We start from the raw sequence: 57,671 nt of genomic DNA, 5'->3' as shown, positions 1-57,671 counted from the left end.
GGTCATCTAAGGGGTTGTGGTCAAGACGCATTCATCTTTGAAGCCCGTTTTCCGGGGTGTTGGCAGCCACTGTTCCGCCCGCCCGTTCCGAACATCAACGAGGTATCCGCATGTTGCGACTCTTCTCCGTGCTGGCCCTTGCAACAAGTGCCTTTGTGCCCGCAGCGCAGGCGCAGTCGTCGGCAACGGCCGCGCAGCCGGCGACCGGCATCGGCAACATCGAGTCGCTGGTCAAGATGCGCTGTTCGCTGGACTCGAAGGAGGACGTGATCCTGTGGTGGTCGGGCACCGTTTTCGCGCAAGTGCCGGAAAAAGCGCCCTCCGCGCTGCTGGGTTTCGAGGGCTACAACATCTGTCGCGCCGAGCAGCAGGCCGACGGCACCTGGCGCCTGCTGACCCGTGAGCTGACGTTCTATCGCGACCTGAAGACCGGCGAGATCCTCGACCAGTGGGACAACCCCATGACCGGCGAGCGCAACGAGGTGTTGCAGGTCGCCAACGACCCGGTCAACAACGTGCTCAATCCGCCGGGCCGTCCGTCTATCGTGCCGTGGGTGGAAGCCGGCGAGCAGCTGATGCTGACGATGAACATCCCGCTGACCTATCCCAACCCGCTGCCGCCGAAGGACTTCCCCAAGCAGTCGTCCGGCGAGATGTACATGGGCTCGGAGCACTTCATGTTCTTCACCCCGCGCGCGGCGATCGAAGACCCGGCCCTCACCCAGGCGCCCGCGTCCTATGGCTGGACCCGCACCGGGCCGTGGTTGCCGTGGATGGAGATGGGCCAGGCGCCCGGCGGGCTGCTGTACATCGCCCAGGGCAACAAGAAAGCCTCCATCGCCGAGCTTCCTGCCGACATCCAGGAGCGCGTGCGCAGCACATACCCCGAATACACGACCGCGCCGAGGGAGTGGATCCAGCCGAACATGACCAGCTGGACGGTCTACAAGCAGTGGCACGAGCGCCAGCACAACGACGGCGGCAAAAAGTAATCCGCGCCCGATCGCCCGGCAAGGTAACGACCATGGACAGACGACACTTCCTCAAAGGCAGCGCGGGCGCCGCGATGCTCGGCATACTCGGCTGCCATTCGACGCCCAAGCCGCCCATGAGTGTTGAACCACGCAGCGATGCCATCGTCATCGGCGCCGGCCTTGCCGGGCTTGCCGCGGCGCAGGCGCTGCAGGACGCCGGTGCGCGGGTGACCGTGCTGGAAGCCAACGACCGCATCGGCGGACGCCTGCACACCGTCGAGCGCAAGGGCCTGCGTTTCGAGGTCGGCGGCGTGCAGGTAGGCGCCGGCTATGAGCGCGTGCACGCCCACGCCAGCCGGGTCGGCATCGAAATCGCGCCGCCGGACATCGACCTGATGGGCCCCGGTGGCCGTCCGTTGCCGACCAGCCTGATGCTGGCCGGGCAGAGCGTCTCCAGCGACGACTGGGCGGCCAGCCCGCTCAACACGCTCGAAGGCCGCGAGCTTCCGATACCGCCGCCCGGCCTGTTGCGCGCGGCCATGAGCGAAGTCGCGCTGGAGCGGATCGAAGGCTGGGACGACCCGGCCAACCTCGCCCTGGACATCCCGCTGCGCGATTACCTGGCATCCAGGGGCTGGTCGGCGCAGGCGCTGGACTGGATGGACGTGGCCGACAGCTACACCTCGCTGCTTACCATCAGTGCGCTGGACGCCCTGCGCCGCCAGGCCGAGCTGCAGGGCGCTCCGCGCGCACCGCCGGGCTGGGTCACCCAGGGCAGTCAGGCCTTGCCCGAAGCCATGGCCGCGGCTCTGGACGCGCCGCCGCTGCTGGGCATGGAAGTGCTCGGCGTGGAGCAGAACCGCCGCGGCATCGAAGTGACCTGCAGGGACGGACGCCGCTTCCGCGCCGACCACGTCGTGATGACGGTGCCGAGTGGTCCGCTGAGCCGGATCCGGCTGGATCCGCTGCCGCCGCCGGAGCAGGCCGCCGTGTGGGCCGCGCGGCACAGCAACTCGGTGACCACTATCCACTTCCACCCCACGCGCCCGTTCTGGGAGAGCGACGGCCTGCCAATCAACATGTGGAACGACGGCCCCCTGCAGCGCGTCATGGCGGTACCCGATTCTGCCGGCACCATCCAGCGCCTGATCGTCTGGCTCAACGGCGACGGCGCCGACCAGGCCGATCGCCTGGCACCCGACGCGCGCATGCAGTGGGCGATGGACCAGCTGGCCGCATTGCGCCCGTCCAGCGCGGGTGCATTGGAACCCCTGGCCACGCGCGGCTGGGGCAACGACCGTTTCGCCAACGGTGCCTTTTCTGAAATCGCTCCCGGCCGGGTGGCCGACACCGTGCAATGGAGCGGCAAGCGTCTGGGACGGATCCACTTTGCCGGTGAACACAACGCGTTGGACAAGCCCGGGATGGAAGCCGCGGTCGTGTCCGGCGAACGAGCCGTGGCCGCCGTCCTGGCGGCCTGACCCAACAACCAAAACCAGATCCATCGGAGTTCCGACAATGACCACGCCCCGACCGAAACTGCTGAGTGCCTGCATTGCGGCCACCCTGTTCGTAGCCGCGCCACAGGCCTTCGCCCAGCAGGCGCAGCCGCAGCCCGCCGCCAGCGCCACCCAGCTCGATACCGTCACCGTGACCGCCCGCGGCGTCACCGAGACCCTGCAGACGATGCCGCTGCCGATCAGCGCCATCTCCGACAAGGAGATCGAGAAGAAGGGCCTGAACGACGTGCGTGACATCGCCGCGCTGACCCCCAGCTTCTCCTTCCGTTCCGCCTACGGGCGCGGCTTCGACCGCCCGGTCATCCGCGGCATGTCCAACATCCAGGGCGAGCCGAACGCGTCGTTCTTCATCGACGGCGTGTTCGTGGAAGGCGACATCTCCAGCTACGGCCTGGAGAACATCCAGCGCGTGGAGGTCATCCGTGGCCCGCAGTCGGCCGCGTTCGGCCGCCGCACGTTCTCCGGCGCGGTCAACTTCATCACCCACCGTCCCGGCTCGCTCAACGGCGGCAAACTGACCATCGGCGGCGGCGATTACGGGCAGAAGAAGTACGGCCTGTTCTATTCGGGCGGCAATGAGGACGGCAGCTTCGGCTACGACGTCAGCATCAACCAGCGCGGCAACGACGGCGTGTTCTTCAACCAGGCCTCGGGCAAAAAGGACCTGGGCGGCACCGAGACCAACAGCGTGATGGGCGCCGTGGCCTGGGCACCGAGCGAGAACCTGGAGATCACCGCGCGCGCCAGCCGGCAGAAGAGCCGTGACGACCACTTCGCGATCGCCCTGGTCGGCACCGAGAACATGAACTGCTTCCTGCCCCAGGAGACCGGAAGCCTGTACTTCGGGCTCTACCCGATCCTCGCCAACCGCCACCGTGGCTACTACTGCGGCGACCTCAAGGCACCGTCCGAGTACGGGATCAACACCGAGGAGTTCCGCGTGGCCGGCTACTTCCCCGGCCGCAAGACCGACCTCTCGCGCGCCAGCGTGGTGGTCGACTACCACTTCGGCGATGGCTGGAAGTTCACCTCCACCTCGGCCTACAACGAGACCTCCACCTACGCCGGTACCGACCAGGACTACAGCCCCAACCGCGGTTACGGTGGCGCCTTCGAGACCATCGGCCTGACCAACACCAGTGACTGGTCGCAGGACTTCCGCGTCAGCAGCGACCAGTCGCGCGCGGTGTCGGGCATGGGCGGCGTGTACTACTACAGCCAGAGTGGCCATCCGGGCCTGACCGGCGACCTGGCCGGTTTCGTCCTGCCAGGCAACATGAGCGTCAATCCGCTGCGCACCAACCCCGACAACCAGACCGTCAACAAGGCGATCTACGGCCTGCTCAACTGGCACATCAACGACCAGTGGACGACCTCGCTGGAGGCGCGCTACGCCAAGGATGAGATCAGCAAGGGTGGCGTGGACACGCGCGCGCTCGGTGGGGTGATCTACACCCAGCCCTACGCACTCAGCGAGACCTTCACCAGCTTCACCCCGCGCGCGACGCTCAGCTACCAGGCGGCCGACAACATCAACGTCTACGGACTGGTCTCCAAGGGCACCAAGCCGGGCGGTTTCAACCTCGACATCTATCGCGCCGACCTGAGCGACGAAGGGCGCGATGAACTGATCTCGCGCGGCCTGGAGACCTTCCAGGAAGAAAAGGCCTGGAACTACGAGTTGGGCATCAAGAGCGACTGGCTGGACCGCAGCCTGCGGGTCAACGCCAACGTCTACCAGATCAACTGGGACAACCAGCAGCTGACCGCGACCGGCTCGGTGACCCGCAAGAACGGCAGCCTGTTCTCGACCAGCTACACCACCAACGTGGGCGAGTCGCGCATCCGCGGCGCCGAGCTGGAGACCCAGTGGCTGTTCGCCGAGGGCTGGCTGGCCTCGCTCAACTACTCCTACACCGATGCCAAGATCATCAGCTTCATCAGCCAGTACCAGGCCGATCTGTTCTGCCCCAGCGTCGCGCCGAGCCTGAACGACGGCGCGTGTGCGAATGCGAAGGGCAACATGCTGCCGCGCGTGCCCAAGACCAAGCTCTCCTTTGGCCTGATGTACGACGGCCAGCTGGCCAATGGCTGGGGCTGGTCGGCGAACACGGACACCACCTACGAAGGCCGCCGCTACGTGCAGGTCGATAACCTGGCCAGCATCGCGCCGTCCACGCGCACCAACTTCCGCTTCAGCGTGCGCCCCAGCGACGCGCTGCAGGTCAGTGCCTACGTGACCAACGCCTTCAACGACCGCACCCCGGAAGACGTGCAGCGCACCATCGATCCGGAGAAGTACGTGGCCATGCCCAACGTGCCGCCGCTGACGGGTCTGCAGGTCACCAACCTGGTCGACTTCGCGGTTTCGCCCTCGCTGCCGCGCATGTTCGGCGTCGAGGTCAACTACCGCTTCTAACGCGATACCGCCGATGGGCCCGCGCGGCAACGGCTGCGCGGGTCCGCAGGGGTCTGCCCCGTTTCCTCCCCCATTCCGGCTGCCCAACGGGCGGCCTTTTCCACAAGAAGACAGACCATGTCCCTCAATCCCTACGACCTGTACGACACCCGCTCCCTGCTGACCGAGGAGGAGCGCGCCGTGCAGGACACGGTGGCGCGGTTCACCGACGAGCGCGTGCTGCCGATCATCGGCGATGCCTTCGATGAAGGCCGCTTTCCGCGCGAGCTGATTCCCGAGATCGCCGAGCTGGGCCTGCTGGGCTCCTCACTGCCGGAGGAATACGGCGGTGGCGGCCTGAATTCGGTGTCCTACGGCCTGATCTGCCAGGAGCTGGAGCGCGGCGACAGCGGCATCCGCAGCTTCGTCTCGGTGCAGTCCTCGCTGTGCATGTACCCGATCTTCGCTTACGGCACCGAGGAGCAGAAGCAGCGCTGGCTGCCGTCGATGGCGCGCGGCGAGACCATCGGCTGCTTCGGCCTGACCGAGCCGCACGGCGGCTCCGATCCGGCCAACATGAAGACCAGCGCCAAAAAGGACGGCGGCGACTGGGTCCTCAACGGCAGCAAGATGTGGATCACCAACGGCAACCTGGCCGATATCGCGATCGTCTGGGCGCAGACCGATGACGGCATCCAGGGCTTCGTGGTCGAGAAGGGCATGAAGGGGTTTGCCGCCCAGGAGATCAAGCACAAGATGAGCCTGCGCGCCTCGGTCACCAGCGGCCTGTTTTTTGACAACGTGCGCGTGCCCGATGCCAACCGCCTGCCCAACGTGAAAGGCCTGAAGGGTCCGCTGGGCTGCCTGACCCAGGCCCGCTACGGCATCACCTGGGGCCCGATCGGCGCGGCGATTGCGTGTCTTGACGAAGTGCTGGGCTACACCAAGGAGCGGATCCTGTTCGGCCGCCCGGTGGCCGCGACCCAGTCGGCCCAATTGAAGATGGCCGACATGGCGCGTCGCATCACCATGGCGCAGCTGCTGGTGGTCCAGCTGGGCCGGCTCAAGGATGCCGGCACGATGGCCCCGACCCAGGTCAGCCTGGCCAAGTGGAACAACTGCCGCATGGCGATCGACATCGCCCGCGAGTGCCGGGATCTGCTGGGCGGCGCGGGCATCACCACCGAGCACTGCGCGATCCGCCACGCCATGAACCTGGAGTCGGTGATCACCTACGAGGGCACCGAGACCATCCACCAGCTGGTGGTCGGACGGGAGCTGACGGGGATCAACGCGTTCTGATCGCGCGCCCTCGAAGCGCATCAGCGAAAACAGAACCGCCCTCAACGGGCGGTTTTCATTTGGCGCCTACGTGCTGATAGGGCACGTCATTCCAGCGCCAACGGCTGACCACTCGGCAAGCACTTTCCGCGGTACCAGCGCTCGTCAGCCATCGCCAACATCGCCGCGTCCTCGACCGAATCGCCGTAGGCGTGGACCCGGTCAAAATCGGCCAGTCGATACTTCTCCTGGATCCGGCGCACTTTCTCCTCGCCCACGCACTGGCGGCCGCCGTAGAAACCGGTGAGTCGATGACCTCGCTGCTCCAACGAGGAGCACAGCAAGGCCAGATCATGCCCACGCGCCCATTGGCGTAGATACAGATCCAGACCGCCCGATACGACGACCACCGTGTCCTCGCGGCTCTTGTGCCAGGCGATCCGCTCCAGCATTTCGGCGCGCAGCGTTCCCGGAATAACGTCTGCCGCGAACGCCGCACCGAGTGCCTCCACCTCGGCGGCCGGGACGCGCCAAAAGCCCAACAGGCAGATAGCCGCACGCACCACGGAGCCGGACACGACCCCCAGGCGATAACCAACAATCAATGGCATCAGCAGCAGCTTTCCCGCCAGCAACCGGCCGGGACGCACTGCCGCGTGCATGAAGTCCGGCATGGTCTGGCGGTCGCTGATGGTGCCGTCGAAATCGAACAGGGCCAGGTCCACCCGTCAGGTGACCTCAAGCGGGACGCGCAGCTTCAGGTCGCGCAGTATCTGCCGCTGGCCGTAGTACTTGTCGACCGCGTCCAATGCGATTGCGTCAGTCATTGCAGTTCCATTGCAGAGTCAGGTCGGCGTGGGCTGGCAGCCACGCGACAAATTGCGGCGGGGCAATCCCTCTGTCAATCGGTGCCGTCGAACAACTGCGGCGCCAGCGGTTCCACCAGTCGTGGCCCGGTACTGTGGACGTTGCCGACGGCCTTGTCGACGCGGTGCCATTCCAGCTCCGGTCCCTGCGCTGCCAGCGCGATTTCGGTGGCCTGCTGCGGAGTGCCCGTCATCCAGTCATGCAGAAGATCGGTCGGCAGCGCCAAAGGCATCCGGTCATGCAGATGGGCGATTGCCGGATCCGCATCGCGGGTCACGATGCTGTAGGTAGGCAGCTCGCCGCGTTGCTCCCACAGCCCGGCAAAGAACAGCACCGGCGAGTTTCGCGCGTGGATGAAGTAGGGCTGTTTGGCGCCATCTTCCATCCGCCATTCGTAATAGCCCGAGCTGGGCACCAGCCCGCGGCGCTGCTGCCACGCCTCCCAGAACACCGGCTTGGTGGCCGCCGTTTCACAGCGCGCATTGATCGTGCTGTACGCCAGGCGGGTGTCCTTCGCCCACGACGGCAGCAGGCCCCAACGCATTTCCGTGGCGACGGCCCCATCACCGTCGGCCACCAGCACCCATCCCGCTTGGGTAGGCGCCCGGTTGTAGTTGGGCTCGGGATCCTGCGCCGGCGTGCTCACCGCGAGTCCGCCGGAGAACGCGTGGATCTCGCGCCACGTAAAGAATTGGCTGTCACGTCCGCACATGGGACGAGCCTACGCACGCCTGCGGGACGGAGGGTGAACCGCGCCGTACCCGCGCTTGTGAAGCCGCGTGGCTCCGGCGCGGGCCGATGTCCGGGATTTCACCATTTCATGCACTGGCGTTTCGGAAACTCCCGTCAGGACCCCTCATGGAGCGAATGATGGAAGAGACTGTCCCGCATCCGTTTCCTGCGCACGCGCAGGATCAGTTGAATGCCCTCTCCAGCATTGAACCGTCCGGACCATATCGCGCCTCGTCGGTCGAAGGGCCGGGTCCCGGGTGGATTGAGAGGTTCCCCATCATCGTCCACAGCCATTTGCGCTGGGATTTCGTCTGGCAGCGACCGCAGCAGATCCTGTCAAGGATGGCGCAACACCACCGCATCGCCTTTATCGAAGAGCCTGTGGAAGGGTCTCGCTACGCGCCGGCGAGCCTGGAAATCTCCGAGCCCATGGACAACATCATCCGCATCGTGCCTCTGCTTCCCGGGCCGCCGGACGGTGTGGACGAGCAGTCACGCGTGATCCTCCAGCTCGTGCGTGCCGCATTGGCGGACCACCCGCTGCTGCAGGGACGCTTCGAGCGACCGGTTCAATGGTTCTATTCCCCGATGACCGCGCCGGTGATGCTGGGCGAGTTTGGCAGTGCAGGCGTGGTGTACGACTGCATGGACGAACTGGCGAATTTCCGCTTTGCGCCGACCGACATCAGGCAGCGCGAGGCGTTGCTGTTGGACAGGGCAGACATCGTCTACACCGGCGGGTACCAGCTCTACGAGGCCAAGTCCGCCCAGCATCCCAATGTCCATTTCCATGGATGCGGCGTGGATGCCGCCCACTTCGGCGGGGCAAGGCTGGCGCAGACGCAGGTTCCGGCGTCCATCGCCAACCTCGCACGACCGGTGTTCGGGTACTTCGGCGTCATCGACGAGCGGCTCGATTACCCGCTCATTGCCGCGCTTGCCGCTCAATTCCCCGAGGCGTCGATAGTCATGGCCGGCCCGCTTGCCAAGGTCGAGCAGCATCAGTTGCCGGCGGCGCCCAATATCCACTGGCTTGGCCAGCAGGCCTACGAGGACCTGCCTGCGCTGGCCAAGGGATTTGATGTCTGCCTGATGCCGTTCGCGTTGAATGATGCGACGCGCTTCATCAATCCCACCAAGACCCTGGAATACATGGCCACCGCGACGCCGATCGTGTCGACCGCGGTGGCGGACGTGGTGCGCAACTTCACCCCGGTGGTGGCCATAGCGCACGATCGCGAGGAGTTTCTGGATCTGGCGGCGCGGGCCTTGCGCAGCCCCGATGCCGAGCTGATCGAGGAAGGCGTGCAGCGGGCCGCCGCCGCCTCGTGGAGCCAAACGGTTGCCGACATGCGCGGCGAACTCCAGTCGGCCCTGCGGTCGGCAGAAGACAGGAGCATGGCGCGCTGCCCGGTGGTGGACGCGGAGGCCACCGAATGAAAACCGACGTGCTGGTTGTCGGTGCCGGGTTTTCCGGCGCCGTGGTCGCCCGGGAGCTCGCCAGCCAGGGCGCGGACGTGCTGGTCATCGACAAGCGGGGCCATGTCGGCGGTAACGCACACGACCGCCTGGACGGCAACGGAATACGCATCCATCCATATGGCCCGCACATATTCCATACCAACAGCCGGCGCATCTTCGATTACCTGTCCCGGTTCACCGACTGGCGCGCGTACGAGCACCGCGTGCTGGCGCAGGTGGACGGGCAGCTTGTCCCGATCCCGATCAACATCGATACCGTCAACCGACTGTATGGACTCGAGCTGGACGAGAGCACGATCCAGGAATTCTTCGACCGTGTGCGCGAGCCCAGGGATCCGATCCGGACCAGCGAAGACGTGGTCGTCAACGCGGTGGGGCAGGACCTCTACCGGAAGTTCTTCCGCGGCTACACAAGAAAACAATGGGGCCTGGATCCGTCACAGCTGGCCTCATCGGTCGCCGCGCGCATACCCACCCGCACCAATCGCGACGACCGCTATTTCACCGACACCTATCAGGCGATGCCGAAAGACGGATACAGCGCAATGTTCTCGCGCATCCTTGATCATCCCGGGATCCGGGTCGAACTCAATGCCGACTTCTTCCAGCTGCGCGGCGATGTAGACGCCCGGCACGTGGTTTACACCGGTCCGCTGGACGCGTATTACGGTCATTGCTACGGGCGACTTCCATACCGCTCGCTGCGCTTTGAACACGAGCACCTGCCAACGGTGGAGCGGTACCAGCGCGTCGGCACCGTCAACTATCCCAACGATCACCCGTTCACCCGGATCACCGAGTTCAAGCACCTTACCGGGCAATCCCACAGCGGCACTTCGATCGTTCGTGAATACCCGCAGGCCGAGGGCGATCCCTACTACCCCATCCCACGCCGGGAAAACGAGATCCTCTTCCAGCGCTATGACAGCCTTGCGCGCGAGGAGGAGATGGTGACTTTCGTGGGTCGGCTGGCCCAGTACCGTTACTACAACATGGACCAGTGCGTGGGTGCGGCACTCAAGGCATCCGAATACGTACTGCAAAAGCTCGGCCATCCCTCGGCGGCGCACGGGCAGTCCGCGAAAACCACCCCGCCGGGCCCCGTCAATCCCATCCCGCAGCCGCTGATCGAGTAGCAGACACGCCACTCAGGGAGGACAGCCGGTGTCTGAGCCACTTGAAGCATGGGGCGGGATCGAGTGCACCGTGAACCGGGTTGGCTCGGATTACTTCAGTCAACTCGACGGGCGCGCGTATGCGAGCACGCCCGACGACCTGGACCGTCTTGCCTCAACCGGCATACGTGCCCTGCGTTTCCCTGTGCTGTGGGAGCGGGTGGCGCCGCTTGCCCCTGACCAACGAAAGTGGGACTGGTCCGACAGTCGCCTGGCACGCGTCCGCGCCCTGGAAATGCGTCCGATCGTCGGACTTCTCCACCACGGCAGCGGGCCGCGGTACACCAGCCTCGTCGACCCCGCGTTTGCCACCCAGCTTGCCCGTTATGCCTGCGCGGTGGCGCAACGCTACCCCTGGGTGGAGGACTACACCCCGGTCAACGAACCGCTGACCACCGCCCGCTTCAGCGGCCTGTATGGACTCTGGTATCCGCACGGGCGCGACGAGGTCACCTTCGGGAAGGCGATGTTCAACCAGTGCCAGGGCATCGTCCTGGCGATGCGGGCGATCCGCGAGATCAACCCACGCGCGAGGCTCGTTCAGACCGAAGATCTGGGAACCACCTTCGCCACCGACCGGCTGCAGTATCAGGCGGATTTCCACAATCACCTGCGCTGGCTGAGCTGGGACCTGCTGTGCGGCAGGGTCGGGCCGCAGCATCCACTGCACGGTTGGTTGGTCGACGTCTGTCACGTCCCCGCGGACGCGATCGGCTGGTTTCGCCACAACCCTTGCCCGCCCGACCTGATCGGCATCAACCACTACGCAACCAGCGACCGTTTCCTGGACGAAGAGCTCGCCCGGTATCCGGTCGCCCACCACGGCGGAAACGGCATTGATCGCTACGCGGACGTGGAGGCGGCGCGCGCCATGGGGGAACCGATCGGCAAGATCGCGCCGCTGATCGACGAGACATGGAAGCGTTACCGGATTCCCGTGGCGATTACCGAAGCCCACATCGACGCCGCCCGCGAGGATCAGATGCGCTGGCTGCTCGGGGTATGGCGCGGCGCCGAGCAGGCGCGGGCGGCGGGTGCGGATGTGCGCGCGGTTACCGCCTGGGGAATGCTGGGCTCCTACGACTGGAACTGCCTGCTGACGCAAAAGCATGGCTATTACGAGGTCGGCGCGTTCGATGTCAGCGCAGGCACGCCGCGCCCGACCGCAGTGGCCACACTGATCAGGCAACTGGCGGACGGCACAGCGATCGATCACCCGGTGCTGTCAGGCTCGGGCTGGTGGAAGCGGCCACAGCGTTTTTTGCGCGATCCACACCCGTCACGGGTGACGATCCGCGCAGAAGCCTCCCCCACCTCCGCGGCACGCAGCGCGCCGATCCTGATCGTCGGCGCAAACGGCACGCTGGGGCGCGCTTTCGCGCGTCTCTGCCAGGAGCGTGATCTGGATCATCGGCTCCTGCCTCGCGCCGGCATGGATATCGCCGACAGCGATTCGGTCAGCCGCGCGCTGGACCTCCACCGGCCGTGGACGGTCGTGAACGCCGCAGGGTATGTGCGTGTCGATGACGCGGAGGCGGATGCCGAGCGCTGCTTCCGCGAGAACACGCTGGGTCCCAGTGTGCTGGCGAAACTGTGCGCACGGCACGCCATCCCGATGGTGACGTTCTCAAGTGACCTGGTGTTTGACGGGACCCAGGACGTCCCTTATCTGGAGTCCGATCCGGTATCGCCGATCAGCGTGTACGGCCGGAGCAAGGCGCGATCGGAAGCGGCGGTGCTGGAAACACACTCCGGCGCGCTGGTGATACGGACCAGCGCATTTTTCGGTCCCTGGGACGAGTACAACTTCGTGAGTCTGGCGTTGCGTGCGCTTCGCGCCGGAAGCCGCTTCACCGCAGCGGAGGACATGGTGATCTCGCCCACCTACGTTCCCGACCTGGTGGACGCCTGTCTGGATCTGCTGATCGACGGCGAGACCGGGATATGGCACCTGACCAATGGCGAAGCGGTGAGCTGGGCCGAACTGGCCCGGCGCGCGGCTCATGTCGCGGGCGTGGACATCGCCGGATTGAAGGCCTGTGACAGGCAGAGACTCGCGCTCCCAGCCGCCCGGCCCCGATACAGCGTGCTGGGCAGCGAGCGCATGTTCGCGATGCCAAGCCTGGACAGTGCGCTCCTGCGATTTTCCGCGGCATCGACGGGCACCTCCGGGCAGGGGCGGCAGAGAGACCGCTGCTGACAGCTCAATGGCGGCGGCCGGTAACCACGCTGATATGGCCATCCTTCTCCAGAACTGCCAGCCGGAGATCGCCGAACGACGCGCAGTCTGCAGCCCGCATCGCCTCCTGCAGGTCATCAATGCCGATGCGGTTGTCGTCCAGAGCCCGCCCGTAGACGTGGCCGTTGCGTGCCAGGACCACCGCGCGTCCTTCCACCAGACGTTCGATCCTGCGACTGCGCGAGGTGGTGAATCCCAGAATGTAATTCCATCCCATCAGGGTGGCCGTCAGGACGATGCCGCCCTGCAGCGATTCATCGCCGGCGATCATCGAGCCTTGCATCGCATCGCCCAGTAACACCAGAACCAACAGGTCGAACGGCGTGAACTGGCCGACGGTGCGCTTGCCGGACAGGCGCAGCAACACCATCAATACGAAGAAGACGACCGTGCCGCGCAGAACGATTTCCCACCAGGGGATGGAAAGTTCAAGCAGGTCTGACATGAGCGCGCTCCAGGAGTCGAGGGGGCCCAAAGGCCGACTCAAACCGGATCGTCGCAGTGGCGCGGTGAAACACGTGTAACGCGGCGGTGAGGCCAAGCGTGCACGCGGTGACCGCGCATTGCGCGCCGTCAACAAGACAAACCGGATGGGGTCCCGCCACTGCCGAGCGCACACGAATCAAAATGGTGCCCTGGAGGGATTCACTTTGAATAGATATCCATTTGAATAATAAGGATATATTCATGACATTGAATTCAGGTGCCCCCAAATATGCCCCCAAATCCAGCGGACCTTGTTGGATCCCTTCGTACGCTAGCGGACATTCCCGCCGGTAGACGGGTGCGCGGTGACTCTCGAAGCTCACGTCTGCGTCCGCAAACGACGTCTGCTTTGGGTCGTCCTTCAGGTCGGCGCGGATATCGACGGTGTCGCTGCAGCAGGAATCACTCACCAACGTGCTCTTTGTGCTTGTCCGTCTCGTGATGGGCATCGTGCAGTATGACAATAGCGCCCTTCAGAGCGACTCCCGCGACGGCGACGCCGACGACAAGATCCGGCCACGCCTGGCCTGTCCAGAGCACGAGGCCACCGCCGACGAGCACGCCGGCGTTCGCGACGAAGTCATTGGTGCTGAAGGTCGTTGCCGCACGAACATTCACGTCGGCACCCTGGATTTTCTTGAGCAGCCAGACGCACAGCAAGTTGACTGCCGCGGCAACGACCGCCATCACCATCATGGTGGAACCCACCGGTTCGACATCACTCAAGAACCGGCGGGCCACGTCGAACAGGACTCCGGCGGCAAACAGGATCAGCAGTCCCCCGGAAACCCGCGCGGCACCTCGCTTCCATACCGGAGGACGGGTTAGCGCCAGCAGGGTGATGATGTAGACGATGCTGTCGGAAGCGTTGTCGAGCCCGTTGGCAATTAGTGCGCTGGAATCCGCCTTAAGGCCCGTCACCCCGAACGCCGCTGCGAGTGCCAGGTTGAGGCCAAGAACGATCCACAGGATTGTCCGCTGGCCTGCGCTGCGTATCTCCAGTTGCTTCCCACTCATTCTGACCTCTCTTGCGGTGACGCATAACCAGTGCCGCGTTCCAGGTCCGTCGCGGGTAATATGCACGGTAACGCTGGGCGCTCCTTGACAGCCGGGAAGACCGGCTCACTCAGTTGACACCGTCGGGTGAGCCGGATTCGAGTCACTAGCGAGCAGACTCCCGGTACGCGAGCAGCCTTAGTGCATTGAAGACGACGAGCAGGGTCGACCCTTCATGGACGGCCACCGCCGGGCCGATGCCAAGGCCGAAAATCGTGGCTGGAACGAGGATGGCCACGATCCCCAGACTCACGATGACGTTCTGAAGGATGACCGAACGGGTCCTCCGGCTCAGTCCAACCGCGAATGGCAGCTTCGACAGGTCGTCCGCCATCAGCGCGACGTCGGCCGTCTCCATCGCGACGTCGGAGCCGGCAGCGCCCATGACGACGCCCACCGTGGCGCTCGCCATGGCGGGAGCATCGTTGACCCCATCGCCGACCATGGCCACCTTTGCTTCGGCACGCAGCTTTTTGATGGCATCTACCTTGTCCTGTGGCATCAGGTCGCCCCACGCCTCGTCGAGTCCGACCTCTTTGGCGATCGCCTCAGCGACCTTCTGATGATCCCCGGAGATCATGATCATCCGGCGGATGCCCATTGCATGGAGGCGCGCGAGCGCCGCCTTGGCGTCCTCGCGTGGCGTATCCATCAATCCGATGGCTCCCAGGTCCTGTTCGCCGCGCCGAACGACCATGGTGGTACGGCCGCCTTCGCGCATCGTCGCGATGGCCTGGACCATCCCCGGCGATAGTGCAGCGACACCTTCGGAGCCGAACATCTCGGCCTTTCCGATCAACACGGTTTCCCCATCCAGGGTGGCCTTCACTCCTCGCCCGATGAGGTTTTCGAGGTTAGAGGCCCGTGCAATATCGATCTGGCCCAGCCGCTTGCGGCCGTCGACTGCGATCGCGCGGGCGAGCGGATGGTCGCTGAGGCTTTCGACCGCGACGGCCACGCGCAGCAGCTCCGCTTCCTCCACGCCTTCGGCAGGGATCAAGTCTGTGATCCGCGGCTTGCCCTCGGTCAACGTACCGGTCTTGTCGAAGGCGATCGCCTTCAGTGAACCGAGATTTTCGAGCGGACCGCCGCCCTTGATCAACACACCCCCGCGGGCCGCCCTTGCGATACCCGACAGGACCGCGCTTGGGGTCGCGATCGCCAACGCACAGGGACTCGCAGCCACCAGCACGGCCATTGCGCGGTAGAAGCTGTCCCTGAAGGGCTCGTCGACCACTACCCAGGCGAACAGCAGCAGCACGGCCATCACGAGCACAGCGGGCACGAAAATGCGCTCAAAGCGGTCGGTGAAGCGTTGGGTAGGCGAAGTCTCCGTTTCGGCCTCACTGACCATGCGGATCACTTTTGACAGCACGCTGTCGCTGGATTTGCGCGTGACCTCGATCTCGATTGCGCCGCTGCCGTTGATGGTTCCAGCGAACACGCGATGTGCGGGCTCAATGGCCTCCGGATTGGCGCGGGCCATCTCTGCGTCCGCTACGGCGCGCTTGTCGACGGGCATGCTTTCGCCCGTCACCGACGCCTGGTCGATGCTGCTGTCGCCCGCCACGACAAAGCCGTCCGCAGCCAAGCGCGAGTTTGGCTTCACCTCCACAATGTCACCGAGCGCAAGTTCCTCGACGGGAATTTCCACAAACTCCTCGCCGCGCCGCACGGTCGCCACCCGTGGGGTGAACTCGGCCAAGGCTTCGATCGCCCGCTTGGCGCGGCCCATCGCATAGTGCTCGAGCGCATGTCCGAAACTGAAGAGGAACAACAGCAAGGCACCTTCGGCCCACGCGCCGAGCACGGCCGCACCGGCCGCGGCAATCAGCATCAAGGTGTCGATCTCGAAACGCTTCAGACGCAGGTTATCGATCGCCTCGCGCAGTGTGAACCACCCGCCGAAAACATACGCCGCCATGTAGGCCGCAAGCGGCGCCCAACCGGGCACGGCCAGGAATCGTTCGCTCAGGAATCCCAGCAACAAGAGCGCGCCGCATGCCAGCGCAAACCGGATCTCGCTTCCGGACCAGAAGCCGCTGTCGCCATGCGCGTGGCCGGACTCGGCATCCGCATGCTTGCCCGGTGCGTGGCCGTGTCCGTCATGACCTGCATCTGCGGGCGGCCCGGCCTCGCTCGTGCTGCTTCGCCGATCCAGCGCAAGCTTGATCTGCTCTTCCGACGTGACCGAACGATCGAACTCGATCCTCGCCGCGCCGCTGGCACTGACATTCGCTTCCAGAACCCCGGGAATCGTTTGCAGCAGGTCGGCCAAGGTCCTCGCGCGTCTGGCATGGGTTACGTCGACTGTCCAGGCGGCATGCCCGAACTGCTCGGAGACTTTTGCGCCAGCCGCATCGACCAGCTGACGGATGCGCCGCAGCGAGAGCACGGATTGATCGAAGTGGATGCACAACTGCGCCGCGCCGGACTCGGTCGCTTCCAGGATGTGCACTTTCTCCACGCCTTTCCTTCCGCTCAGTTCTGAAAGCAGCCGCTTAACGCAGCGATCAGCTGCGTCCGTGACCTCAGGCAGGAGAAGGGGTATGTCGATACGCAACGGGTCGGTCATGAGATCGGTGTCCTCGTTTCTTGGTGATGTCACGAATGACGCAGAGAACGGCGGGTGCATTCACCCACGCGGGGACTTTCACGGTCGGTGAGAGACAGTCGCAAAGAAGCCCCCCACCCGGACCCAGTGGGTTCCGGGTACAAAGCCCCCCAACCGTGATCGCCCTGCGTCAGGCGCCGTGCTGCGCGAGCTCGGAATGCTGCGGTTCCAGCCGCTCGTTGTCTTTGTGCAACCAACGGTAGAGCGCCGGCAGCACCAGCAGCGTGAGCAACGTGGAGGAGACGATGCCGCCGATCACCACCGTCGCCAGCGGCCGCTGCACTTCCGAGCCGGCACCGACGTTGAACGCCATCGGCACGAAACCCAATGCAGCCACCAGCGCGGTCATCAGCACCGGTCGCAGCCGGCCCAACGCACCATCGACGATGGCGTTCTCCAGCGGGTCGCCCTGTTCGCGCAGCTTGCGGATGAAAGCGATCATGACCAGCCCGTTGAGCACCGCCACGCCCGACAGCGCGATAAAGCCGACGCCTGCGGTGATCGACAACGGAATCCCGCGCAAGGCCAGTGCGATCACGCCACCGGTCAGCGCCAGCGGCACGCCGCTGAACACGATCACCGCGTCCTTGGCCGAACCGAACGCCAGGAACAGCAGGCCGAAGATCATCACCAGCGTGATCGGCACCACGATTGCCAGGCGCCGGCTGGCCGAGATCAACTGCTCGAACGTGCCACCGTAGTCGATCCAGTAGCCTTCTGGAACCTTGACCTGCCGATTGATTTCCTGCTGCAGTTCGGCCACGAAACCCCCCAGGTCGCGGTCGCGCACGTTGGCAGTCACCACCACGCGGCGCTTGCCGCTCTCGCGGTTGATCTGGTTCGGCCCGAGGATGCTCTCGATCCGAGCCACCTCGCGCAATGGCACCGTTTGCGGGGCATTGGTCGACCAGGCCGGATCGCGACTGGATTCGTCGGTATTGGTGCTGCTACCCAGCGAAATGGGCAGATCAGCCAGCGCCACCGGGTCAGCCCGCAAGGTTTCGGGCAATCGCACCACGATGTCGAAACGGCGGTCGCCGTCGTACAGCTCGGTGGCGACTTTGCCGCCGACAGCGGTCGCGACCGTCTCCTGCAACACGCTGGGATTGAGTCCGTAGCGCGCCAGGGCCGCTCGATCCGGCACCACGGTCAACAACGGCAAACCGGTCGCCTGCTCAGTCTTGACGTCGGCCGCGCCATTCACCTGTTTGGTCACGGCCTCGATCTGCTCGGCCACCTCGACCAGCGTGTCCAAGTCATCGCCGAAGACCTTGATCGCGACATCCGCTCGCACGCCAGAGATCAGCTCGTTGAAGCGCATCTCGATCGGTTGAGTGAACTCGTAGTTGTTGCCCGCGAGCTCCGCCACCGCGGCCTCGATCTCGGCCACCAGTGTTTCCTTCGGCTTGCGGGGGTCAGGCCAGTCGTCGCGCGGCTTCACCATCAGGAAGGTGTCGGCCACATTCGGCGGCATCGGGTCGGTGGCGACCTCGGCGGTGCCGATCTTGCTGAACACGCGCTCGATCTCGGGAATCTGCATGATGCGTTCCTCGACCGCAACCTGCATCTTCACCGCCTGCTCGATGCCGGTGCCGGGGATGCGCATCGCATGCATCGCGATATCGCCTTCGTCCAAGCTGGGGATGAACTCGCTGCCCAGCCGCAATGCCAGCAGGCCGGAGAGCACCACCAGGGCCAGCGCGCCGCCCATGACCAGTCCGCGCCGCCGCAGCGACCACGCCAGCAACGGCACGTAGCGGCGCTTGGCCCACAGCATTACCCGGTTCTCCTTCTCGTCGACCCGACCGCTCAGGAAGATCGCGACTGACGCCGGCACGAACGTTAGTGACAGCACCATTGCGCCGGTCAGCGCCAGCACCACGGTGATCGCCATCGGGTGGAACATCTTTCCCTCGATCCCGGTCAGCGCGAAGATCGGCAGGTACACCGCGGCGATGATGAACAAGCCGAACAGGCTCGGCCGGATTACCTCGACGGTCGCCGCAGCGGTCAGGTCAGTGCGTTCCTCGTCGGTCATGGTGCGGCCGAGTTCGTGCTGCTTCTCGCCGAACCGCCGCAGGCAGTTCTCGATGATGATCACCGCGCCATCGACGATCAGTCCGAAGTCGAGCGCGCCCAGGCTCATCAGGTTGCCCGAGACGCCGCCTTCGACCATGCCGATGACTGTGAACAGCATCGCCAACGGAATCACGGCCGCAGTGATCAATGCCGCGCGGAAATTGCCGAGCAGCAGGAACAGCACCACGATGACCAGCAACGCGCCCTCGACCAGATTCTTGGAGATGGTGGCGATGGTGCGGTCGACCAGCGCGGTGCGGTCGTAGACGGCGGTGGCGGAAATCCCGACGGGCAGGCTGGCATTGGCCTCTTCGAGCTTGGCCACCGACGCCTGCGCGACCTCGCGGCTGTTCGCGCCGACCAGCATCGAGACTGTGCCCAGTACCACTTCCTCGCCGCCCTGGGTGGCCGCACCGGTGCGCAGCTCGGGGCCTTCGCCCACCTGCGCCACGTCACGTACGCGGATCGGCAGGCCGTTTCGACTGGCAAGCACGATGTCGCCGATCTCGTCCAGGCCGCCGATTTGGCCGGGCGTGCGCACCAGGAACTGCTGGCCGTTGCGCTCGATGTAGCCGGCGCCGATGTTCTGGTTGTTCGCCGCCACCGCCTCGACCACGTCTTCCAAGGTGAAACCCAGCGCCACCAGCTTCGAAGGGTCCGGGGTGATGTGGATCTGGCGCTCGTAGCCGCCGATCGTGTTGACCTCGGTGACGCCGGGCGTATTGCGCATCTGCGGGCGGATCACCCAGTCCTGCAGGGTGCGCAGGTCGGTTGCGGTCCACGGCGTGCCGTCGGGCTTGCGCGCGTCGGGGGCGGCGTCGACGGTGTACATGAAGATCTCGCCCAAGCCGGTCGAGATCGGCCCCATCTGCGGTTCCAGCCCCTCCGGAATCTGCGAGCGGATCTGCTGCAGCCGTTCGGCCACCTGCTGGCGGGCGAAATACAGGTCGGTGCCGTCCTGGAATACCACCGTGACCTGCGACAGCCCGTAGCGCGACAACGAGCGGGTGTAATCCAGCCCCGGCAGGCCCGCCAGCGCGGTTTCGATCGGATAGGTGACGCGCTGCTCGGACTCCAGCGGCGAATAGCCCGCCGCATCGGTGTTGATCTGTACCTGCACGTTGGTGATGTCGGGGGTAGCGTCGACCGGCAACTGGGTGGCGCTCCAGATGCCCACGCCGATCAGGGCCAAGGTCATCACCAGCATCAGCCACCGGTGCCGGATCGCAAAGCGGACGATTCTTTCGAGCAGGCCGGGCGCGTTCCTGCCCATGGATTCAGTGGTCATGCGAGGCTCCCGATTTTTCGATGTCGGCCTTGACTACATAGCTTTCTTCAACCACCACTTCGTCGCCCTTGCGCAGGCCGGAAACGATTTCCACGCTCTCGGCATCGCGCTTGCCGACCTCGACCGGTTGCGCCTGATAGACATCGCCGACGCGCACGAACACGGCTTCCTCGCCTCCCATCGTCTGCAGCGCCGACAACGGCACCATCAACTCGACCGGCTGGCGTTCGACCGTGATCCGCGCCTTGACGGCCGATCCTGGCCGCCACAGGCCATCCGCGTTGTCGATGGTGGCGCGCGCGATGGTGCTCTGGCTGGCGGTGACCGTGCCTGGCAGCACCCGCTCCAACGTCGCTTCCACGGTCACGCCGTCGCCCATCCGCGTCACCGACACCGGCACGCCCGGCTGGATGTGCTGCGCATCGGTGCCGAAGATGTGCAGGTCGACCCACAGCTGCGACAGGTCGGCGATCTCGAACAACGCCATGCCTTCGCCGGCCATGCCACCGACCGAGGCATTGCGAGCGGTGATCACGCCTGACATGGGCGCGGCAACGCTGTAGGTGCTGAGGCTCATGTTGCTTTCGAGGGTCGCCAGCGTCTGGCCGGCGCGCACCTGGTCGCCGACGTTGGCGCGCAGCGAGCGGATCGGGCCGGGGAACCGTGCGGTGACTTCAGCGACCCGTCCTTGCATCGGCGTCAGGAGGCCTTGCACCTCGTGCTCGTCGGCGATCACGCCTGGGCCGACAGGCTGGACCTTGATGCCGGAACGCTGGGCGGTGGCGGCGGTGATCTCGGTCCGGCCTTCGTAGCTTTCGTACTCCCAGCGCAGCCTCTTGCTACCGATGCTGGCCAGCACCTCGACGTCGAACGAATGTGGTTCGTCAACCGTGCCTGCCGCCAGAAGGCTGCCGTCTTCCTGGGACACGAGCGTATAGCTCGCAGTTTCCCCGCCCAGACGGGTCAATCGTACTTCAACCTTTCCGGCGGTTGCAGGCATCGCTTCACCGTCCTGATACAGCCAAGCCTGGAACTTCGGCGGCGTGCCGTCCTCGGCCATCGCCAGTTCGACCGCGTAACCGTCCTGTTCGAGCAGGCGACCGCCGTTCTCACCGGTCGCGGCTTCTTCCTCCGCGTGTTCGCCGGGTTCTTCGTCGGCGTGAGCATCGGTCCGCTCCGCGGCATGGTCGCCGGCCGACTCGCTGGCGTGATCATCGCCATCGGACGTCCCGCCGCAGGCAGCCAGCGACAACGCCAGCGCCAGCGCGCTGATCAAATGAATGGACTTCATGGTGCAGATCCTTGGATTTTGGTGGGCGACCCAGGGCCGGCAATGAACGGCTGCCCGGTGAGTCGCTGGATTTCGATCAGGGCGCGCTGGGCTTCCAGCGCCGCCTCCAGTTGTTGCTTGCGCGCAGCCGTGCGTTCGGACTGCAACGTTGCCCATTCCAGGTAAGTCGCCGCGCCGGCGCGGTAGGCATACGCGGCGGCCGTTTCGGCCTTGGCGAGCGCGGGCAGCACGTCGGTTTGCAGGCGATCGACCTCGACCTGGGCGACTCGGTAACGCCCGTGGGCTTCAGCGAGGGTCGAGTACAGCGACAGGCCGCGGGCCTCGCGTTCGACTTCCAGTCCCGCCAGTTCCGCCTGCGCGGAGCGGATGCCCGGCTGGGCCCGGCTCCCGGCGCCCAGCGGGATCGACACGCTGCCGATCAGGCCGAAGTCGTCACGGCCCTGGAACCGCTGCACGCCGACCTGCCAATCCAGATCCGGGGTGGCTTCGCTGCGGGCTAGCTGCACGCGCGCCTCGCGGATGCGCGCTTCGCCGACGAACTGCGCGAGCTCCGGCGTGCGCTCCAGCCAGTCGGCCAGCACCGCGAAGTCGGCCAGCTCGCCGAGCACCAGCGGATCGCCGCCGGCCACATCGAAATCTGGCGCGCGTTCGCCCCATAATGCCGCCAGATGCTGACGTGCGGACGCTTCACGCTGCTGGGCGCGAGCCAGGTCGAGTTCGCCCCGTGCCAGCGCGGCCTGCGCGGTCAGCACCACCGATTCGGGCGAGGCACCGGCCTGCAGGCGCTTGCGCGCCTCGCCAACGATGCGCTGCCGCTGATCGATATCGAATCGGGCGACCTCGCTTTGCCGCTGCGCGGCGACGATCGCCAGATAGCGACGGGCGACTTCGGCGAGCAGGTCCAGCCGTGTGCTTTCGCGTTGCACGGCCAAGGCATCGATCCGGCTTTGCGCGAGGGTCCGGCGCGCATCGAGCTTGCCGCCGCGCTCCAGCACGGAGGCCAACGTTAGGGAGAGTTCGGCGCCCTCCAGGCCGCTCGCCTCGCCGGTGCCGAAGGCATTCTCGATGCTGGCGCCAGCGACCAGCGCCGGACGCAGGGCGGCGCGTTCCAGTTCGGCCGCCAGCACATCGCGGCGACTGCCGAACAGACGCAGATCAGGGTGGGTATTGGCAACGCGTTGAAACGCATCGTCCAGGGTCAATGGTTCGGCGGCGTGCGTGGGAAAGGCCACGACACACGCGACGACCAACGCGGCAGTGGCCGCGAGTCGCAAACGCATGGGGATTGCTCCGAGTTATTCGAGGTGACAGGTGCCGGCATTACGCCGACGGCGAAGTCACAGGAAGATCGGAGGCTTGAATGGGCTAGACAGACGCACTGCCGGTGGGACCGGAGCTTTGGCAATCGTCAGCCGTTCGGGGGCGGGCATGGCCGGAATCGGCTCAAACACGTTCAGCACTGCGGCGGTTGCACCGCAGCAGTGCGCGAAATGCAGTAACACGTGCAGGGTCTTTGCTCCGCCCTGGTCCTGCTCGCCGGACGCTTCCAACTCCACGTCCAGATCGTCGGCGTGTACGTCGTGGCCGTGCATACCCGACGGGTCGTGCGCGAGCTCGTGCATCTCCCCGACCGCCGCCATCACCGGTTGCAGTACCAGCCCCAGCCCAAGCAGCACCAACACGAGAACTCGCAGGAGCGGCAACCAGCGGCGGAGGCGTAAGCGGACCATAGTCGCGCATCATACCTGTCGGGCGTTTGGTTACACAATTTCACTTTGGTGCAAGTCAATGGCTGCTCGCGCCGACTGACAAATTGGATCGAGTGGCAGCTTCTGGCCCGGAAGTGGCCATCTCTTTGAGGGGCGGCTTGCGACCCGAAGCGGACATAGTCCAACAAAACTTCGCACCCCACGCTGCCCGCCTAACGCGGCCGGCAGCCTCTGCATTTGCCCGTCGTGCTCACATGACATGTTATTGACACATATTTCCATTATCATGGAAGAATGAAAACAGAAGCCGCCGTCGCTTGCCTTGCCGCACTCGCGCAGAAGTCGCGCCTGGCCGTGTTCCGCCACCTAGTACAGCTGGGACCTGCCGGCGCCTGCCCCGGCGATATAGCCGCGCGTCTGGACATGAGTGCCTCCACCTTGTCATTCCATCTTAAGTCGCTGGCGCATGCCAGGTTGATCCAGGCTGAACAGAGTGGCCGCAGCATCAACTACCGGGCAGACTTTCAGGCGATGCGGGGCTTGGTCAATTATTTGACGGAGAACTGCTGCGGTGGCGATGCCTCGATGTGTGCGCCAACCGGTACCCCGGTCAAGGCCCGCAAGAGCGCCAGAGTTGCCGCTCCTGCAAGGCCGCGCGTGTTGCCGGGCAGATCAAGCAAATCACCCTCTCCGCGCAGGCGAGAACCAGCTGCCTAGAGCTGACGTAGGCGCGGGACCAGCCAACGCGCGGAGCAAGCAGCGCAGCGGCCCACCAGAAGACACATGCATCACGCGATCCCCTCCATCTCCCACAACCTCACTTGCAGGGCTTCTGATGACCATCAAGACCGGTATTAATGGCTTTGGCCGCATGGGTAGGCTGACCCTGCGCGCCGCGTGGGACAACCCTGCGCTGGAGTTCGTGCAGATCAACGATCCTGCCGCCGACGCCGCCACGCTGGCGCACCTGCTCAACTTCGATTCGGTGCATGGTCGCTGGACGCACGAGGCGCGGCATGATGGTGATGCGCTGCTGATCGATGGCCATCGCATCAGCCTGACTCGTCACAAGGAGATTGCTGACACCAACTGGTCCGGCTGCGACGTGGTGATCGAGGCCTCGGGAAAGTTCCGAAAAACGGCGCAGCTGCAGCCGTACCTGGATCAGGGCGTGAGCCGGGTTGTAGTGACCGCGCCAGTAAAGGAAGCCGGTGTGCTCGACACCGTGGTCGGTGTCAACGATTACCTGTTCGATCCGTCCGTGCACCGCATTGTTACCGCCGCCTCGTGCACCACCAACTGCTTGGCGCCGGTGGTAAAGGTGATCCACGAAGGCCTGGGAATCCGCCACGGCAGCATCACCACCATCCACTCGCTCACCAATACACAGACGATCGTGGATGCCGCGCACAAGGACCTGCGTCGCGCGCGCTCGTGCGGCAGCAGTCTGATTCCTACGTCCACCGGCTCGGCGACCGCCATTGCGGAAATCTTTCCAGAGCTTAAAGGGCGCCTGGACGGGCTCGCCGTGCGTGTGCCGCTGACCAATGCCTCATTGACGGATTGCGTGTTCGAGGTCGCGCGCGCCACCACGGTGGAGGAGGTAAACGGGCTGCTCAAGGCAGCATCCGAAGCTGGAAGCCTCAAGAACATCCTTGGGTACGAAGAACGGCCGCTGGTGTCGATCGACTACAGGACCGATCCGCGGTCCAGCATCGTCGATGCCCTGTCCACGCGGGTGATCAACGGCACCCAGGTCAAGATTTACGCCTGGTACGACAACGAATGGGGCTACGTGAACCGCACCGCCGAGCTGGTGCTGAAGGTCGGCAGCGCAGGGCGCGGCTGAAGTGCCGATCCTCGCGCCCGCGATGCGCCAGTACGCGCTGGTCACCGGCAACTACTGGGCCTTCACCCTGACCGATGGCGCGCTGCGCATGTTGGTGGTGCTGCACTTCCACCAGCTCGGCTACGGCGCGCTGCAGATCGCGATGCTGTTCCTGTTCTACGAGATCTTCGGCGTCATCACCAACCTGGTCGGCGGCTGGCTCGGCGCACGCATCGGCTTGAACCGCACCATGAACATCGGCCTGTGCCTGCAGATCGGCGCGCTGCTGATGCTGGCGGTGCCAACGGCGTGGTTGACGGTGCCGCTGGTGATGGTCGCCCAGGCGCTGTCGGGGATTGCCAAGGATCTCAACAAGATGAGCGCCAAAAGCAGCGTCAAGCTGCTGGTGCCCGACGACAGCCAGGGCACGCTGTACCGCTGGGTGGCGGCGCTGACCGGCTCGAAGAACGCGCTCAAGGGTGTGGGCTTTTTTCTTGGCGGCGTGCTGCTGACCGCGCTGGCGTTTCGAGGTGCGGTGCTGACGATGGCTGCGGCGCTGGCGCTGGTGTGGGTATGCAGCCTGCTGCTGCTCAAGCGCGACCTGGGCAAGGCCACGGCCAAGCCGAAGTTCCGGGAACTGTTCTCCAAGAGCCGCGCGATCAACCTCCTTTCGGCGGCACGGCTGTTCCTGTTTGGCGCACGCGATGTCTGGTTCGTGGTCGCGCTGCCGGTATTCCTGGCCACCTCGCTTGGCTGGGAGCACTGGCAGGTCGGTGCGTTCCTGGCGCTGTGGATCATTGGCTACGGTGTGGTCCAGGCGTTCGCGCCGCGCATCACTGGACGTGGTTCGGCGCGGCTGCCCGACGGACGCGCCGCGCTGGCCTGGGCCGCCGTTCTGGCCGTGGTGCCGGCGGTGATGGCAGTGCTGCTATGGCGCGGCGAATCGGCGCAGCCGGTGCTGATCGCGGGCCTGGCAGTGTTCGGCGTGCTGTTCGCGATCAATTCGTCATTGCACAGCTACCTCATCGTCAGCTACGCGCGGGAGGACGGGGTGTCGCTGGACGTCGGCTTCTACTACATGGCCAATGCGATGGGACGGCTGGTCGGCACCCTGCTGTCGGGCTGGATCTACCAGGCGCAGGGTCTGGCAGCCTGTCTGGCGGCATCGGCGCTGATGGTCGGCCTGGCCGCGCTGGTCTCGATCGCGTTGCCACGCCATGCACCTGACCTGGCCACCCGATGAGGCAGCTGCATTGAACGGTTCTAGAGATGACGGCAAGGCTGCACCAGGCGGTTCCGGGCAGGGGCGTTTCGACGTGGTGGTGGTGGGCGGGGGACAGGCGGCCCTCGCCACCGCCTGGTTCCTGCGGCGCACGGGCCTCAGCTTCATCCTGCTCGATGCGGAGGAGGGGCCGGGCGGCGCGTGGCGTCATGGCTGGGACTCCCTGCGCCTGTTCTCGCCCGCGGAGTGGAGTTCGATCCCCGGATGGCAGATGCCGCAGCGAAGCGGCTACCCCACGCGCGACGAGGTCATCGATTACCTCACCGAGTACGAGCGTCGCTATGCGCTGCCGGTGGTGAGGCCGTGCCGGGTCGATCGTGTGCAGGCCGATGGACAGGGATTCACCCTGCACACCAATCGGGGTGAGTTCTTCGCGCGCAGCGTCATCAGCGCGACCGGCACCTGGCGCAGCCCCCATGTCCCTGCTTTCGATGGCGCCGATGCGTACTCGGGGCAACAGCTGCATTCGGCCCGCTACGTCAATGCAGCGCCGTTCGCCGGCAAGCGTGTGCTGGTGATCGGCGGCGGCAACTCCGGTGCGCAGGTCATGGCCGAGGTGTCGGCGGTGGCCCGCGCTACGTGGGTGACGTTGGAATCGCCGATGTTCCTGCCTGATGAGGTGGATGGTCGGGTCCTGTTCGCCCGCGCCACCGAACGCTGGAGGGCGCAGCAGGAAGGGCGCGAAATCGAACAACCCGTCGGCGGCCTGGGCGACATAGTGATGGTGGCGCCGGTGCGCGAGGCGCGCGATCGCGACGCTTTGCAATCGGTGCGGCCGTTCCAGCGCTTCACCACAGACGGCGTGGTGTGGCCAGACGGGGTAGAGGAGCCAGTGGATGCGGTGATCTGGTGCACCGGATTCCGCCCGGCGTTGCAGCACTTGGCGCCGCTCGACGTCATCGATGCTGACGGTCGGGTGGCGGTCGAAGGCACCCGTAGCGTGCTCCAGCCGATGCTGTGGCTAGTGGGCTACGGCGACTGGACTGGCCCGGCCTCGGCCACCCTCGTGGGCGTCACCCGCACCGCGCGCAGCACCGTGGCCGAACTGGTCGCCACCCTCACCGATCCGCCAATCCACCCTGCAGCAGAAGCGAAGCCATGAGCACCGCGCCGATCGACATCGTGATCTACCACAACCCCGACTGCGGCACCTCGCGCAACACCCTGGCGATGATCCGCAATGCGGGAATTGAACCGCACGTCATCGAGTACCTGAAAACTCCGCCCAGCCGCCCGATGCTGGAGTGGCTGATCGAACGGATGAACATCACCGTGCGTTCCCTGCTGCGCGAGAAGGGCACGCCCTACGCCGAGATGGGGCTTGGTGATGCTGGGCTACCGGATACGGCATTGCTCGATGCCATGCTCACGCATCCGTTGCTGATCAACCGGCCCATCGTCGTGTCGCCGCTCGGCGTGGCTTTGTGCCGTCCCTCCGAGCAGGTGCTGGCGTTGTTGCCGCAGCCCCAGCGCGGCGCCTTCACCAAAGAAGATGGTGAGGTCGTGGTCCACGCCGCTGGCAAGTCGGCTGGCAAGCCGGCATGAACAGCCAGTCCGTCGCATCCCCCACACGGCTCTCGTTCCTCGACCGCTACCTGACGCTGTGGATCTTCTTCGCCATGGCCGGTGGCGCCGCGCTGGGTTCACTGGTCGAAGGCGTGCCACAGGCGCTCGAGGGGCTGGCCGTGGGCGGTACGAACCTGCCCATCGCCATCGGCCTGATCGTGATGATGTATCCACCGCTGGCGCGCGTGCGCTATGGCGAGCTGCATCGCGTGTTCGCCGACAAGCGCGTGCTGCTGCTGTCGCTGGTGCAGAACTGGCTGATCGGCCCTGTCTTAATGTTCGCGCTGGCGGTGATTTTCCTGCACGACCAGCCCGAGTACATGACCGGGGTGATCCTGATTGGACTGGCGCGCTGCATCGCCATGGTGCTGATCTGGAACCAGCTGGCCTGCGGCGACAACCAGTACGCCGCCGGCCTGGTGGCGTTCAACTCGATCTTCCAGATCCTGTTCTTCAGCACCTACGCCTGGCTGTTCCTTACCGTGCTGCCGCCTCTGTTCGGTTTGGAGGGCAGCGTAATTGACGTGGGCTTCTGGACCATCACCCAAGCGGTGCTGGTGTACCTCGGCATCCCATTCGCCGCCGGGTACCTGTCGCGGCGCTGGCTGACCCGGGCGCGTGGCGAGCAGTGGTACGAAACCGAGTTCCTGCCCCGCATAGGCCCGCTGGCGCTGCTCGCCTTGCTATTCACCATCATGGCCATGTTCGTCATGAAGGGAGGCGACGTGGTGCGCCTGCCGCTGGATGCGCTGCGCATCGCGATCCCGCTGACAATCTACTTCCTGGTGATGTTCGTAATCAGTTTCTTGATGGGTAGGCTGATCCGCACCGACTATCCGCGCACCACCGCGCTGGCCTTCACCGCGGCCAGCAACAACTTCGAACTCGCCATCGCAGTGGCGATCGCCACGTTCGGCCTGGCGTCGCCAGTGGCGTTCGCCGCCGTCATCGGGCCTTTGGTGGAAGTGCCGGTGCTGATCGGGCTGGTGCACGTGGCTCTTTGGCTGGGGCGGCGCTACTTCGCGGCCACGGCACCTTCCATTACTGCTGCCTCCAGGGAATCTTCCAGATGAGCCTGCTCGAATCCTCAACGGTGTTCTCGCGCCTGCGCGAGTTGCGTGACGCCGGCACATTACCGGCGCTGCAGCGCCCCGACCTGGTCCGGCCGCTCTGGCAGCCGACAGACGGGGGCCATGCACCGCGCATCCTGCTGCTATATGGATCATTACGCGAACGCTCTTATTCGCGACTGGCCACCGAGGAGGCCGCGCGCCTGCTGCATCTCTTCGGCGCGGAGGTGCGCATCTTCGATCCTTCTGACCTGCCGTTTCCTGACCAAGTCGCTGCCGACGATCATCCGGCCGTGCACGAACTCCGCCAACTCTCGTTGTGGTCGGAAGGGCAGGTATGGTGCAGCCCTGAGCGTCACGGCCAAATCACCGGTCTGATCAAGGCGCAGGTGGATCACCTGCCGCTGTCGATGGGCGCCCTGCGCCCGACCCAAGGGCGCACGCTGGCTGTGATGCAGGTATCCGGAGGCTCGCAGTCCTTCAATGCGGTCAACACCCTGCGCATCCTCGGGCGCTGGATGCGCATGTTCACCATCCCCAACCAGTCCAGCATCGCCATGGCGTGGAAGGAATTCGACGAGGCCGGACGCATGCGCCCGTCGTCCTACTACGATCGCATCGTCGATGTCATGGAAGAGCTGGTGCGCTTCACGTTGTTGTGCCGCGGGCATGTAGAAGCGCTGACGGACCGTTACTCGGAACGGCAAGGCCGCGGCGAGGAAATCACGGCATTGGCGACGTCGGCAGCGTCTGGCTGAGTGACTGCAAGTGGCGACACAGGTGCGCCAACTCCGGTCCGCCTGGGTCGCAGAGCGCAGCGGTCGCTCTAGATCAATGTCCGCTTCTGGCCGGAAGAGGTCACTGGGGAATTCCGAGAAAGCCTGATGATGGAGGACTCTGAAGTCCACCGTTGATCCGGTATGAGTCGAGTACGAAGCGTTCGTAGCACCCACTGCTTCAGCGACCTTGGACGGCCTTACGGCATCGGCAGGGGAGCTCCGGCCCGGCGTGCCAAGCTCGCAACCTTTTCGCTCCCGCCCCAGCCTCGAATCACGCGCGCCCCATACCGGTAAAGACCGCATTTGCCGGGAGAGCCCCCGTCGCAAAGCCAAATGCTCCGGCCCTTGGAGAACACTTCTTCCACCAGCTCCGACACTGTCGCGACCGAGATCGCATCTGCGATGTGGTTTGAACCTTCGGAAACCCAGAAGCTGCTGTATCCGTGGTGCTTTGAGAGTCGGAGCCACGGATAAAAGCGACTGCCATCGGAATGGTGAAACCACAGGCTGACGTCGACTAGCTCACGCTTCATTGCCTCCTCCTTTATCCGTGGACGCAGCGCCCCACCGCCGTGTCCACGGTTCGAGGCTCTTCCACAACCAAAATTATTTCAGACCTACAACACTCAAGTGAGACCGGACTTGACCGGACTCGCGTGAGGGCGCTCCGCAATGACGCGCCCCGAAGGGTGCTTGAAGCATGGTTGCAGAGAAGTCCGACGTTCTGGGTTGCATCCTGATGGTAGCCGCCGCGCTCTTGGCTGGTATCGCCAAGTGCACTGGCTGCACCTCAAGGTCCACCTGATCAATCAACCGCAGCAGTAACATGCACAAGGCCCGGCTTGCCCGGGCCTTGTGCGTTATGCCGTCTGCAAAATGGAGTCAAACATGCACTTAGTCGAAACGATGGCCTATGCCGGGCAGCAGCCGTGGCACGGGCTCGGTGAGAGGCTCGCGCGACACCAGCCTATCGAGGTCTGGAAAGAGCGGGCCGGGATGGACTGGAACATCGACGAGTCCGAGGTTCGCTACATCACTGGGCAGCACGGCATCGGAACCATCAATGCCTTTCCCGAGCAGAAGGTGTTGTACCGCTCGGACAACAAGCGGCCGCTGGCAGTGGTGTCCAAGCGCTTCAAGGTCGTCCAGCCCGCCGAGATCCTGGAGTTTTACCGCGACCTCACCGAGGCCGGTGGGTTCGAACTGGAGACCGCCGGAGTGTTGCGCGAAGGTCGAAAGTTCTGGGCCTTGGCCAAGACCGGTCACAGCGCAACGTTGAAGGGCGAGGATCAGGTCGATGGCTATCTGCTGCTGGCCACGGCCTGCGACGGCACTCTGGCCACAACGGCTCAGTTCACGTCGGTGCGAGTGGTCTGTAACAACACGCTGGCGATTGCGTTGGGCGAGTCCCGCAGTGCCATCAAGGTCTCGCACCGGAGCCACTTCGATCCTGACGTCGTCAAGCGGCAGTTGGGCATCGCGGTGTCCTCTTGGGATGGCTTCGTTGCTCGCATGAAGGCCTTGGTTGAGTGTCCGGTGGATCCGGACTCTGTCGAAGGCCTGTTGAGGCGTGTGCTGACCTACGCCTCGCCGGACGGCAAGGAGGTGGTTAACGAGCAAGCATTGAAGTCCGTGCAATCGCTTTACGAGGGCGAAGGACTGGGTGCAGAGCTGGCTTCTAGCCGTGGAACCGCGTGGGGCGTTCTGAGTGGGGTGACGGAGTACGTTGACCACCATCGCCGTGCTCGAAGCGACGATCACCGTAGGGATGCGGCCTGGTTTGGAGCAGGTGCGCAGATCAAGCAGAAGGCTTGGGATGAAGTGCTGAAGTTGGTGGCCTGAGCGGTGGCTACCGATCATCTCGACATCGCATATATGGCACTTGGCGCCAAGCAAGCTCTGGCGTCACGTCTTCCCTCGCACGGCTTAGGGACATACGAGGGCGAGCTCGCGTATGTGGATGCATGTATCGAGCACGCCGCGCTGTTGGATCAGGCGTGGGAACTCCACCGAGAGGTGATCTCTGTTGTGTGGTGCTACGAGGTTGCCGAGCCGTTTGGGTACGAATTGGGAAAGCACCTTCTCGCTGGAGGCGACCCAAGTGCCGCAGGAGCGGTTCTCAACAGAGTCATTGCAGTAGCCACGGTTGACTCATCGCCATAGGTCACATGGCGTTTCAAGCCTTCATCAAGCCCGGGCTCCGTAAGGAGCGCCGGGCTTTCTATTTGGAGAAGTCTTTATGAGCAGATCACCAGCGTTGCGCCTGGTCGAAACGCGCTCGCTTGCGCGCGAAGAATGGTTGGAAGTTCGCAGAAAGGGCATTGGGAGCTCGGACGCGGCTGCAGCCATTGGGCTGTGCCCGTACAAGAGCCAGCTGGAGCTTTGGCTGGAGAAGACGGGACGTGCTCCCGCGGCTGATGCCGATCCAGACGATGGCCCGATGTACTGGGGAACCCTGTTGGAGCCGTACGTGGCGACGACCTACACCCAGCGCACCGGGCGCAAGGTGCGTCGGCTCAACGCCGTCCTCCAGCACCCGACGTTCTCTTTCATGCTGGCCAACATTGACCGCGAGGTGGTCGGCAGCCCGGATGTCCAGATTCTGGAGTGCAAGACGGCGGGGGAGTTCGGGGCACGTCTCTGGCGGGACGGAGTGCCGGAATACGTGCAGCTGCAGGTTCAGCACCAACTGGCGGTGACGGGCAAGCAAGTCGCGGACGTAGCGGTCTTGCTGTGCGGCCAGAAGTTGGAGATCCACCGGATCGAGCGGGACGACGAAGTCATCTCGCGTCTGGTCGTGCTGGAGTCGAACTTCTGGGAGCACGTACTCCAAGACACGCCGCCACCGGCAGACGGCAGCCAGTCGGCCGCCAAGGCGCTCCGTCATCTTTATCCGGGCAATGGCACCACCAGTGACTTCACGGACCACACGGAGCTGTCTCGTGCGTTCGCGGAGTTGGTGAACCTTCGCTCCGAGATCGATGAAAAGGAAGGTCGTGCCGAGTGCCTCAAGCAATCGTTGCAGGAGGCGATGGGAGATGCGTCCCGGGCCATATTTCAGACGGGTGAAGCGAGCTTTAGAAGGTCCAAAGACAGCGCCAGCATTGATCGCAAGCGGCTTGCCGAGGACCACCCCGAGCTCGTCGCGCAGTACACGGTCACCAGACCAGGCTCACGCCGCTTCCTCATCGCGTCGTGACTAACCAACAAAAAGACAGGAGAAGACCATGTTGAAGGGATTGGCGATTACGCCGCCGGTCGTAGGCCGGGTGTCGATCGGGCGGATGGTGGAGCGCAATGGCAAGCGGCTGCCCGAGAAGGATGACCAGTTCACCCTCACCAGCCAAGTACAGAACCGGGAGGGCTGGGTGCTGCATCCGCTCGATGAGGAGCTGCGCAAGGACGCGGGCGGGAAACTGCGCGCCATTCCGGTGCGGATGCTTTTCAACGATCCAGCGTTGAACCTGCGTGCGGACTACTCGATGTTCGATCGCACGACCGGACGACCGCTGTGCGTAGGAAACGGCGAGACTTGCCGAAGGGCCGGCAGTGACGGGATCGAGAGCCTGCCGTGTCCGTCACCCGACGCCTGCTCGTTCGCGATGGGCGACTGCAAACCGTATGCGCGGCTCAATGTCGTGATCGGCGACGAGGATGCAATGGGCACGTTCGTGTTGCGGACCACGTCCTACAACACGATCCGGACACTGACGGCCCGACTGAACTACTTCAACGCGGTATCAGGCGGGCTGCTGGCCTGTATGCCACTGACGCTCAAGCTGCGCGGGAAGTCGACGGCGATGAGCTTTCGCACAGCGATCTACTACGTCGATCTCGTGGTGCGAGCTGGCATGACCTTGGAGGAGGCGATCACCCACGCCGGGCGCTTGGATGAATCACGACGGGAAGCAGGCTTTATCCAGGTGGCCTTGGACGAGGCGGCTCGCAAGGGCTTTGCCGCGGGTGGCTTTGAGGAGCTGGCAGAGGACTCGCCCAGCGTCGCAGAGGAGTTCTACCCTGAGATGGATCAAATGCAGCAGGCGGAAACGCCACACGCCACTACCAGCAATCTGCACAGTCGCTTGGAGCAGAAGGTGGAACGATTGGGCGGCGTGGCGGTGGGCTGATAACCCGGGAAGGGGAGCCGTGAGGCTCCTCTCCCCGCCCATCAGCATCTTTTTTTGGCTAGGTCTCGCCGGGGTTCGGGCCGGTCCAGAGCAACCGCTTCAAAACCGGGCCGATCACGAGGGCCTCGCGCCGAACATGATGATCGCCATGCCGACAATGCAAAAGCTGACCCCGATCCAATCGGTAGAGGTGGGCTTCACCGAATCCACCGCCCACAGCCACATCAACGCTACGCTGATGTAGATGCCACCGTACGCGGCATACACGCGTCCTGTCGCTTGAGGATGCAGGGTAAGCAGCCATGCGAAGGCGGCCAAGAAAAGAGCGGCGGGAACAAGAAGCCAAGCGGAGCGTCCCTGCTTGAGCCACAGGTACGGCAAATAGCAGCCGATGATTTCCGCCAAGGCAGTAACGACGAACAGTCCGAGCGTTTTTATCAGTTCCATCGGTTTGGCGCCCTTCTGGCACGTTTGCTCATGGAGCGGCTCCCGGCCTGACGTTGCACCAACGGCTCACAGTCCGAACTGCGAGCCGAGGCCCGTCAGTGTCGCGATGCCGAGTATTCCGAAAATCGCAGCGACGGTGCCATGCACCCATCTCATCGGTATGCGGCGCAGCAGCCGCTCGCCGACCAGAACAGCGGGAACGTTAGCGACCATCATGCCCAGCGTCGTGCCGGCGGTGACGCTCCAGAATTCGGCGTAGCGTGCGGACAGCGCAATCGTCGCCAGTTGCGTCTTGTCGCCCATCTCGGCAAGAAAGAACGCAATCAGCGTAACGACGAAGACGCTTCGGCCCGTTGCCGGCAAGGCTTCTGCATCATCCAGTCGATCCGGGATCAGCGCCCACACCATCATCCCCAGGAAGGTGATGCCAAGCAGCCAGCGAAGCACATTGGGGTCAATAACGCCGATCAGCCAGACGCCAGCCGCGGCTGCCAAGGCGTGATTGAGGATGGTGGCAACCAGAATCCCAAGAATGATGGGCATAGGCTGCCTGAAGCGTGCGGCAAGGATGAAGGCGAGAAGTTGGGTCTTGTCACCGATCTCGGCGAGAGCGACCACGCCCGACGACACAAGAAATGATTCCATCAACTGAATGCTCGGGCCGGTACCGACGCATGACCACAGCGCATCCCCGGCCATTCGGAGGCGCTGTGGTCAATGGTCTTGCCAAATACGGGATCGCTTGCACCATGGCCTACGGGCCAAGCATGTTGACGCAAGCCTCTTCTTGCGAAGAGCGGCTACTCCCCAGTGACGGCGACAGTCTACCCGAACGGTCGCCGCACTTGACGAGGGCCACGCGGTTGCCACCAAGGACATATGTCGTGGGGGGCAACACCTGGCGCGCGTCGCCCCAGCGAGAGCGGGAGTAATCAGCGAGAATCCTCAACGGGGAAGCCCTCCGCCAGGGCTGCAGCACGACGGAACCTGCCAATGAGCGCACTCAGCAAACTACTCGATACCTACCGCCACGCCGCTGTTTCGGAGCGCGAAAAAGGCACGTACTTCGAGGAGTTGATCGTTGCCTACTTGCGCAACGAAGCCACCTACCGTGACCTCTACAGCAAGGTGTGGACGTGGGGCGAGTGGGCACCCGCTCACGGTTTCAGCGCCAAGGATGACGGGATCGACCTGGTGGCCGAAGCGGCCGGGACCGGCGAGATCCACGCCATCCAGTGCAAGTTCTACGACGCCGACTACAAGCTCCAGAAGAAAGACATCGACAGCTTCTTCACCGCTTCCGGCCGTAAGCCGTTTGTCCACCGGATCATCGTCAGCACCACGAATCATTGGTCCGAGCACGCGGAAAACGCACTGGTCGACCAGCAACCGCCTGTAAGCAAGATTGACCTGCACGACCTTGAAGACAGTCAGATCGACTGGTCGCAGTACAGGTCCCACGCCGCGCCGGTGTTGAAGCCGAAGAAAGTGCTGCGTCCGCACCAGCAATCCGCTCTCAAGGCCATCACTGCCGGCCTGAGCACCGCGGACCGCGGCAAGATGATCATGGCCTGCGGCACGGGCAAGACGTTTACCAGCCTCAAAATTGCCGAAGCCTTGGCCGGGGCCGGTAAACGCGTGCTGTTCCTCGTCCCCAGCCTGTCGTTGATGTCGCAGACACTGACCGAGTGGACCCAGGAAAGCGCGATTCCCCTACACAGCTTTGCGGTATGTTCCGACAGCGACGTCGGCAAGAAGCGCAAGCGCAAGGAGGACGACGCGGTCGAGACCTTTGCCCATGAGCTCCGCTACCCGGCTACGACGGACGCAAAGAAGCTCGCGCAAAGCGCAGCACTGCGTCAGGACGGCGGCCACATGACCGTGGTCTTCAGTACCTACCATTCCATCGACGTGATCCATCAAGCCCAGCGCGACCATGGGCTGCCCGATTTTGATCTGATCGTCTGCGACGAGGCCCACCGCACGACGGGTGCCGTTTACGACGGTGACGACGAGAGCGCGTTCGTGCGCGTGCATGACGCCGACTACATCCGCGCCGCCAAGCGTCTGTACATGACCGCTACGCCAAGGATCTACGGTGATGCCGCCAAGGCGGTGGCCGAGCGCGACAGCGCCACGCTGTACTCGATGGACAACGAGGATTGGTACGGCAAGCAGTTGTTCGTCATCACCTTCTCGGAGGCCGTCAAACGGGGCTTGCTGGTCGACTACAAGGTGATCGTGCTGGCGGTTGAGGAAACGCACGTCAATCGCCGCCTGCAGAAGCTGCTCGCGGACGAAAACAACCAGCTCCGCGTGGACGATGCGGCCAAGATCGTCGGTTGCTGGAAGGCGCTGGCCAAGCTGGGGATCGAGGAAGGCGGTTCTGCCACCCCTGAGCCCATGAAGCGCGCGGTCGCGTTCTGCCAGGTCATCGAGCCGAAGACGGGAGGCAAGACCCACAAGGTCAGCTCCAAGGAAATCTCCGGCATGTTCCAGCAGGTCGTGGAGGCCTATCAGGACGCCGAAGATATCGAAGAGGCGGCTCGCCTCATCTGCGAGGCCAAGCACGTCGACGGCGGCATGAACGCCAGCGAGAAGGAGGCCAAGCTGGATTGGCTCAAGGCCGAGGCGCCCGCGAGCACCTGCCGCATCCTCAGCAATGTGCGCTGCCTGTCCGAAGGCGTGGACGTGCCGGCGTTGGATGCCGTGTTGTTCCTCACGCCCCGCAACTCGCAAGTGGATGTCGTGCAGTCGGTCGGACGCGTCATGCGAAACGCCCCGGGCAAGCATCGCGGGTATGTCGTGTTGCCGGTGGTCATCCCCGCCGGGGTTGAGCCACACGAGGCGCTCAACGACAACAAGACCTACGCGGTGGTCTGGCAGGTGCTGCAGGCACTCCGATCCCACGATGATCGCTTCGACGCGATGGTCAACAAGCTTGATCTGGTGGGTCCAGACCGCGGCAAGATGGAGGTCATTGCGATCACCGACACTATCCAGCGCAAGACCAGCGCGCTTGGCGTCAGCAAGTCAGTCAAAGGAAAGGGCAAGTACGGGATAGGTGACGCGTCCGAAATCTATGGCCCCGAGCCGGATCAGGCGCAATTGGAGTTCGAGATTGGCGAGATCGAGCGTGCGCTCTACGCCAAGGTGGTCGACAAGTGTGGCAATCGTCATCACTGGGAAGACTGGGCTGACGACATCGCCCGCATCGCCAATACCCACATTGACCGCATCAAGGCGCTGCTGGAGGACGACACCCAAATTGCTGCTCGGACAGCGTTTGATGCGTTCGCCGCCGAGCTGCGCGACGACCTCAACGACAAGGTCAGCGATGGCGAGATCATCGAGATGCTGGCCCAACACCTGATCACCAAGCCGGTGTTCGAGGCGCTATTCGCCGATTACAGCTTTGCCAAGCACAACCCCATGTCCCGCGCCATGCAGCGCGTGTTGGACGTGTTGCACGAGCAGCACCTGGACAAGGAAACCGCCACGCTGCAGGAGTTCTACGACAGCGTGAAGCTGCGCGCCGAAGGCATCGACAGCGCCACCGGCAAGCAGAAGATCATCGTCGAGCTGTACGACAAGTTCTTCCGCAACGCCTTCCCCAGGATGACCGAGCGCCTGGGCATCGTGTACACCCCGGTGGAGGTAGTCGACTTCATCCTGCACAGCGTCAACCACCTGCTGCAGCAGGAGTTCGGCCAGACCCTCGGCAGCCGGGGCGTGCACATCCTTGACCCATTCACTGGTACTGGCACCTTCATTACCCGGCTGCTGCAGTCGGGCCTGATCAAGCCCGAAGAACTGGCGCACAAGTACCAGCACGAGATCCACGCCAACGAGTTGGTGCTGCTGGCCTATTACATCGCCGCGATCAATATCGAGGCGACCTACCACGGCCTCGCCGGCGGCGATTACGTGCCGTTCGAGGGCATCTGCCTCACCGACACCTTCCAGATGTACGAGAAGGACGACCTGGTGGACGCGCTGCTGGTGGACAACAGCAAGCGGCGCAAGCGGCAGAAGCAGTTGGATATCCGGGTGATCGTGGGCAATCCCCCGTACTCGGTGGGGCAGGGCGACGCCAACGCCAATAATGCCAACGTGCCTTATCCCGCACTCGATGCTCGCATCCGGGACACTTACGGTGCTCGCTCGACGGCGACGAACAAGAATTCGCTCTACGACAGTTACATTCGCTCGATCCGCTGGGCTAGTGATCGCATCGGCAATGCAGGCATCCTGGGCTTTGTAACGAATGCTGGCTTTGTAGAAGCGAGAACAAGCGACGGTCTACGCAAATGCCTATCCGAGGAGTTCTCAACTCTGCATGTTTTCCACCTCCGCGGCCTTAGGGGCCAGAAAACATCTGGTGAACGAGCAAAAAGGGAAGGTGGCCAGATCTTCGGCATGGGCAGTTCGGCCGCTATCGCCATCTCGTTGCTGGTCAAGAACCCCGATGCAAAGCTGCACGGGAAGATCCACTTTCACGATATCGGCGACTACCTCAGCCGCGAGGACAAGCTCGAGAAGATTGCCGCCTACGCCAGCGTTGCCGGCATTGACAACTGGCAAGCCATTACCCCGGATGCGCATGGCGATTGGCTGAGCCAGCGCGATGACAGCTTCGGTGAGTTCATGGGGCTTGGCAACAAGGGTGACCGGAATGTCGCGGCGCTGTTCGACAACTACTCCAATGGGGTGAAAACCCAGCGCGACGCTTGGGCCTACAACGCCAGCCGCTCGGCTGTAGCGGACAACATGACGCGCATGATCGGCTTCTACAACGCCGAAGTGACGCGTTTCAATGCCGCCCATCCCGGCTTGGACACCAAGGGGCGTGCCGGCCTGGTGGGTGGCTTCATCGACGCTACCCCGGAACGGATCAGCTGGACAGTCAACATCAAACAGGATTTAGCCCGAGGCCACCGTCATGAATTTGAGGATGAATCCATGACACCCAGCCTGTATCGCCCCTTCACAAAGCAATGGCTGTACTTCAACCGCCGTTTCAACGAGAGGGTGTACCAGATGCCGCGCATCTTCCCGGATGCGCAGGCGGTGAATCTGGTGATTGGGGTTTCTGCGGCTGGTGAGAAGGTGCCCTTCAGTGCGCTGATCGCCGAGTCTGTGCCCAGCCTTCATTTGGTGGATATCGAGGGCTCGCAATGCTTCCCGCTCTACCTCTACGACGAAGCGGCACTGGAGTCAGACGGCGGGCTGTTCGCCGAAACTACAAGTGACGGTTTACGTCGCCGCCATGCCATCACCAACGCCGGCCTCACACACTTCCAGTCCGCCTATCCTGGCGAGGTAATCAGCAAGGAAGACCTGTTCTATTACGTCTACGGAATCCTGCATTCACCCGACTACCGCGAACGCTACGCCGACAACCTCAGCAAGGAACTGCCGCGCATCCCGCGAGTGAAGACCGCTGTCGACTTCTGGGCCTTCAGCCGCGCCGGCCGCGACCTGGCCGCGCTGCACCTGAACTACGAAACGGTCGACAAATACCCACTCACCATCGAAACCAAGGGCAAGCTGACCGACGCCGACTACCGCGTCGAGAAGATGAAGTTCGCCAAGAAGAAAGACCCCGACAGCGGCAAGAACATCAACGACCGCAGCACCGTGATCTACAACGCCAAGATCACCCTCACCGGCATCCCCGACGCCGCCTGGGACTATGTCGTCAACGGCAAGGCCGCCTTGGACTGGGTGATGGAACGCCAAGCCGTGCGCGTGGACAAAACCAGCGGCATCGTCAACGACGCCAACGACTGGGCTACCGAGACCATGGGAAATCCGCGCTACCCGCTGGAGCTGTTCCAGCGGGTGGTGACCGTGAGTGTTGAGACCCAGAAGATCGTCGCCGCCCTTCCTGAGTTGGACATCCTGACTGACTCAGTGGCGGTACAAGAGAGCTCCGTCGCCTCTGCGCTGGCCTGACGGGCAAACAAAGGATCTGGATCGCTCCTCGGTCTCCGCATGCTCCGCATGTCCGGGCACTCCGGCTAGTCAACAAACCCCGGTGGGTGCGGGCTGCGACCGCCCCCCAACATCCGCCGGACCAATGCCAAACTGTCGGAGGCCTGGCGTGGCGCACCTCGATTCGCTCTTGCGGTTTTTCGTGGTTTGCTACGTCGGAAATCTTGCTGTTTGCCGTCGTTCGTCTTCAATACGCAGTTCCGCTTCGTCAAATAGTCAATGGCAGCCCGGATGCCGCGGAGCTTCCCCTCGTCACTGATTTTCACAAGCCCGAGACCGTTGAATTTGTACTCGTGCCGTCGCACGTAGCAATTGAAGTATGTCCCTTGTCCCTCGGTCAGTTCCGACCATTTTTCACCGAGCGCCCGCGTCAGGTGATACGCGGCGCGATGCTTGTGTCCGTCCAGAAAAATCATCCAGTGCCAATGCATGCCCCGACTGATCCCGTGCTCACGCTTGCATATCATCCCCAAGTAGCCTGGGACGATTTTGTTTTCGCGCAAGGCCCTTGCGAATTTCCGTACGACGCGTTCCGACTCGCCGTTCACAGCCCAGCGCTTGGCGCCCTTGACCAGATAGCAATCAATCCGCAACACCAAAATTCGGGAGTGTGTGCTGAAGAGTCCCGTCACAAAGTCCGCGGCACTGCGGAAATTGTCATTCGCTTTACGTTCATACGTCGCAAGCTTGTTGCGGAAGATCCACGACCTGTCGATTCGACGAATCACCTTGACCATACGTTGCAACGAAATCGCCGCTTCCGCATCCGGCGAGCCGGTCGGAATCGATATGCTGGGATCCAGAAGGTAACCGACGGGTTTTGCCCAACGCTTCATCGCTTGGTACATCAGCGTTACCCTGGGACTGAACAGTTCAGCACCGTTCTCCTGCACCCACCTGTCCCTTTCGTCTTCCAGTTCCAAGAAACTGACACAGCACTCATGCGTGCGAAGCCCCAGCACGGTCAGCCGGTAGACGTCGCCGCGCCAGCCGATATAAGGCAGACGACCTGCGCGCTTCATGCAAGGCGACTTGTCGCTGCTGCGGATCGCCTCGTACAGCTGCTCTAGCTTGTCGATAAGGTGCTTCAACCTCCGATCAGGGCTGTGCTCGGACAATACAGGGCCCTCCGGAGTGCGTTCCAAAAGGATGCATTCGCTAAAAGTCTGGTGCTGGCGCTCCCGCATAATCAGGTCAGAGCAGTATTTGCGACGCCTGTCTGCCTTCTGGGTCACGGCGCCCTGCCCTGCTGGGCAAGGTGCCTCCATTGCTTCGGGCTGAGATGTTGCTTGCTCCACTTGGGGGTCGATTGGTGAATGCATAATACTCTCCATTCTTCGCTCGCTTATGCGAATGTATTTGCCGCTACAGGTACAGGTACAGGTACAGCTACAGCTACAGCTATATAAGCGCTATTAGATATATAGTCGGAAGTCGAAAAGGACGGGTTTGTGGGGTGGAGCTTGTTTCGTGCACTCGTTCGCTCAGGCTGGCCGTGTTTCTAGAAAATAGGGTTTCGTCTGATTAACGTCATGCGTTTCCGCGTTAGGCGGCGAGATCGCGGGACGCGATCCACTGAATCACTTCGCCAGAATTCCAGCCAACGGCTCGCAGGCCGATCTTCCGACGCTTCGGGAAAGACGCTTGATAGAACGGACTGTTGGGATTGAGATAGTTGTAGATCGTCGACCGGCTTAGTCCGGTGAGATAAACCACTGTATTGATCCGATAGAACGATTGAATGCTGCGCACCGCGATCTCCCTGGTTACGTCATTTGTCATGGCAGGGTCAGCGTGGCCTTGCGAGCCGGGAGTCGCGAAGGTGCCAGCGGCAAGTTCGAACTTTCCAGGGCCGTGCGGCGCCAACTGGCGTCCGGCGGGTGGGGCTCGCACCCGCGGCGGGTGGTCCCATGCCGGTATTGTCCGACGCACTGCTGCACACGGCGTTGCTGTGAAGCGAAAACTCGAAGGCGCGATGGGTTCACCGGCCGCTGGACGGGCCGGTGAGCTGTGTCACCGACGAGGCAGAGCGCCTGTGAAGACGTCGGCGCTGTGACTCGGCCGCGCCGTTACATCGGTAAGCGACGTGAGAGGTCTGGCCCATGCCCGTGTTGAGACCGTAGCTCGTAGTGTGCCTGGCTTGCCTATGGGGTTAATTCGACGGCGGCGCCACGACGCTCAGATGGTGTGATGGCGCGCGGCGGAAGTCGGGTTGTGCGCTGCGCGCCACGCTAGACTCGCGGCACTCACAGGCGGGAGGTTGTCAGTGAACAGTTGGCATGAAAAGTACGGAGATCGCCCCGACGTCGAGTCTTGCGAACTGCCGTCCCAGCCGCGCCCGGCCCGGAAGTACGCCCGGCCCGAGCCGGAGCCTGGGGCCGTGGTGATACGAAAACTGAAGCGCTTCTCGGACGTCGCGTGGGCAGAGACGCCGTCGGTCGGTGCCGATCCCTTGGCCTTCCTACGGCGAACCCGCGTGCCGGTCTACTACCGAATTCCAAGTCCGGACTGGATTGCGTTCGTGCATACGACGGCGCATTTACCGATGCGGAAACCGGCGAGTCACATCCGGGAAGACGCGCTGCTCGAGGCCGAGTGGCCTGAGGTAGCTAGGGAGGTGTATCCGCTCTCGGTAACACGTTTCGACGAATCGCTTGCCTACCTCAGAATCGATGACACGATGTTTGACGACATCTCCTCCTCGCTTGTGAGCATTCGCATAGAATTCAACGCGGGGGGGCTTGCAGTCGAGGCGGGTACAGGTGGGCGGCTGCCTTACTTACGGCATGTCCAGTTCGAACGCTGCTATCTGGTGAATAGATCTTATATCGAGCACATCAGAGCAAGCGGGCCCCGGGGTACCGGGCGACCCAGGTACCGCGAATTGGCACCAGATATTCAGGTCGGAGAGGAAAGTCTGTGGCTTGACGAGGCGGACCTGGCGGCGATTGCAGCTGGTGAGCGTTCCGCCGGCGAACTGATCGCTTACCCATTCGAGCCTCGTAACAGCGCTACTACGATATATTGGATGTACCAGGCCGCGTATGGGCTTAACAGTCAGAAAATCGCCCCAGATAAAGTCGGTGCGTGGTTGAACAGCAAGTGCCCAGATGCGTTCAACGAGAAGCGTCTCAAGCTGGCAGTGAAGCTCCTGGGCTTGAAGTGGGACCGAGCTCGAGGCCGCAAGGGAGGTGCTCTTCCATTCAAAGTAGGCGAAATTAATATAAAAATGGAGTCGGTTGAGCGCTTCGACGCGCCGTTTCTGAGCGACGGGATGAGGGTGTTGCTGGCAGCACTGTGCGAGTGGACGGAAATTCTTGAGGGGGATCCATTGACTTCGCGCACGGTGCTTGCTGAGAAGCTATGCGCTTACAACTTCAATGAAGATGAGGCGCTGCACCTTGTACGGTTGATATGCGGAGTCGCCCTGTCGATGGAAGAGAAAGCATCGCTTGTCGGCGGGCGGAAGGCAGGACGTAAGTAGGCGAGCAGGGCTATGCGACGTTGCGCAGCTCGGTTGCAGCGCCACCTTTCCGTAGCTGATCCAGGTAGTCACCCCACGCTTGCATCATCGCTGTGCGCTCTACCAAGTGAGCAGTGCGGTTATAGGCGCGCCCGTTCGGATCGCGGACGGCATGAGCGAGTTGATGCTCAATGTAGTCGGGACGGAAGCCCAGTACTTCGTCCAGGATGGTGCGCGCCATCGCGCGAAACCCGTGTCCCGTCATGGTGTTGGAGTCGAATCCCATACGTCGCATTGCCGCGTTGACCGTGTTTTCGCTCATTGGTCGACCCTTGCCATGCAGGCTTGGAAAGACGTATTCGCCGCGACCGGTCAGCGGCTGAATCTCCTTGAGCGCGTCGAGCGCCTGAGTGGAAAGCGGAACGATGTGTGCGGTTCCTGTCTTGGAGGCAATGTAGCGCCATTGCGCGAGATCCAGATCGATATCCTCCCATCGCGCGGCGCGCAACTCCCCGGGGCGAGCAAACAGGAGCGGCGCAAGCTTCAATGCGGCCATTACGGTCGGAGAGCCTTCGTAACCCCACAGCGCACGCAGCAAGGGAGCGACCTCCGACGGCTCCGTCAGACTGGCAAAGTGGGTGGTCTGGGGAGGCTCAAGCGCTCCGATCAGATCGGTGGCGGGATTGCGCTCGGCTCGGCCGGTGGCGATGGCATAGCGAAAGACCATCCCTGCGATGCCCCGCGCGCGGTGGGCGGTCTCAACGGCGCCGCGTTTCTCGATCTTGCGCAGCACCGATAGCAGGAGTGGTGCGGTGATTTCAGCGATCGGCTTGCTGCCGATGTAGGGATTCAAGTCCTTCTCGACAATACGAAGATTGCGAACGATCGTAGATTTCGCGTTCTTCTTGGCCCTCATCGCCAACATCTCCAGCGCGACTGCACCAAAGCTGTTCTCAGCCTTTTCTGCTCTTGCAAGCTTCACCGCTTTTCGATGCTCACTCGGATCAACGCCGGCCGCCAGGACCTTGCGTGCGTCACCGTGGCGCGCTCGAGCCTGACTGAGGCTGACATCGGGGTAAGTGCCCAATGCGAGCCGCTTTTCCTTTCCATCAAACCGGTACTTCCACCGCCACAGCTTGCCGCCAACCGGCGAGACCTCGAGGTACAGGCCTCCTCCATCAAACAGGCGCACAGCCTTGTCGCCAGGCTTGGCGTTACGAATAGCGGCGTCACTCAGTGCCATTGGGGGCATCTCGATCTAGGCGGAGCAGGATGCCCCCATGTATGCCCCCATCCAGCGTGGATTGCAACGGACGTTATTGGACATCTTTCGACGCCAGACAACAAAAAACCCAGTTCTGGCTGGGCTTTTTGGACTTCTCGGGACGGCCCCGGACTTCAAATTGGTGCGCCTGGAGGGATTCGAACCCCCGACCAATGGCTTCGGAAGCCACTACTCTATCCAGCTGAGCTACAGGCGCATCTTGGGCCGCATGCGAAGACCGCACGGGGGAGCGCATTCTAGCCCCAAACCCGGCCGCGCGTCATCGCCCATAATTGCACGATGAACTACGAGCGTTTCGAGCCGGCCCAGGTGCCTGCATGGAAGACCCGCCTGCGCCTGTACTGGCAGCTGACCCGCAACGACCGCCCGATCGGCTGGCTGCTGCTGCTCTGGCCGACCTGGTGGGGGCTGTGGCTGGCGGCCGGGGGCGTGCCGCCGCTGTGGACGTGGTTCGTGTTCACCGCCGGGGTGTGGCTGACGCGTTCGGCCGGCTGCGTGATCAACGACTACGCCGACCGCTGGCTGGACCCGCATGTCGAGCGCACCCGGGAGCGGCCGCTGGCGACCGGCGCGGTCCGCGGACGCGAGGCTCTGGCACTGTTCGCCGTGCTGATGCTGGCCGCGTTCGCGCTCGTGCTGACGATGAACACGCTGACCGTCTGGCTCAGCCTGGTCGGCCTGGTGCTGGCGGCCAGCTATCCCTATCTGAAGCGCTACACGCACCTGCCGCAGGTCTACCTGGGCATGTCATTCGGCTGGGCGATCCCGATGGCGTTTGCCGCAGTCACCGGCGAGGTCCCGCCACTGGCATGGCTGCTGTACGTGGCCAACATCCTGTGGTCCACGGGCTACGACACCTGGTACGCGATGGTCGACCGCGAGGACGACATCAAACTGGGCGCCAAATCCACCGCGGTCCTGTTCGGCGATCTGGATCTGGTCATCCAGGGTGTGATCTACGCGCTGTTCTTCGCCGCCCTGCTGCTGGTGGGCCAGCGTGCTGGGCTGGGCGCCTGGTACCTGGCCGGGCTGGCCGTCGCCGTCGCGCTGGTGGCGTGGGAGTTCTGGATCAGCCGCACCCGCGAGCGCGGACCGCTGTTCCGCGCGTTCGTGCACAACCACTGGGTGGGGATGGCGGTGTTTGGCGGGATCGCGCTGGACCTGTGGATGCAGCGCGCCTGAGTCCCCCGCCCGATCGTCGCGGGCGGATCCTCACGGCCAGAACCTGACGGCCAGACCCTGACGGCCAGATCCCCACGACCGATTGTCCCGGGAAGATTGCCAGGCTAGAGCCGGGTGGCGAACCTGCGCAGTTTCAATCCGACCCAGATCTGCAACGCGCCGTACAGCAACGCTCCCAGACCGATCCAGATCGCGATCGTGGCAAGTCCGGCCAGCGGGTAGGCCACGAAAAGGACCGCCAGTGCGATCGCCAGCAGGCCGCTCAGCGCGATCAGCCACTCACCGCGGATGTGCTTGCGGATCCGGATCGCCAGGGCGATGCGGAACACGCCCGCGACCAGCAGCCAGGCGGCCAGCAGCAACAGCAGGACGCTCGCCATCTGCAGCGGGTTGAGCACCGCGAGCACACCGAAGGCAAGCGAGCTGAGCGCATACAGGGCGAGCCAGCCACGTGAGATCCGCGAGTTTCCGGAAATCAGTGCAAACAGACTGATCACCCCCTCGGCGATGGCCATCACGCCGAACGCCCAGACCATCGCCACCGCGGTGGCGGCCGGTGAGACCAGCGAGATGATTCCGAACCCCACGGCGATCACGCCAAACAACACCAGTACCCACCAGCTGCGGCCAATCACCATGACGGTTTCCCGGTAGAAGATGCCCCATCTAGGCGCGCGCGGCGACGCCTGTCAAATATCACGGAACCCGTGCGGCGACCCAGGCATCCACCCGTACCGCGCCGGCCCGGTACAGGCACTGCGCCGCGGAATGAAGCGTGGCTCCGGTAGTCATGACGTCGTCGACCAGCACCACGTGGGCCGGAAGGTCCACGCGCGGCGGGACCTCGAACGCATCCTCCACGTTGTAGCGCCGATCGGCCGCATCCAGCCGTGATTGCGGACTCGTGGCAATCGCGCGCAACAGCGCGCCGTCAAACAGCGGTACGCCCAACGCGCTTGCCAGCGGACGGGCCAGCTCCAGCGCCTGGTCATAGCCCCGCTGGCGCAGGCGGGAGCGGTGCAGGGGCACCGGCACGATCGCATCGGGTCGTGGCAGCGCGGCGAACGCCTGGATCATCAGCGCGCTCAGCACGCGCCCGGCGGCCAGGTCGCCGTGGAACTTGAAGCGCGGCGCGAGTCGGTCCAGCGGCGCGCCATAGGTGCACGCGGCGCGCACCTCGACCAGCGGTGGGGGTTCGGCCCGGCAGCTCGCGCACGTCGCCGACCCGGTGTCGTGTGGGTTGGTCGTGTTGGCGTTCTCACCGGCCAGCGGAAGCGCACATCGCAGGCAGGCACGCGGGTGCCAGGGGATTGCCGCCTCGCACAGCGGGCACAGATCGCGCCCGCCTTGGCCGTCCGCGCCGCAGGCCAGGCAGTTCCCCGGCCACAGCGCGCTCGCAAGCCGGCCTCCCCACCGGGCCAGCACGCCAATCCCGTTTCGCCCCATCGTTGTTGATCGCCATGTGTTGACAGTCCCGAGCCTTGCTTTCCAGACTGCCCGGCCCCTCATCGCGCCGTCAGCCGGAAAACCGCCATGTCCCGTGTCAGTGAAGCCAGCGTTTCCGCCGGTGCGCCCGATGGATGCCGCCATGACTGGACGCGCAGCGAAGTGCTTGCGCTGTTTGAGCTCCCGTTCACCGAGCTGCTGTTCCGCGCGGCGAGCGTCCATCGTGCGCATTTCAATCCGGCCGAGGTCCAGGTCAGCACCCTGTTGTCGGTGAAGACCGGCGGTTGCCCCGAGGATTGCGCCTATTGCCCGCAGGCCCAGCGCTACCACACCGGCGTGGACGCGCAGAAGCTGATGTCCACCGACGCAGTGCTGGAGCGTGCGCGCGCCGCGCGTGATGCCGGCGCCTCGCGCTTCTGCATGGGTGCGGCGTGGCGTTCGCCGGCCGACCGCGACATTCCCAGGGTCGCCGAGATGATCCGTGGCGTAAAGGCGCTGGGGCTGGAGACCTGCGCGACGCTGGGCATGCTCAGCGGCCGCCAGGCGGAGTCGCTCAGGGATGCCGGGCTGGACTACTACAACCACAATCTGGACACCGCGCCGGAGTTCTACGGCGAGGTGATCCAGACCCGCGGCTACCAGGATCGACTGGACACGCTGGCCCTCGTCCGCGACGCCGGACTGAAGACCTGCTGCGGCGGCATCGTCGGCATGGGCGAGTCGCGGGAGCAGCGCGCCGGGCTGCTGCAGGCGCTGGCCAACCTGCCCGCCCATCCCGACTCCGTGCCGATCAACCGGCTGGTCAAGGTCGCCGGTACGCCGCTGGCAGACGATGACGCCCTCGCCGAGCTGGACCCGTTCGAGTTCGCCCGCACCATCGCCGTGGCACGACTGCTGATGCCCCGGTCAATGGTGCGACTGTCGGCGGGACGCGAGCAGATGAGCGATGAGTTGCAGGCGCTGTGCTTCCTGGCCGGCGCCAACTCGATCTTCCATGGCGAGAAACTGCTGACCACCGCAAACCCGGGCGCCGACCACGACCGTGCGCTGTTCGACCGTCTCGGCCTGCGGGCGATGCCGATGCCCGGAAAGGACGATAATGTGACCCCTACGGCCACGAGTCCGGGGGGAACAGTGCACGCCGACATCATCCACAGCGACCGCTTCGATCACCGCGTCAGCGACGCGCGTGCAACGTCCCATCCGCCGCGATCAGTCGCCGGTTTGAAGCGCTGAGCCATGGCGCGCGCTTTCTGGGGCGAGCGAATTGAAGCGATCCGGGCGCAGCGCGCCGACGCGCCGGGCAACCACGCCCGCTGCGCGGTCAGCCATCGTGACGGCGCCCGCTGCAGCGTCGACGGCCGCGAGCTGCTGAACTTCTGCAGCGACGACTATCTCGGTCTGTCCCAGCATTACGCGGTGATCGGTGCGTTGCAGGACGCCGTGGCGGCCCAGGGCGCGGGCGGTTCCGGGTCCCACCTGGCCTGTGGCCGGCATCAGACCCACGAGCGGCTGGAGCAGGAGATCGCCGACTGGCTGGGGACGCCGCGCGCGCTGTTGTTCGGCAGCCGCTACCTGGCCAACCTGGCGGTGCTGCAGTCGCTGCTCGATGAGGACGACGTCTGCGCCCAGGACGCGCTCAACCACGGCAGCCTCGTCGACGCCGCCCGCCTGGCCGGCTGCCGCCTTCGGCGTTACCCGCATGGCGACCCGGAGGGCGCGATCCGGCAGTTGCGCAGCATGCCCGACGGCATGGCCATGGTCGCCACCGAAGGTGTGTTCAGCGCGGACGGCGACATTGCCCCGCTGCGGCAACTGGCGCTGGTCGCCCGCGTCCAGCACGCACTGCTGTATGTCGATGACGCGCACGGGATCGGCGTGGTCGGTCCGGAAGGACGCGGCAGCGTGGCCGCCGCCGATCTCGGAGTGGATCAGGTACCGCTGCAACTGGCCAGCCTGGGCAAGGCGCTGGGCGGGCAGGGCGCGGTGGTGGCCGGCACCCATGAGCTGATCGAGCACCTCGCCGATACCGCGCGGCCCTATCTGTTCACGACGGCCTTGCCGCCCGCGCAGGCGGCGGCCGGGCTCACCGCGCTCAAGCTGGCCCGCAAGGATCATTGGCGTCGGCAGAAGCTGGCCGAGCTGGTCGCGCATTTCCGCGAGCGTGCACAGCGCGCCGGCTTGGCTCTGCTCGACTCGCAGACCCCGATCCAGCCGCTGCTGGTCGGTGACGATGCGTGCGCGGCATCGATGGCGGCCGCCCTTCAACGCGCCGGCTATTGGGTGGAAGCGGCTGCGTCGCCGACCGTCGGCGAAAGCCAGGCCCGCCTGCGCATCACCCTGTCCGCGCTGCACGCCCCTGCCGATATCGACGGCCTGATCGAGGCCATGTCCGGCGCCCGTGATCGCGCCCGCGCCGAGGCCCGTGTGGCCGCCATCAGCCGCGGTGTCGCCCCATGAATCCGCAGGACGACCGCTGTCTGTCGACACCCCTCGGCAAGGCCCGCCCGGGAACCACGGCATGAGCGCGCTGTTCGACTACCGCCAGATCCGCCGGGCTTTCTCGCGCGCGGCGGGCAGCTATACGGATCTGGACGAGGTGCAGCGCGAGATCGGTGCGCGGCTGGCCGACTCGCTCGACTATCTGGATGACCCGGCGCTGGCGTTGCCGACGCCTGAAGTGGTGGTCGACCTGGGCGCGGGCCCCGGACACATGGCCGCGCTCCTGCAGAAGCGCTGGCCGAAGGCGCGCGTGCTCGCCCTGGATGTCGCGCCGGGGATGCTCGCCCAGGTCCGCGGCCAGGGCGGTGGCTTCCGGTTCAATCCCTTCGCGCCACGCCCGGTCCCGGTGGCGGCGGATGCGCGCGCATTGCCGCTGGCCGATCGCAGCGTCGATGTGCTGTATTCCAACCTGTGCCTGCAATGGGTCGAGGACCTGCCGGCGGTCTTCGCCGGGCTGCGCCGGGTGCTCAAGCCCGGTGGCCTGATGCTGGTCTCGACCTTCGGCATGGACACCCTGATCGAACTGCGTCAGGCCTTCGCCGAGGTCGACGAGGCGCCGCACGTCAGCCCGTTTACGGCCATTGGCCCGTTTGGCGATGCCCTCATTGCCGCCGGCTTCAAGGACCCCGTACTGGACCGCGACGAGTTCCACCTCGGCCAGCCCGACATGGCGAGCCTGATGCAGCGCTTGCAGGGACTGGGTGCCACCAACGCGCTGGCCGTCCGCCGGCGCAGCCTCACCGGCCGCCAGCGCTTTGCACGGGCCGGGGAGGTCTACGAGAGGATGCGCAAGGCCGATGGCCAGTTGCCGGTCACCCTGGAGGCGATCTACGCCCACGCGTGGGGTCCACCGCCTGGCGCACCCATCCGCGTCGGCGGCATTGATGAAGTGCAGGTGCCCGCGTCCAGCATCCGCGTGCGCAAGCGCTGAGCGGCGTGCAAGACCGGCATCCCCCGCTTGGCGTAGATTCGCGGCATGACTGATCTCTCCCAGCGCCGCCGGGCTCTGCTGGCGGTGGCGATCGCGCTGCTGTCGGCGCTGTTTTTCACCTGCACCTACGTGCTCAACCGCGCGGCGGCGACCGGTGGCGGCCACTGGGCGTGGACGGCCTCGCTGCGCTACCTGATCACCCTGCCGCTGATGGTCCCGCTGATGCGCTGGCAGGGCGGCATGGGGCCGGTCTGGCGCGCGATCCGCGCCCATCCGCTGCCGTGGCTGGGCTGGAGCACCGTGGGCTTCGTGATCTTCTACCTTGGGCTCAGCTACGCCGCCGCGAGTGGGCCGTCGTGGCTGGTGGCCGGGACGTTCCAGCTGACCGTGATCGCCGGCATGCTCTGCGCGCCTTTCCTCTACAACGACGAGCGCGCCCGCATTCCGCGCCCGGCGTTGGCCGTTGGCCTGGTCGTGGTTGCCGGCGTGCTGATGATGCAGTTCGGTGTCGACGACGGCGGGCTGGACCGCGAGGGCTGGATCGCGCTGGGCTGTGTCGCCGTTGCCGCGGTCGCCTATCCGCTGGGCAACCGCGGCCTGCTGTTGCACCTGGAGCGTGTCGCACCGTCCTCCGGCGGGGTGGAGCTCAACGCCACCCAGCGGGTGTTCGGACTGACCCTGGCCAGCCAGCCGGCCTGGTGGCTGGTCGCCGCCTTCGCGGCCGGTGAGGCAGGGGCGCCTTCGCTGGAGCAGGTCTGGTTTGCCGCCGCGGTGGCGCTGGGCGCGGGCGTGATCGCCACGGTGCTGTTCTTCCAGGCCACCGGCATGGTCCGCAACAACCCCACCGCGCTGGCCGCGACCGAAGCCATGCAGGCCGCCGAGATCCTGTTTGCGACGGTGTTGGGCGTGCTGTTGCTGGGCGAGGCTTGGCCGGAGGGACGCGCCCTGTACGGCGCGCTGGTGGTGATGGCGGGCATCGCGGTGTTCAGCTGGATCGCCGCGCGCGCGGCGGTGGGCAGCCCGCCAGCGGTGCGGGCGCTGCGGAGCGAACGCGGCGGTTGATCGTCGCCGGGCGCAGAACGGGCCCGCGGTTCAGCACCGCGTGCTTAAATTCGGTGTCCATCCGCACAGCCGAGCACCCGCCATGTTCCATCCGATGACCCTCGCCGCGGTGGTGTCCGTCGCCACGCTGATCGCCACCAGCCTGATGCCGGTGCGCGCGCAGCAATCGCCTGCCGCAGCCGTCGAGCAATGGGGGTTCGACCCGTCTGCCCTGGTCGCCGACGGCCACGAGCTGCTGCTGCGGGCTCCGGATCCGGCGATCGACCAGCTGTTCCAGGTCGCTCGGACCACCCTGTCGGATCCGCGCGAGGCCGAGGTGCTGTGCCCGCTGTTCGACCCGGCCGCTGAGCGTAGCCTGGCGACGTTCAACCAGGTCGCCAACCGGCTGGGGCCCGAGCACAGCGGCCGTTTTGCCGGCGCCGTGGCGAACCTGTTCGTTGTCGCCATGCAGTCGCCGCGGCAGCCCTTTGACGAGGCCTCGGCCCGGCAGGGCCTGAAGTCTGCCGGCGTGCGCGCGGCGATGCTCAATGATGGTTTCGTTGCGGGCCTGAACGGGTCGGATCACCAGGCGCGTTGCCGTTCCATCCGCTGGCTGCTTGACGACCTGCATGCGCAGCCCCTGGCGCAGCGTGCCGCCGTCGCCCGGCTGTTGCTGGCCGAAGGGCTGGGCCACCTGACCATCGCTTCCGGCACCACGCCACGCTCAGGCGGCTGATCGCTCCCGCTTCAGCTGCGCGACGCAATCGACAGCAGCTCCGACAGCTCGTACAGGTCGATGTTGCCGCCCGACAGCACGATGCCGACCGTGCGACCGGCAAACAGCCCGGGGTTTGCCAGCACCGCGGCCAGACCGATCGCCGCGGAGGGCTCAATCACCAGCTTCATGCGCTCCCATACCACCAGCATGGCATCGACGGTCTTCGTGTCTTCCACCAGCAGGATGTCGCGTACCAGCTGGCGCACCAGCGGGTAGGTGAGGGTTCCCAGCTCGGCGCGAAGCCCGTCGCACACGGTGTCGGCGACCCGCCCGGTGATGCGCTCGCCCTGCTTGAGCGAATCGTGGGCATCGCGCGCGCCGGCGGGCTCGGCGCCATACACCTGGATCGACGGATCGACGCCCAGGGCGGCCAGGGCGGTGCCGGAAATGAGACCGCCCCCGCTGACCGGCACTACGACCGTGTCGATGTCGGGGGCGAAGCGCAGCATCTCCAGTGTGGCCGTGCCCTGGCCGGCGATGACCCGCGCGTCGTTGAACGGGTGCACCAGCACCGCGCCGGTTTCTTCCAAGACGCGCGCGGTGACCTCGTCGCGCGAGGCCTGGGTGGGCTCGCAGGGAACAATGCGCGCGCCGTAGCTTTCCATCGCCGCCAGCTTGACCCGCGAGGCACCGCGCGGAACCACGACGGTGGCCGCTATGCCGCGCTCGCGGCAGGCCAGCGCCACCGCGCCCCCGTGGTTGCCCGAGCTCTGGGTTACCACGCCATTGGCCGCCTGGGCGTCGGTCAGCGAGAACACCGCATTGCACGCGCCGCGGAACTTGAACGAGCCCGCGCGCTGGAGGTTCTCGCACTTGAACAGCAGCCGGCAGCCGGCGATCGCGTCCAGGGTGCGGGCGTGCAGCACCGGGGTAGGGTTGATGTGCGGTGCAATCCGCGAAGCGGCGGTCAGCACGGCGTCGAAGTCCGGCGCGGCGTGCGGCTTGGCGGGGGTCTGGGCAGTGTCGGCGTTGTTCATGGCGACAAGCGTAGCCCAAGTGGTGGGCGCCGGCGGCAGCAGTGTGTATGCGGCGCGAAGGATTAAGGGCTAGTTCAACGGCTATAGCCGAGTATGGTTCAACAATCAATGGGGGATCCACGCATGTTTCGCAAAATCCTGCTCCCCGCGCTCGCGATCGGCCTGTTGGGCGGTTGCGTCAGCAGCGGCTACCAATACGACAGCGGCGGCTACTACTACGGCCAGCCGTCCACCACCTATCGCTACCACGACAGCTATTACGACAATTACCGCTATCCCGGGTATTACGGCAGCCTGAACTACCGCTATGGCTATCCGGGCTACCGCTACCCGGGATACGGCTACCCCGGCTATGGCTATGGCGGCGGGTACTACCGGCCGCCGGTGGTGATCGTGCGCCCGGGGCATGGCAATCACCATGGCGGCAATCACGACTACCGCCCACCGACGGGTGGACGCAACGACCGCGCGCCGTGGCGCGACTACGAGCGCCTGCAGCGCGAGCGCATCCAGCGGTCCACGCCGCCGGCCGGCAACCGGCCCAGTTCGGCAGTGATGCGCAACCCGGTTCCGGCGCAGCCGCGCCCGGCCGCGATGCCCAGCCGCCCCGCCGCGCCGACTCCCAGCCAGGGTTCGCGCAACTCGCGTTCCGATCGGATGATCGAACGTGCGCGCGCCTCCCGCGAAGTCGAATAGCCGGCGCTTCCGGCCGGCACTGCGGGCCAGCTATTGACAAACAACGTCGCAATGCGACGTAATCAGTTACCGCTTCCATGCTGATGCCCGACAAGGAATCTCGGATCCCCCCTGTTCCGCCCTTGTCCGGCATCGGCGCCTACACCCGAAAGCCCCGCCACGCGGGGCTTTCGCCATTCCGGCCCGCGTCATGCGGAAAAAGCGCCGAATGGATGGCGATCGCGTACGCAGCCACTCCCCGGCCCGAAGTCTCGCGCAGAGTGTGACGACGGGCATCGAGAGGACAAAAAAAGGGCCGAATGTCCCCCGACATTCGACCCTGGTGCTTCCCCGACGGGCACATGGTCGGCCCTGTTCCAATCCCGACCGGCGCCTGGCGCCTGCCCCGTTGGGTGCAGGAGTGATAACGCACGAAGCGTGCCAAGGTTGACGGCCAGGCGAAACCGGTCTCGCGGCAACGGCCTTGGACCCGCTCAGTCCGCGCCGGTTTTCGTGGCAAGTGATTGATCGGCGTACAATTCCTTCCCTGCGTTGGCGCCGGTTTTGGCGTCCTGCGCGTCCACGCGTACCCCGCCTGCCTGGTTGGCGACATGAAAAACGACTTCTACCAATATGACGTCATCGTGGTCGGCGGCGGCCACGCTGGTACCGAAGCGGCGCTGGCAGCCGCGCGCGCCGGTGCACGCACGCTGCTGCTGACCCACAACATCGAGACCATCGGAGCGATGAGCTGCAACCCGGCCATCGGTGGCATCGGCAAGGGCCATCTGGTGCGCGAGATCGATGCGTTGGGCGGGGTGATGGCGCATGCGGCCGACGCCGCGGGGATCCAGTGGCGCCGGCTCAATGCGAGCAAGGGCCCGGCGGTACGGGCGACGCGTTGCCAGGCCGACCGCAGCCTCTATCGCGCCTTCATCCGCGCGGCGGTCGAGCGCCAGCCGGGGCTGACGGTGTTCCAGTCCGCGGTGGACGATATCGACTTCGATGCCGGCCAGGTGCGCGGCGTGACCACGCAGGCCGGGTTGCGATTCCGCGCGCCTGCGGTCGTTCTCACGGCAGGAACCTTCCTCGCCGGCAAGATCCACGTCGGCCTGACCACGCACGCCGGCGGCCGGGTCGGCGATCCACCGTCGGTCACCCTGGCGGCGCGCCTGCGCGAGGGTCCCTTCGTGGTCGACCGGCTGAAGACCGGCACCCCGCCGCGCATCGACGGCCGCAGCCTGGACTACTCGGTCATGGTCGAGCAGCCCGGCGATGACCCGCGCCCGGTCATGTCGTTCATGGGCTCGCGCGATGACCATCCGCGCCAGGTCTCGTGCTGGATCGCCGAGACCTGCGAGCGCACCCACGAGATCATCCGTGGCGCGCTGGACCGCTCGCCGCTCTACACCGGCCAGATCGACGGCATCGGTCCGCGCTACTGCCCGTCCATCGAGGACAAGGTGGTGCGCTTTGCCGAGAAGGCCAGCCACCAGATTTTCGTGGAGCCCGAAGGCCTGGGGGTGACGGAGATCTACCCCAACGGCATTTCCACCTCGCTGCCCTTTGACGTGCAACTGGAGCTGGTGCGCTCGATCCGCGGCTTCGAGAACGCCCATGTCACCCGCGCCGGCTACGCGATCGAGTACGACTATTTCGACCCGCGCGGCCTGAAGGCGAGCCTGGAGACCAAGGCGGTGCAGGGGCTGTTCTTCGCCGGCCAGATCAACGGCACCACCGGGTATGAGGAGGCCGCCGCACAGGGCCTGCTGGCCGGCGTCAACGCGGCGCGGCAGGTGCAGGGTCACGAGGGCTGGTGCCCGCGCCGCGACGAGGCCTACATCGGCGTGCTGGTGGATGACCTGATCACCCACGGCACCACCGAGCCCTACCGGATGTTCACCAGCCGCGCCGAATACCGCCTGCAGCTGCGCGAGGACAACGCCGACCTGCGCCTGACCGCGACCGGGCGCGAGCTTGGGCTGGTCGACGATGCGCGCTGGAACGCGTTCGCCGCCAAGCGCGACGCGATCGAGGCGGAGAACGCCCGGCTGGGCGCGATCTGGATGTCGCCGGGCAACGCGTTGGGCCACGAGGTCGCCGGCGGGCTGGGGATCGAGCTCAGCCGCGAGACCAGTGCGCGCGACCTGCTCAAGCGCCCGGAGATCGACTACGCCCGGCTGGTCGCGGTGCCCTCGCTGGGTCCGGGCGCGGCCGATCCCGCGGTCGCCGAGCAGGTCCAGATCGGGGTGAAGTACGCCGGCTACCTGGACCGGCAGAACGCGGAGATCGCGCGCCAGCTCCGCCACGAAACCACGCCGATCGCCGTGGATTTCGACTACGGCCGGGTGCACGGTCTGTCGGTCGAGCTGGCCGGCAAGCTGGAGCAGGTGCGGCCGCAGACGGTCGGTCAGGCCCAGCGCATCCCCGGCATGACGCCGGCGGCGATCTCGTTATTGCTGGTGCACCTGGTGGGCGCGCGCCGGCACCGGGTCGCCTGAACGTCGCAGGTCGCGGGCCGGTTGACCCCGGCGGTGGCGCTTCCTAGACTTCGGCGGCTGCCGGGGCCCGTTTCCTCCGGCCATGCCCGCAACGTGGACAGACCGAGTCAACCTGGAACTTTCCCCTACACCATGGACCGCGCGCGTCCCTGGCGGTACGTGGAGCCTGCAGCGATCCGGTAAGCCGGCGCGGCCCGCTTCCGTGGTCGCCTCATTCGCGACCTCCGGAGGCACCCCGTGATCAACCTCAAGAAGAAGAAAAAGCCCGACACCCGCCTCCTGTACCGGGCCGACGCGGAGGGCAACTTCGACGCCGACCTCGTTGCCGAGGCGATCGCCGCTGAACTGGCGCACGGCAAAGGCGAGTCGCTGCGCGGCGAACTGGCCGATGTCCTGGCCGCCGACCTGGCCGACGTGCTCACCCGCCTGGAGCCCGCGCAGCAGGCGCAGGTGCTGCCGCTGATCACCGCAGACCAGCTCGCGCTGCTGTTCGGCTACCTGCCATTGGAGCTGCAGACCGAGCTGGTCGCGGGCATGCCGCGCCCGCAGGTGCTGGAACTGCTCAACCTGATGTCCGCCGACGAGCGCGTGGACCTGTTCAAC

Annotated in this window: 45 protein-coding genes, 1 tRNA gene and 1 riboswitch (1 of these 47 cut by a window edge); of the genes, 28 read left to right on the top strand and 18 right to left on the bottom strand. The window is 64.9% G+C overall.

Annotated elements, in window-relative coordinates:
- Nucleotides 1–110 precede the first annotated feature (110 nt).
- From INQ40_RS12530 to INQ40_RS12515, 4 genes are all read left to right on the top strand, one after another.
- The gene (locus tag INQ40_RS12530) at nucleotides 111–992 is read left to right on the top strand and encodes a DUF1838 family protein (protein WP_194340694.1); all 882 of its coding nucleotides are present in this window, start codon (nucleotides 111–113) and stop codon (nucleotides 990–992) included.
- Nucleotides 993–1,024: 32 nt separating this feature from the next.
- Nucleotides 1,025–2,455, top strand: a complete 1,431-nt coding sequence (locus tag INQ40_RS12525) for an NAD(P)/FAD-dependent oxidoreductase (RefSeq protein WP_194340693.1) — start codon at nucleotides 1,025–1,027, stop codon at nucleotides 2,453–2,455.
- A gap of 37 nt (nucleotides 2,456–2,492) precedes the next feature.
- Nucleotides 2,493–4,913 (top strand): TonB-dependent receptor, encoded by a 2,421-nt coding sequence (locus INQ40_RS12520; protein WP_194340692.1) that lies wholly within the window; start codon nucleotides 2,493–2,495, stop codon nucleotides 4,911–4,913.
- 117 nt (nucleotides 4,914–5,030) lie between these two features.
- Complete coding sequence (locus INQ40_RS12515) at nucleotides 5,031–6,194, top strand: acyl-CoA dehydrogenase family protein (protein ID WP_194340691.1); 1,164 nt, start codon at nucleotides 5,031–5,033, stop codon at nucleotides 6,192–6,194.
- A gap of 86 nt (nucleotides 6,195–6,280) precedes the next feature.
- Here the strand turns inward: INQ40_RS12515 and INQ40_RS12510 are convergent, their stop codons facing one another.
- Nucleotides 6,281–6,898 (bottom strand): HAD-IB family hydrolase, encoded by a 618-nt coding sequence (locus INQ40_RS12510; RefSeq protein WP_194340690.1) that lies wholly within the window; start codon nucleotides 6,896–6,898, stop codon nucleotides 6,281–6,283.
- A gap of 176 nt (nucleotides 6,899–7,074) precedes the next feature.
- Complete coding sequence (locus tag INQ40_RS12505) at nucleotides 7,075–7,752, bottom strand: SOS response-associated peptidase (protein WP_194340689.1); 678 nt, start codon at nucleotides 7,750–7,752, stop codon at nucleotides 7,075–7,077.
- An 86-nt stretch (nucleotides 7,753–7,838) separates the two neighbouring features.
- Here INQ40_RS12505 and INQ40_RS12500 point away from each other — a divergent pair, with 86 nt between their 5' ends.
- The 3 genes from INQ40_RS12500 to INQ40_RS12490 are packed head-to-tail and all read left to right on the top strand — an operon-like array spanning nucleotide 7,839 to nucleotide 12,629.
- The gene (locus INQ40_RS12500) at nucleotides 7,839–9,212 is read left to right on the top strand and encodes a glycosyltransferase (RefSeq protein WP_194340688.1); all 1,374 of its coding nucleotides are present in this window, start codon (nucleotides 7,839–7,841) and stop codon (nucleotides 9,210–9,212) included.
- On the top strand, nucleotides 9,209–10,390 hold the full coding sequence (gene glf / locus INQ40_RS12495) for a UDP-galactopyranose mutase (RefSeq protein ID WP_194340687.1): 1,182 nt from the start codon (nucleotides 9,209–9,211) through the stop codon (nucleotides 10,388–10,390). Before INQ40_RS12500 ends, glf begins: the two co-directional genes overlap by 4 nt.
- 28 nt (nucleotides 10,391–10,418) lie before the next feature.
- Nucleotides 10,419–12,629 carry a sugar nucleotide-binding protein gene (locus INQ40_RS12490; protein ID WP_194340686.1) on the top strand — a complete coding sequence of 737 codons (2,211 nt, stop codon included), beginning with the start codon at nucleotides 10,419–10,421 and terminating at the stop codon, nucleotides 12,627–12,629.
- Nucleotides 12,630–12,633: 4 nt separating this feature from the next.
- Here the strand turns inward: INQ40_RS12490 and INQ40_RS12485 are convergent, their stop codons facing one another.
- From INQ40_RS12485 to INQ40_RS12455, 7 genes are all read right to left on the bottom strand, one after another.
- Nucleotides 12,634–13,113, bottom strand: coding sequence for a YetF domain-containing protein (locus INQ40_RS12485; protein WP_194340685.1), 480 nt, complete (start codon nucleotides 13,111–13,113; stop codon nucleotides 12,634–12,636).
- Between the two features lie 443 nt (nucleotides 13,114–13,556).
- On the bottom strand, nucleotides 13,557–14,171 hold the full coding sequence (locus INQ40_RS12480) for a cation transporter (protein ID WP_194340684.1): 615 nt from the start codon (nucleotides 14,169–14,171) through the stop codon (nucleotides 13,557–13,559).
- Between the two features lie 145 nt (nucleotides 14,172–14,316).
- Entirely contained in the window at nucleotides 14,317–16,785 is a 2,469-nt protein-coding gene (locus INQ40_RS12475) for a heavy metal translocating P-type ATPase (RefSeq protein ID WP_194340683.1), read from the bottom strand.
- A 169-nt stretch (nucleotides 16,786–16,954) separates the two neighbouring features.
- Entirely contained in the window at nucleotides 16,955–20,155 is a 3,201-nt protein-coding gene (locus INQ40_RS12470; protein ID WP_194342569.1) for a CusA/CzcA family heavy metal efflux RND transporter, read from the bottom strand.
- Between the two features lie 25 nt (nucleotides 20,156–20,180).
- Nucleotides 20,181–21,482 carry an efflux RND transporter periplasmic adaptor subunit gene (locus INQ40_RS12465; RefSeq protein WP_194340682.1) on the bottom strand — a complete coding sequence of 434 codons (1,302 nt, stop codon included), beginning with the start codon at nucleotides 21,480–21,482 and terminating at the stop codon, nucleotides 20,181–20,183.
- Entirely contained in the window at nucleotides 21,479–22,762 is a 1,284-nt protein-coding gene (locus tag INQ40_RS12460) for a TolC family protein (protein ID WP_194340681.1), read from the bottom strand. The genes INQ40_RS12465 and INQ40_RS12460 overlap by 4 nt, the downstream gene beginning before the upstream one ends.
- A 57-nt stretch (nucleotides 22,763–22,819) precedes the next feature.
- Nucleotides 22,820–23,164, bottom strand: a complete 345-nt coding sequence (locus tag INQ40_RS12455; RefSeq protein WP_194340680.1) for a hypothetical protein — start codon at nucleotides 23,162–23,164, stop codon at nucleotides 22,820–22,822.
- Between the two features lie 321 nt (nucleotides 23,165–23,485).
- Between INQ40_RS12455 and INQ40_RS12450 the strand changes: the two genes are divergently transcribed.
- The 10 genes from INQ40_RS12450 to INQ40_RS12405 all read left to right on the top strand — a co-directional run bounded on the left by INQ40_RS12450 (nucleotide 23,486) and on the right by INQ40_RS12405 (nucleotide 33,843).
- Entirely contained in the window at nucleotides 23,486–23,908 is a 423-nt protein-coding gene (locus INQ40_RS12450) for a metalloregulator ArsR/SmtB family transcription factor (protein ID WP_194340679.1), read from the top strand.
- A 118-nt stretch (nucleotides 23,909–24,026) separates the two neighbouring features.
- Entirely contained in the window at nucleotides 24,027–25,040 is a 1,014-nt protein-coding gene (locus INQ40_RS12445; RefSeq protein WP_194340678.1) for an ArsJ-associated glyceraldehyde-3-phosphate dehydrogenase, read from the top strand.
- A gap of 1 nt (nucleotide 25,041) precedes the next feature.
- A complete protein-coding gene (arsJ, locus tag INQ40_RS12440; RefSeq protein WP_228482031.1) occupies nucleotides 25,042–26,262 on the top strand; it encodes an organoarsenical effux MFS transporter ArsJ in 1,221 nt (406 codons plus the stop codon).
- Nucleotides 26,237–27,403: an ArsO family NAD(P)H-dependent flavin-containing monooxygenase gene (locus INQ40_RS12435; protein ID WP_194340677.1), complete on the top strand. Its 1,167-nt coding sequence runs from the start codon at nucleotides 26,237–26,239 to the stop codon at nucleotides 27,401–27,403. The genes arsJ and INQ40_RS12435 overlap by 26 nt, the downstream gene beginning before the upstream one ends.
- Nucleotides 27,400–27,846: an arsenate reductase (glutaredoxin) gene (gene arsC, locus INQ40_RS12430; RefSeq protein WP_194340676.1), complete on the top strand. Its 447-nt coding sequence runs from the start codon at nucleotides 27,400–27,402 to the stop codon at nucleotides 27,844–27,846. Before INQ40_RS12435 ends, arsC begins: the two co-directional genes overlap by 4 nt.
- Nucleotides 27,843–28,940 (top strand): ACR3 family arsenite efflux transporter, encoded by a 1,098-nt coding sequence (gene arsB, locus INQ40_RS12425; RefSeq protein ID WP_194340675.1) that lies wholly within the window; start codon nucleotides 27,843–27,845, stop codon nucleotides 28,938–28,940. Before arsC ends, arsB begins: the two co-directional genes overlap by 4 nt.
- Nucleotides 28,937–29,695, top strand: coding sequence for an arsenical resistance protein ArsH (arsH, locus tag INQ40_RS12420; protein WP_194340674.1), 759 nt, complete (start codon nucleotides 28,937–28,939; stop codon nucleotides 29,693–29,695). Before arsB ends, arsH begins: the two co-directional genes overlap by 4 nt.
- A gap of 909 nt (nucleotides 29,696–30,604) precedes the next feature.
- On the top strand, nucleotides 30,605–31,558 hold the full coding sequence (locus INQ40_RS12415; RefSeq protein WP_194340673.1) for a DUF932 domain-containing protein: 954 nt from the start codon (nucleotides 30,605–30,607) through the stop codon (nucleotides 31,556–31,558).
- A 397-nt stretch (nucleotides 31,559–31,955) separates the two neighbouring features.
- A complete protein-coding gene (locus tag INQ40_RS12410) occupies nucleotides 31,956–32,915 on the top strand; it encodes a lambda-exonuclease family protein (protein WP_194340672.1) in 960 nt (319 codons plus the stop codon).
- A 28-nt stretch (nucleotides 32,916–32,943) separates the two neighbouring features.
- The gene (locus INQ40_RS12405; protein WP_194340671.1) at nucleotides 32,944–33,843 is read left to right on the top strand and encodes a hydrolase or metal-binding protein; all 900 of its coding nucleotides are present in this window, start codon (nucleotides 32,944–32,946) and stop codon (nucleotides 33,841–33,843) included.
- A 114-nt stretch (nucleotides 33,844–33,957) separates the two neighbouring features.
- Here INQ40_RS12405 and INQ40_RS12400 read toward each other — a convergent pair whose 3' ends face one another.
- Entirely contained in the window at nucleotides 33,958–34,290 is a 333-nt protein-coding gene (locus INQ40_RS12400) for a YnfA family protein (protein WP_194340670.1), read from the bottom strand.
- Between the two features lie 66 nt (nucleotides 34,291–34,356).
- Entirely contained in the window at nucleotides 34,357–34,935 is a 579-nt protein-coding gene (locus tag INQ40_RS12395; protein WP_194340669.1) for a TMEM165/GDT1 family protein, read from the bottom strand.
- A 9-nt stretch (nucleotides 34,936–34,944) separates the two neighbouring features.
- A riboswitch (yybP-ykoY riboswitch) is annotated at nucleotides 34,945–35,114 on the bottom strand.
- A 169-nt stretch (nucleotides 35,115–35,283) separates the two neighbouring features.
- Between INQ40_RS12395 and INQ40_RS12390 the strand changes: the two genes are divergently transcribed.
- A complete protein-coding gene (locus INQ40_RS12390; protein ID WP_194340668.1) occupies nucleotides 35,284–40,248 on the top strand; it encodes a type ISP restriction/modification enzyme in 4,965 nt (1,654 codons plus the stop codon).
- Between the two features lie 65 nt (nucleotides 40,249–40,313).
- Here INQ40_RS12390 and INQ40_RS12385 read toward each other — a convergent pair whose 3' ends face one another.
- Nucleotides 40,314–41,609: an inovirus-type Gp2 protein gene (locus INQ40_RS12385; protein WP_194340667.1), complete on the bottom strand. Its 1,296-nt coding sequence runs from the start codon at nucleotides 41,607–41,609 to the stop codon at nucleotides 40,314–40,316.
- A 223-nt stretch (nucleotides 41,610–41,832) separates the two neighbouring features.
- Complete coding sequence (locus INQ40_RS12380; RefSeq protein ID WP_194340666.1) at nucleotides 41,833–42,069, bottom strand: AlpA family phage regulatory protein; 237 nt, start codon at nucleotides 42,067–42,069, stop codon at nucleotides 41,833–41,835.
- A gap of 598 nt (nucleotides 42,070–42,667) precedes the next feature.
- Between INQ40_RS12380 and INQ40_RS12375 the strand changes: the two genes are divergently transcribed.
- On the top strand, nucleotides 42,668–43,771 hold the full coding sequence (locus tag INQ40_RS12375; RefSeq protein WP_194340665.1) for a hypothetical protein: 1,104 nt from the start codon (nucleotides 42,668–42,670) through the stop codon (nucleotides 43,769–43,771).
- Nucleotides 43,772–43,781: 10 nt separating this feature from the next.
- On the opposite strand, the gene INQ40_RS12370 is transcribed toward INQ40_RS12375, so the two are convergent.
- The gene (locus INQ40_RS12370; RefSeq protein ID WP_194340664.1) at nucleotides 43,782–44,993 is read right to left on the bottom strand and encodes an integrase arm-type DNA-binding domain-containing protein; all 1,212 of its coding nucleotides are present in this window, start codon (nucleotides 44,991–44,993) and stop codon (nucleotides 43,782–43,784) included.
- Between the two features lie 161 nt (nucleotides 44,994–45,154).
- Nucleotides 45,155–45,231, bottom strand: a tRNA-Arg gene (locus INQ40_RS12365).
- A gap of 83 nt (nucleotides 45,232–45,314) precedes the next feature.
- Between INQ40_RS12365 and ubiA the strand changes: the two genes are divergently transcribed.
- Entirely contained in the window at nucleotides 45,315–46,217 is a 903-nt protein-coding gene (gene ubiA / locus INQ40_RS12360) for a 4-hydroxybenzoate octaprenyltransferase (protein WP_194340663.1), read from the top strand.
- A 104-nt stretch (nucleotides 46,218–46,321) separates the two neighbouring features.
- Here ubiA and INQ40_RS12355 read toward each other — a convergent pair whose 3' ends face one another.
- Both INQ40_RS12355 and INQ40_RS12350 read right to left on the bottom strand, forming a co-directional pair.
- Complete coding sequence (locus tag INQ40_RS12355; RefSeq protein WP_194340662.1) at nucleotides 46,322–46,855, bottom strand: DUF308 domain-containing protein; 534 nt, start codon at nucleotides 46,853–46,855, stop codon at nucleotides 46,322–46,324.
- Between the two features lie 58 nt (nucleotides 46,856–46,913).
- Entirely contained in the window at nucleotides 46,914–47,663 is a 750-nt protein-coding gene (locus tag INQ40_RS12350) for a ComF family protein (protein ID WP_228482030.1), read from the bottom strand.
- An 87-nt stretch (nucleotides 47,664–47,750) separates the two neighbouring features.
- On the opposite strand from INQ40_RS12350, the gene bioB reads away from it, so the two are divergent.
- The 5 genes from bioB to INQ40_RS12325 all read left to right on the top strand — a co-directional run bounded on the left by bioB (nucleotide 47,751) and on the right by INQ40_RS12325 (nucleotide 52,873).
- Nucleotides 47,751–48,899 carry a biotin synthase BioB gene (gene bioB / locus INQ40_RS12345; protein WP_194340661.1) on the top strand — a complete coding sequence of 383 codons (1,149 nt, stop codon included), beginning with the start codon at nucleotides 47,751–47,753 and terminating at the stop codon, nucleotides 48,897–48,899.
- Between the two features lie 3 nt (nucleotides 48,900–48,902).
- Complete coding sequence (locus INQ40_RS12340) at nucleotides 48,903–50,123, top strand: 8-amino-7-oxononanoate synthase (RefSeq protein WP_194340660.1); 1,221 nt, start codon at nucleotides 48,903–48,905, stop codon at nucleotides 50,121–50,123.
- A 61-nt stretch (nucleotides 50,124–50,184) separates the two neighbouring features.
- Entirely contained in the window at nucleotides 50,185–51,096 is a 912-nt protein-coding gene (locus tag INQ40_RS12335; protein ID WP_194340659.1) for a methyltransferase domain-containing protein, read from the top strand.
- A 45-nt stretch (nucleotides 51,097–51,141) separates the two neighbouring features.
- Nucleotides 51,142–52,158, top strand: a complete 1,017-nt coding sequence (locus INQ40_RS12330; RefSeq protein WP_194340658.1) for a multidrug resistance efflux transporter family protein — start codon at nucleotides 51,142–51,144, stop codon at nucleotides 52,156–52,158.
- A gap of 82 nt (nucleotides 52,159–52,240) precedes the next feature.
- Complete coding sequence (locus INQ40_RS12325; protein WP_194340657.1) at nucleotides 52,241–52,873, top strand: hypothetical protein; 633 nt, start codon at nucleotides 52,241–52,243, stop codon at nucleotides 52,871–52,873.
- An 11-nt stretch (nucleotides 52,874–52,884) separates the two neighbouring features.
- Here the strand turns inward: INQ40_RS12325 and INQ40_RS12320 are convergent, their stop codons facing one another.
- Nucleotides 52,885–53,892, bottom strand: a complete 1,008-nt coding sequence (locus INQ40_RS12320) for a pyridoxal-phosphate dependent enzyme (RefSeq protein WP_194340656.1) — start codon at nucleotides 53,890–53,892, stop codon at nucleotides 52,885–52,887.
- 123 nt (nucleotides 53,893–54,015) lie between these two features.
- Here INQ40_RS12320 and INQ40_RS12315 point away from each other — a divergent pair, with 123 nt between their 5' ends.
- The 3 genes from INQ40_RS12315 to mgtE form a co-directional block, all read left to right on the top strand.
- Nucleotides 54,016–54,588, top strand: a complete 573-nt coding sequence (locus INQ40_RS12315; RefSeq protein ID WP_194340655.1) for a hypothetical protein — start codon at nucleotides 54,016–54,018, stop codon at nucleotides 54,586–54,588.
- Between the two features lie 590 nt (nucleotides 54,589–55,178).
- Nucleotides 55,179–57,068: a tRNA uridine-5-carboxymethylaminomethyl(34) synthesis enzyme MnmG gene (mnmG, locus tag INQ40_RS12310; protein WP_194340654.1), complete on the top strand. Its 1,890-nt coding sequence runs from the start codon at nucleotides 55,179–55,181 to the stop codon at nucleotides 57,066–57,068.
- Between the two features lie 237 nt (nucleotides 57,069–57,305).
- Nucleotides 57,306–57,671, top strand: the beginning of a protein-coding gene (gene mgtE / locus INQ40_RS12305; RefSeq protein WP_228482029.1) for a magnesium transporter. It continues 1,068 nt past the right edge of the window; 366 of the gene's 1,434 nt are visible here — the first part of the coding sequence; the start codon lies at nucleotides 57,306–57,308; its stop codon lies off the right edge, out of view.

It is taken from the genome of Lysobacter sp. H21R4 (genome assembly GCF_015277535.1).
Lineage (GTDB): Bacteria > Pseudomonadota > Gammaproteobacteria > Xanthomonadales > Xanthomonadaceae > Novilysobacter > Novilysobacter ciconiae.
Note: the sequence above shows the minus strand (reverse complement) of the source record. Positions and strands in the feature narration are given on the sequence as shown.

Coding starts and splice junctions, on each gene's coding strand:
- INQ40_RS12530 (WP_194340694.1), top strand. CDS start 111: ATGTTGCGACTCTTCTCCGTGCTGGCCCTTGCAACAAGTGCCTTTGTG.
- INQ40_RS12525 (WP_194340693.1), top strand. CDS start 1,025: ATGGACAGACGACACTTCCTCAAAGGCAGCGCGGGCGCCGCGATGCTC.
- INQ40_RS12520 (WP_194340692.1), top strand. CDS start 2,493: ATGACCACGCCCCGACCGAAACTGCTGAGTGCCTGCATTGCGGCCACC.
- INQ40_RS12515 (WP_194340691.1), top strand. CDS start 5,031: ATGTCCCTCAATCCCTACGACCTGTACGACACCCGCTCCCTGCTGACC.
- INQ40_RS12505 (WP_194340689.1), bottom strand. CDS start 7,752: ATGTGCGGACGTGACAGCCAATTCTTTACGTGGCGCGAGATCCACGCG.
- INQ40_RS12500 (WP_194340688.1), top strand. CDS start 7,839: ATGTCCGGGATTTCACCATTTCATGCACTGGCGTTTCGGAAACTCCCG.
- glf (WP_194340687.1), top strand. CDS start 9,209: ATGAAAACCGACGTGCTGGTTGTCGGTGCCGGGTTTTCCGGCGCCGTG.
- INQ40_RS12485 (WP_194340685.1), bottom strand. CDS start 13,113: ATGTCAGACCTGCTTGAACTTTCCATCCCCTGGTGGGAAATCGTTCTG.
- INQ40_RS12480 (WP_194340684.1), bottom strand. CDS start 14,171: ATGAGTGGGAAGCAACTGGAGATACGCAGCGCAGGCCAGCGGACAATC.
- INQ40_RS12475 (WP_194340683.1), bottom strand. CDS start 16,785: ATGACCGACCCGTTGCGTATCGACATACCCCTTCTCCTGCCTGAGGTC.
- INQ40_RS12465 (WP_194340682.1), bottom strand. CDS start 21,482: ATGAAGTCCATTCATTTGATCAGCGCGCTGGCGCTGGCGTTGTCGCTG.
- INQ40_RS12460 (WP_194340681.1), bottom strand. CDS start 22,762: ATGCGTTTGCGACTCGCGGCCACTGCCGCGTTGGTCGTCGCGTGTGTC.
- INQ40_RS12450 (WP_194340679.1), top strand. CDS start 23,486: ATGAAAACAGAAGCCGCCGTCGCTTGCCTTGCCGCACTCGCGCAGAAG.
- INQ40_RS12445 (WP_194340678.1), top strand. CDS start 24,027: ATGACCATCAAGACCGGTATTAATGGCTTTGGCCGCATGGGTAGGCTG.
- INQ40_RS12435 (WP_194340677.1), top strand. CDS start 26,237: ATGCACCTGACCTGGCCACCCGATGAGGCAGCTGCATTGAACGGTTCT.
- arsC (WP_194340676.1), top strand. CDS start 27,400: ATGAGCACCGCGCCGATCGACATCGTGATCTACCACAACCCCGACTGC.
- arsB (WP_194340675.1), top strand. CDS start 27,843: ATGAACAGCCAGTCCGTCGCATCCCCCACACGGCTCTCGTTCCTCGAC.
- arsH (WP_194340674.1), top strand. CDS start 28,937: ATGAGCCTGCTCGAATCCTCAACGGTGTTCTCGCGCCTGCGCGAGTTG.
- INQ40_RS12415 (WP_194340673.1), top strand. CDS start 30,605: ATGCACTTAGTCGAAACGATGGCCTATGCCGGGCAGCAGCCGTGGCAC.
- INQ40_RS12410 (WP_194340672.1), top strand. CDS start 31,956: ATGAGCAGATCACCAGCGTTGCGCCTGGTCGAAACGCGCTCGCTTGCG.
- INQ40_RS12405 (WP_194340671.1), top strand. CDS start 32,944: ATGTTGAAGGGATTGGCGATTACGCCGCCGGTCGTAGGCCGGGTGTCG.
- INQ40_RS12400 (WP_194340670.1), bottom strand. CDS start 34,290: ATGGAACTGATAAAAACGCTCGGACTGTTCGTCGTTACTGCCTTGGCG.
- INQ40_RS12395 (WP_194340669.1), bottom strand. CDS start 34,935: ATGGAATCATTTCTTGTGTCGTCGGGCGTGGTCGCTCTCGCCGAGATC.
- INQ40_RS12390 (WP_194340668.1), top strand. CDS start 35,284: ATGAGCGCACTCAGCAAACTACTCGATACCTACCGCCACGCCGCTGTT.
- INQ40_RS12385 (WP_194340667.1), bottom strand. CDS start 41,609: ATGCATTCACCAATCGACCCCCAAGTGGAGCAAGCAACATCTCAGCCC.
- INQ40_RS12380 (WP_194340666.1), bottom strand. CDS start 42,069: ATGACAAATGACGTAACCAGGGAGATCGCGGTGCGCAGCATTCAATCG.
- INQ40_RS12370 (WP_194340664.1), bottom strand. CDS start 44,993: ATGGCACTGAGTGACGCCGCTATTCGTAACGCCAAGCCTGGCGACAAG.
- ubiA (WP_194340663.1), top strand. CDS start 45,315: ATGAACTACGAGCGTTTCGAGCCGGCCCAGGTGCCTGCATGGAAGACC.
- INQ40_RS12355 (WP_194340662.1), bottom strand. CDS start 46,855: ATGGTGATTGGCCGCAGCTGGTGGGTACTGGTGTTGTTTGGCGTGATC.
- INQ40_RS12350 (WP_228482030.1), bottom strand. CDS start 47,663: ATGGGGCGAAACGGGATTGGCGTGCTGGCCCGGTGGGGAGGCCGGCTT.
- bioB (WP_194340661.1), top strand. CDS start 47,751: ATGTCCCGTGTCAGTGAAGCCAGCGTTTCCGCCGGTGCGCCCGATGGA.
- INQ40_RS12340 (WP_194340660.1), top strand. CDS start 48,903: ATGGCGCGCGCTTTCTGGGGCGAGCGAATTGAAGCGATCCGGGCGCAG.
- INQ40_RS12335 (WP_194340659.1), top strand. CDS start 50,185: ATGAGCGCGCTGTTCGACTACCGCCAGATCCGCCGGGCTTTCTCGCGC.
- INQ40_RS12330 (WP_194340658.1), top strand. CDS start 51,142: ATGACTGATCTCTCCCAGCGCCGCCGGGCTCTGCTGGCGGTGGCGATC.
- INQ40_RS12325 (WP_194340657.1), top strand. CDS start 52,241: ATGTTCCATCCGATGACCCTCGCCGCGGTGGTGTCCGTCGCCACGCTG.
- INQ40_RS12320 (WP_194340656.1), bottom strand. CDS start 53,892: ATGAACAACGCCGACACTGCCCAGACCCCCGCCAAGCCGCACGCCGCG.
- INQ40_RS12315 (WP_194340655.1), top strand. CDS start 54,016: ATGTTTCGCAAAATCCTGCTCCCCGCGCTCGCGATCGGCCTGTTGGGC.
- mnmG (WP_194340654.1), top strand. CDS start 55,179: ATGAAAAACGACTTCTACCAATATGACGTCATCGTGGTCGGCGGCGGC.